Source organism: Bradyrhizobium sp. sGM-13 (assembly GCF_018398875.1).
GTDB lineage: Bacteria > Pseudomonadota > Alphaproteobacteria > Rhizobiales > Xanthobacteraceae > Bradyrhizobium.
Map to the genome: position 1 here is coordinate 56,065 of NZ_JAGWDK010000017.1, position 56,587 is coordinate 112,651.

Sequence of the window (56,587 nt, forward strand, 5' to 3'; positions counted from 1 at the left end):
CAGCGCCGGGGACCGGAGAGTGCAATCGAGCAGCCTTGGCTGCAGGCGGATAGACACTCGACCGGAACGACGTTGACGCCTTCCGGCACGCCAGCCGCGAGGATGGCGCTGTGCAGACGCGCGCCTGGCGCGGTTTCGCCTTCCATCAGCGTTTGGCCGGCACAGCAGGTGATGCAGACATGCAACGTAACGGTCATCGCCCCTTCTTCAAAAAATTTTTGACGGAGGCGATGAGGCACACGAACCCAGAGACGCGAGGGTTCGCTCCCCGTCGCGGAACACCCCGTCCGCCGGTGGTCAATCTGTGCGCTGGCAGGTCTCCCGGCTTGCGGAGCAGGTTTCCCTTTGATCTCCACCTTCCCAACCCAAACGGGCCAGTGGTTCTTGGAGATCTCTCCGGTCACGGTCGCGGGGGCGGCTGCTTTTCAGGGCTAAAGCTTCGAGGCAAGAGCCCTATCGCATTCCCTCTTCGCCTGTCGTAGGACAGGAACCAACGCTGCCTCACCATTTGCTCAAGCGTGCAACTTGTCAAGCCAAAGGAACGTGCAGATGATTTCCGAACCGGATGCCGCTGAGGAGGAAGCTGTCGTCGCCGAGGCCTCGCTCGATACCCGCCATGCTGCCAAAATGGCGAAGAAGAAGGCCGCCCGCGACCGGATGATGGCCACCAAGAGTGGAGAGAAGGGACTCATCATCGTCCACACCGGCGCAGGCAAGGGAAAATCTTCCTCGGCCTTCGGCATGATCATGCGGTGCGTCGCGCATGGCTTTCCCTGCGCTGTCGTGCAATTCATCAAGGGTGCGTGGGATACCGGCGAGCGCCGTCTCCTGACCGGACATTTTGGTGAACTGTGCCAGTTCCATGCGATGGGTGAAGGCTTTACCTGGGAAACCCAGGACCGCTCCCGCGACGTCGCTGCCGCCCGCGCCGCATGGGAGAAGGCCAAACAGCTGATCGCCGATCACGCCTTGCGCATGGTCGTTCTCGACGAGATCAACATTGCGCTTCGCTACGACTATCTGGAGATCGGAGAAATCGTTGAATTTCTCAAGAATTCAAAGCCGCCGATGACGCACGTCGTTCTCACCGGGCGCAATGCCAAGCAGGAATTGATCGACGCCGCCGACCTCGTCACGGAGATGACGCTCGTGAAGCATCCCTTCCGATCCGGAATCAAGGCGCAGCCCGGCATCGAGTTCTGACGAAGCAAGCGAGAATCCGATTCCATGGCGCGCGCATTGATGATCCAGGGAGCCGGCTCCGACGTCGGCAAGTCGCTCATCGTGGCCGCCCTTGCTCGCGCCGCGACCCGCCGCGGACATCGGGTACTTCCCTTCAAGCCGCAGAACATGTCAAACAACGCGGCCGTGACTATCGACGGCGGCGAGATCGGACGCGCACAGGCATTGCAGGCGCAAGCCGCAGGCGTCGAGCCGCACACGGACATGAATCCCGTCTTGCTGAAGCCGGAAACCGATATCGGCGCCCAGATCATCGTGCAGGGGCGCCGCGTGGCGACGGTGCGCGCACGCGAATATGCCGCGATGAAACCCTCGCTGATGGCGCCGGTTCTCGAGAGTTTCGCCCGGCTGAAGGATCGCGCCGATCTAGTTCTGGTCGAGGGCGCCGGCAGCCCCGCCGAAGTCAATTTGCGGAGCGCTGATATCGCCAACATGGGCTTTGCCCGGAGGGCCGAGGTCCCGGTCGTGCTGATCGGCGACATTGACCGCGGCGGCGTCATTGCGCAGCTCGTCGGCATCAAGACCGTGCTCGATCCCGAGGATGCCGCCATGATCCGCGGTTTTGTCATCAACAAATTTCGCGGTGATCCCTCCCTGTTTGACGATGGCTATCGGCTGATCGAAACCCGCACATCCTGGCGGGGTTTTGGGGTCCTGCCCTACTTCGCCCGCGCCAACGAGCTTCCGGCCGAAGATGCCCTGGGGCTTGCCGGTGCGCGCAAGGCGGCGCAATGCAAAATCGCCTTTCTCGCGCTTTCGCGGATCGCGAACTTTGACGACCTCGATCCGCTGAAGCTCGAACCCTGCGTCGATCTTGTGATGGTCGGGCCTGGAGAGGCGATCCCTGGCGATGCAAAGCTCGTCATCGTTCCCGGCTCGAAGTCGACACGTGGCGACCTCGCCTTCCTGCGCGCCCAGGGCTGGGACATTGATCTACTTGCTCACCATCGTCGCGGCGGCCATGTGCTCGGACTCTGCGGCGGTTACCAGATGCTCGGGCGCAGTGTGCAGGATCCGGAAGGTATCGAGGGACCGGCGGGAGAAACGCCCGGCCTCGGACTCCTGGACGTAACGACGGTGATGACGCCACAAAAGACTCTTACGCGCGTCACGGCGGTTCACGCCGCGACGAACCGGCCGATCGAGGCCTATGAGATTCACATCGGGCACACCGACGGGCCGGATCGAGCACGGCCATTTGCCTCATCTGACGGCGCACTGGAAGGCGCAGTTTCCAGCGACGGACGCGTGTACGGCAGCTATCTGCACGGCCTGTTTGCTTCCGATGGTTTCCGCGGCTCATTTCTCGCACGACTGGACATTCCGGCTACGGACCAGCAGTACCGCGCCAGAGTGGAGAGCGCACTCGACGCGCTAGCCGATCATGTCGACGCCCATCTCGACGTCGAAGGGCTGCTTGCGCTTGCGCGCTGAGGTTGGTGATCAACGCGAGAGCGCGGCAGCAAACCGCGCCCATTCGGTCTCGTTACCCGGCAATCCCAGCCGCAGCCATCCCGGTCTTTGCCCAAATACACGCGACCAGATCTGGCCCCGTGCGAGCCGCTCCTGCGCGGCACGCGCGTCGCCGGCCTCATAGAGCCGGAACAGCGGCGTGCCACCGACCAGTTGCCAGTCCTGCGATCGCACTTCGGCGTCCAGCCGGACGCCGTCGTGTGCCAGCCGCATGGAGGTCGCCTTCGTCCAATCGCGATCAAGCAAGGCGCGCCGTCCGATCGCAATCGCAGCACCCGAAATCGGCCATGGGCCTGCCATCGCCGCCAGCGCCGCGACATCGGCCTCGCTGCCGAGCGCGAAGCCGAGCCGTAGTCCCGCAAGCCCGTAAAATTTTCCGAACGAGCGCAGGATCAACAGCCCCGGCCGTTTCGCCTCCGGTGCCAGCGACAGGTCGGGGACGGCATCGCCGAAGCTCTCGTCGACCACGAGTCGACCGACGCGCGGCAACAGCGCGAGCAGTTCGTTCGGATCATGGCGCTGGCCGTCTGGATTGTTGGGATTGACGACCACGGCGAGATCGGCACCCACCAACCCTTCGAGATCAAAAACCTCTGCCACGTCCCAGGCTGCGGCCGCAAGAACTGCTGCGTACTCGTTATAGGTGGGCGCAAGAATCCGCGCCCTGCCGCACGATGAAAGATTCGGCAACAATTGGATGGCCGCTTGTGCGCCACCAAGCGCCACGATTGGCGCCTTGGTGGCATAGGCCTGATGAGCAGCCTGATGGAGGGACTCGATGTCGGATCGGGAGGGCAGCGCGCTCCAATGCCTTGGCTCAATCTCGCTCACCGGATAGGGCTGCCGATTGATCCCGGTCGAGAGGTCGATCCAGTCCTGCGCACGCCCGCCGAAACGCTGCACGGCGAGATCGAGATTGCCACCATGCTCGAGCATAGCCTTCTCCGTTATGCGAGAGCCATCATCGCAAGCGCGCCGGCCAACAGGACCATGGCGCGGACGTAGAGCTTCAGCCCTTGCCATATGTCAGCGGCAAGCGGATCGCGCGCGCCCTCGTTGAGCCAGGGTTCGTCGGCGGTACTTCCGTGATAGATGCGCGGCCCGCTGAGCCGCACGCCGAGCGCGCCGGCCATGGCTGCTTCCGGCCAGCCGGCATTGATCGAGCGGTGGCGGCTCGCATCCCTCACCATGCACGACATGGCATCCGAAGGCCGCCCGGCAACCAGCATGAACAGACAACCGGTGAGACGTGCAGGTATCAAATTTGCGAGATCGTCGATGCGCGCGGCAGCCCAACCGAAAGATCCGTGCCGCTCCGTGCGATGGCCGATCATGGAATCGAGCGTATTGATCGCCTTGTAGCCGATGATGCCCGGAAGCCCGAACAACGCCCCCCAGAACACCGGCGCGACGATGCCGTCGGAGGCGTTCTCGGCCAGACTCTCGATGGCCGCGCGCGCAATACCTGCCTCATCGAGAGCTGCGGGGTCGCGTCCCACGATGTGCGCGACCGCGGCACGTGCGGTTGCGATATCACCGGATTGCAGGGGATGCGCAACGGCGGCCACATAATCATAAAGCGAACGAAGTGCGACCAAGGGCCATACCAGGATTCCCAGCAGGACGATGCGGCTCCATTCAAAGGTGAGCGCGGCTTGAACTGACCATCCGATGCCGGCCGAAAGCCCAATCACGAAAAGCGCCACGACTGCGCCAGCAATCCGCCGGATTCCAGGCGGGTCGATGGACCTGTTGAAGCAAATATCGAGGATGTTGATCAGCCTGCCGAGCCAAGTGACGGGATGCCCCACGCGGGCGAACAGTGCGTCGGGCCAGCCCAACAGGGCGTCCACCGTCATCGCCACCACCATCGCTCCTGCAAAGCCCACGTATCGTCTCCCGTCCTGTCTGATCCTGATGCGCAAGAATTCTGCATCAAGGCAAGCCCCATCTCGCCTGATTTCGCCTTTGTCTTTATCGGAGAATGGTGATTACTGCTGGCTGAGCGGAGGACGTCATGGCCATCATACTCATCACGGGCGGCGCCCGATCAGGCAAAAGCCGGCGCGCAGAAGTCCGCGCGCGTGCCTTTCCGGGGCAACCCGTCTATTTCGCCACGGCAGAGGCGCTCGATGAGGAAATGGGCGAACGAATAGCAAAGCATCGCGCGCGACGCGGAAATGACTGGATCGAGCGCGAGGTACCGCTTGACCTCGTGCAGGCCCTAGCCGAGACAGATGGCGGTGGCGCAAGGCTGATCGATTGTCTCACGCTCTGGCTATCGAATTTGCTCCAGGCGGAGCGCAACTGGTCGCATGAGGCTTCACTGCTCGCTGACGCGCTTGCCCGCCAACGCAGTCCGGTCGTCATGGTCACGAACGAGGTCGGGCTCGGTATCGTGCCGGATAATGCGCTGGCGCGCGCATTTCGGGACGCGGCGGGCATCCTGAACCAGACGATTGCCTCCGTTGCCGACGAGGTCGAATTCGTCGTGGCAGGATTGCCGATGAAGCTGAAATAGTGCCGCGCTCGGCGGAGTTGCGACGCCTCGCCCGTTGTGCGAGTTGACGGTTCGAAGGTTGAAGACCTATGCATCATCTCGAGGTTCTCAGAAGCATCGTTACTGATCTGAGGATCGCCATCTCTCTCTCCACGATTCTACCTCTCGGGCCGGCGAAGCCGGTCAGCGATGGCGGTGTTGGCCGCGCGAGCTGGGCGCTGCCGGTAGCCGGACTGGTGGTGGGCCTTACCGGAGCGGTGGTCTATTCGATCGCGCGCGAGGTGGGTTTGCCGCCCGGCCCGGCCGCCATGCTCGCGGTGGCGGCCACGGTTCTTATCACCGGCGCGATGCACGAGGACGGCCTTGCCGATACCGCCGACGGGCTCGGCGGCGGTCGGACGCGCGAGCGGAAGCTCGAGATCATGCGGGACAGCCGGATCGGTACTTATGGCGGCTGCGCGCTTATCGTCTCGCTCATCTTGCGATGGAGCGCGCTTGCAACTATCGCCGATCCACAGTCGGTTGCGGCCGCGCTTTTGGTTGCACATGCGGCGGCGCGCGCCGGCTTGCCGGTATTCATGTGGCTGATTCCGCCGGCACGGTCGGACGGACTTTCAGCGGGGGCCGGACAGCCGCCGTGGCAAAGCGCTGCCATTGCTGTTGGTCTTGCGACCGCTTGCCTCGTTTGCGGTCTCGGGCCGAGCAAGGCGACGATCGGACTGATCTTGTTGTCGCTGGCCGGGCTGATATTGGCGCGGCTTGCCACCAGACAGGTCGGAGGACAGACAGGTGATATATTGGGTGCGTTCGAGCAGATTGGCGAGATCGCGATTCTGCTGGTGGCGGTAGCCCTCCTCCAGACGGAACTATGACCTTGACGATCTCATTCGATGAAGTTTTTCGCCGGCAACTGCGTGAGCTGTTCGTGTGGCGCCGCGACGTACGGCGCTTTCGTCCCGATCTGCTCCCGAGCGAAGCCATTGAGCGGCTCATTGAGATCGCCTGCCTTTCCCCGTCCGTCGGCCTGAGCCAGCCGTGGCGGTTCGTCATCGTCGAGGACAAGGCGAGGCGCCGTGCCGTGATCGAAGACTTCAAGACCTGCAATGCCGATGCGTTGCATTCTTATTCAGGCGAACGCGTGGCGCGGTACGCGACGCTTAAGCTTGCCGGCCTCGAAGAGGCTCCGGGTCACCTGGCCGTGTTCGCGGAAAAGGCAAGCGATATCGGGTATGGCCTCGGGCGAGCAACGATGCCGGAAACGGTCGAATATTCCGTCGCCGCGGCCATCTGCTCGATGTGGCTCGCCGCACGCGCGGAGGGCATTGGGCTTGGCTGGGTGTCGATCCTGAATCCGGCCCGCATCCACGAGATTCTCGAAGTGTCGGAGTCCTGGAAACTCATCGGCTATCTCTGCGTCGGCTACCCCCAGGCAGAGTTCGATCGGCCAGAACTTGAGCGGGCCAAGTGGGAATATCGGCGAGCGGCGAAGGAATTTACCACGCGACGCTAGCGCCCAGAATTTCAAGTTTCCACCCGGAGCCTTCGTCGCGTGTTAACGTCGTGTAGGTCAACCAACCAGGACTAACGACCTGGCGATTGGCCGAAGGCAACGTTAGATTCCTCTCGGCTAGATATTGGCCCCACACTGGTTTGTCTGGCACTGCAGACCCGGGCCGCGATGTTTTTCCAGAGAGAGAGAGAGAGAGAGAGAGAGAGAGAATTTCCAGTTCCGGACGGCTGTGTTCGCTCGCAATACCCCGTGCGCACCTAAGAAGCGAGAAACTCGTTCGGGTTGAGGCCCCGGATCGGCGCGACCGATGCGGCGCCTGTTGCTGGCTGCCGTCGAAACCGGTGGGCCTCGCGCTTAAAGCTAGGCGCTAACCGACATCGATCGCCCAGCAATGATGGGTAGAGCGCGTGAGAAGCCACCCGCAGCCATCTACCAGAGTACGCTCGCACGATGATCGATCAGTGTGCTCGCAATTCGACGGGAAAGAATAATACCCGGTCGCCACTTCAGCTGTACGAGGCCACAACTATTTGAATCAACGCACTTAGTGGTAATGCCATGCCTGTCCTTGACAAAACGCTTTTCTGCCGTCCCAGTATCGTTGCGAAGTAATAGGCCGGTGACAGACATCAACTAATCCGATGGGCCGTTCTGATTTAGCGATGGATTGGTGCGAGGACGCGGCCAACCCCTGAATTCATGGGCGTGAGTGAGATCAAATGCAAGATCTGCAAGCTGGCGCTCATACTCGCCGTAGTAAAAAATGCCCGGCCCCCTTTCGGCGGCCGGGCGGAAGTCAGTCTGGGAGGAGCGACGCTGTTACACATCGCACCAGCTTCCGTCGGCAGAGGGAGGGTGCCGACGGTTCATTTACGGCGAGGGCATTCGCCGTTAACTTTAGCCACGGGAAGGCCGATATCCGTTCCAAATGAAATCTGGCTTCGCTTCCTTCTGCTCTATTCAGGGAATTCGGCCCAACGCTGCGCGGGAAGGTCGACAACGGCGTCAGTTCTTCCCTCACGTAATCTTAGGACGGTCACCAAGATCATGCTTCTGAGATGGACCCACGGAAAAGAGGCTGTCCGTCAATGCTACACCCGCCGACTGATCGTCATCCACGACGGAAATGACGCCGAGTGGGTGCGGCCATTTGCACCAGACTATGCGCTTTTTCTATGCAGCATTCCGTAAAATTGGTGAAATCGATTGTTTTGATGGGATGCATCTATACTGTTGATACATAAAGACATGCGTTCAGCGGCCTTGATCTAAATCGCGTCGTTCGCGCCGGACGCTCTGATGACCCAGCGTAAGCTCTGGCCTCATAGCAATCTATTCTATCAAGACCTCGCGGTGGCCGACTTTTTTGCGCGGCCTCGGCCCTTTTCCCACCTGCAAGGCCCGCTGCGGGCTTGCGCTGCTTTTACGGATCAGCCAGGGCACGCCGCGGAAATCTCACAATTGCGCGTTTAGGGCTTCAATCGCGAAAGACCTCTGAGGGGGCGCGTTGGCCGACGGCTGGTGCGAAGGTAATCATCGAGGCTTGCACGGACACGGCTCGCAAACGGCGAGGCACCCGGCTCATCATGGCCCATGATTGTTTGATGGCCGACAAAGTCTCACTCGGCAACGTGGTAATTGCGACACTATTCTCAATCCAAGAATATCGCGCGGCCGTGCCCCGGGCCGACTAGACGCACATCATCGACAGCCTTCGAGCGGCACGTCATTTGCAAAGATGATGTTGGGCGTGGACACGGACGTTCACCCGTGCCGATGCCCGCAACCTCCAGGTTGCAGCCCGACGCACCTCTTGCTTCCCCCTTGCAAAGTGCGTCGGGCTTTTTCGGTCGTCAAGTTTCCACGCATCTGCCTATCCTCCGCGTGAATGCAAATTGGAACGCCTATGAACTATACGCGCGCATTTTCGGAGACGCCGAACGCCATGTCGGCGCCAATCATCGGATGCATGGCGATGTTCTCGGCGACCAGCGGCATTGCGGTCGCTGAGATTTAGTCCACTTCCTCCTGCGCCAGACGCAGCGGTAACGTTCACGGTGAGCAGGAAGCAGGGCTTGCGCCAGAGCGTAGCGACGCTGAAAAGTGCAGTTCCCTACTCGCTGAAAGGAGTGATCACCTTCAATAGTTCTTTCGGTAGCGTCCAATCCGATTAGAAGTGCACGCTGCTCCGTATCCGGATTTTTGTATCCGGGATGCGACAATGCAGCAGACAACCTGTCGGGGAGCCATCGAAAAACATTCCCAAATTGATAGTTTCCCGGTGATTTAGAACACTACCAACGACAACCTTGACGATCAAGCCCATTGGCTTTGAATCGCTGATCTCGCCGGTCATACTCCCTGACCCAGCGCAAAGTCCAGTTGGCGCTAGGCTGTTATGTGGCTAGGAATGGGGGGAACTCGAATATGCGATCGGATTTGGCTGACATCTACGGGCAAGACAAGCTCCCACGGTACACCAGCTATCCAGCAGCCCCGCACTTCTCTTCTGCAATCGGCGAGAAGGTGTATCGGCATTGGCTCAGATCGGTTTCGGCCCACCGACCCGTCTCGCTCTATTTTCACATACCTTTCTGTCGCTCAATGTGCTGGTACTGCGGATGCCATACATCGGTGGCCGAGCACGAGGAGCCGATCGCCGCGTTCGTCGCAGCTTTGCGTCGGAAGGCGCAACTAGTCGCGGACACGATAGAGAAAAGCCTGCCGGTCGCGCATCTGCACTTCGGCGGGGGCACTCCGACCATCATGGCTCCGCAACTGCTCGTCGATCTCGCTTACGACCTTGCGCTGTATCTTTTTCGTGGTTCCGGATGCCGAGATTGCCGTTGAGGTCGATCCGCGAACTCTGACCAACGACCTGACGCAGGCTTTAGAATACTGCGGGGTCACCCGCGCGAGCCTCGGAGTCCAGAGCTTCGACCCAAGAGTGCAGCGCACAATAAATAGATTGCAAAGCTTCGAGCAGACGGCCGCTGCAGTCGAAAGGCTTCGCCGGGCAGGTGTGCGGGGGATCAACTTCGACCTTCTCTATGGTCTTCCTTTTCAGACGGTAAGCTCTTGTCTAGACAGCATTGCCAAGTGCGTCGAATTGCGCCCCGACCGGCTTTTCGGTGTTCGGCTACGCGCACGTCCCATCATTCAAGAAGCATCAGCGCAAGATCGCGGAGGAGAGCTTACCTGATAGTGTCGAGCGACACGTTCAGTCCGAGACCATCGCAGAGGCCCCTCAGGACGCGGGGTATGTGCGCATCGGGTTGGATCACTTCGCGCTCCCAGACGATGCGCTCGCGACGGCGCAGCGCGATGGCCGATTGCGGCGCAATTTCCAGGGCTACACCGATGACGGCGCTGACACACTCATCGGCCTCGGGGCGAGCGCGATCGGTCGGATGCCACACGGCTTTGTCCAGAACGTGGTGGCCATCCGCGACTACCTGAACCGCATCGCGGAGGGCCGGCTAGCCACGGTGAAGGGTTATGCTTTCACCGAGGATGACCTTTTCCGCGCTGATATCATCGAGCGGGTCATGTGCGATTTGACCGTTGACCTGGAGCAGATATCCCGCATCCATCGTCGGGATCCACGGACAGCAGTCGTCGATCGCGCCCGAATCGACCGGCTTTTAGCCGACGGAGTCGCGACAATGTCTCAAGGTCGGCTAACCGTCAGCGAAGGATCGGAATTCCTGGTGCGTAGCGTCGCCTCAGCGTTTGATGCTCACCTTTCGCGGTCAACAGGCGTGCACAGTCGCGCGGTTTAAAGACCGAGAGGCCCTTAGACCATTTGTAGCTTGTCAGCAGCAGCTCGGACCACGAACGAGATCCATCGCATCTGGCTTTGGCTTCGTCCGCAGCGCATCGATCGTGTAGCTGTTGGCGCAGTATTCATGAAGATGCTGCGCCGTTGTTTCCGCCTCTATCTCGCGGTTGCATCGGGTCTTTTCGGCGCACAGTGCACACACCAGCGTCATGTCGCGCAGCACGCCCGGCTCCTTGCGCGCAATGGCCGTCTCGTCGATGCCGAGCGCCTTGAGTAGTCCCGACAGCTCATCAGCGCCGCGCCGCCCACGGTAAGTGAGGGTTTCGAGCTCGGTCGGTGAGACGCGAAGGTCGCGCGCGATGCAATCGAGCTCGGCGGCTCCAAGGGCGCGGAGGTCGGCGGTATCACGGAGCCGGCCGAGCCACTCCGAAAACCTGCCCATGAGCCTACCTCCGATCGATTCCTTTCTTATAGCCGATGCCACAGTACCCTCCCGGTACGGTTTGAGCACGTCAAGTATGCGGGGCGAATAGCCGACCGTATTGCGTCAGATCAAAATTGGAAGCATCCCGGGACGCGCAACGACGAGGCATTACGGTCGCGATTCCGACCTCAGCTCGACGCGGCGTGGAGCCTGCGTTTCGTCGTCGTCAGAAATCGCGCGCCAGGCGGCTCCCTCGAGATCGTCATATTGGCCGTTCTTGAGGGACCACAGAAATCCGAGCAGCCCGAACAGGCCGAGCAAGAGCGCCAGCGGCACCAGGAACACGATCACCTCCATCACAGATTCTCCTGCGGGAGAGGTCGCGCACGCAGCGCATTCAGCATCACCAGGATCGAGGAGCCCGACATCGCGGCGGCCGCGATCAGAGGCGTCACGAAGCCCAGAATGGCGATCGGCACGGCGAGGCAATTGTAGCCGACCGCGAGATAGAGGTTCTGCCGCATCAGGCGCAACGCTTTCCGCGAATGGTCTACCGCGGCAATCACCGGCGCGAGGCGGTTGCCGAGGAAGACGAGATCGGCCGTCGCCTGGCTCAAATGCGCCGCCGAGATCGGCGACATCGAGACATGCGCCGCCGCCAGCGACGGCGCATCGTTGAGCCCATCGCCGACCATCATGACTTTAAAACCCTGCCGCTTCAGTTCCCCGATCCGGGCGATCTTGTCGGCGGGCGTGACGCCGGCGCGCCATTCGGGGATTTGAAGCATCTCAGCCGCGGCGCGCACCGCCGGCTCGCGGTCACCGGAAACAATTTCTACCGCCACGCCACGCTTCTGCAGCGCCGCGATGACCGCGCGCGCGTCCGGCCGCAGGCTCTGGCAGACCGCGAACACATAACGTTTTTCACCACGCGCGAAGGCAACGACGGAAACCTCGGGATCGCGGCTCAGGAGTTCGTTCGCGAGATCATCGGCCTTGCAGAAAGTTGGACTTCCAAGCCTCACCTCTTCACCTTTAAGAACGCCGCGAACGCCCTGCCCCGGCTGTTCCGTGATCCCGGGCAGCGGCGATTTCGCGCCGGCCGCGCGCGCCAGCGCCGAGGCGACGGGGTGATGGCTCGCCAGCGCAAGCCGGCCCGCGAGCTCGAACACATCGGCGGGCACGGCCGCCGAGTTCACCACATCGAGCTCAGGTAACGTCAGCGTTCCCGTCTTGTCGAAGATGATACGGTCGATCTCGGCGACGCGCTCGATGGCATCACCCGAATTGAGCAGCACGCCAGCGCGGAACATCGCGCCCGACGCCACTGTCTGCACCGTCGGGATCGCAAGCCCCAGCGCACAGGGACAGGTGATGATCAGAACGGCGATCGCGGTGATAATGGCGTCATGGACGCTGGCGCCGGCGATCAACCAGCCGATCATGGTCAGGAAGGCCGTCGCGTGCACCACCGGTGCGTAGAGGCGCGAGGCACGGTCGGCAAGTTGCACATAGCGCGAGCGCACCTGCACGGCGTGATCAAGCAGCCGCTGGATGTCCGCAAGCAGCGTGCCCTCGGAGGCGGCGGAAACGCGCATGCGCAAGGAGCCGGAGATGTTGAGCGAGCCGGCGTAGACCGCACTGCCCGGCTTGACCGCCGCATGCGACGTCTCCCCCGTGATCAGGCTCTGGTCGATCTCCGACCTGCCGTCGATGACCGTGCCATCGATCGCCGAACGCTCGCCGGGCCGCAGCAGAACGATGTCGCCGGCCTTGACCGCTGCGGCCGGCACCACGGAGATCTCGTCTGGACCGACGAACTTGGTCGCCGTCTCGGCCTTCAGAGCGGCGAGATTGCCGGCCACCGCGCGGGTTCGCCGCTGCATGTTCTGTTCGAGATAGCGCCCGATCAGGAGGAAGGTGAGCAGCATGATCGCCGCGTCGAAATAGGCGTGCTCGGCATGGCCGATGGTCTCGACGATCGAGGTCGCGAGCGCCAGGATGACGCCGATGCTGATCGGCACATCCATGTTGACGTTGCCGCTGCGCAGCGCGTTGAAGGCGGAGCGGAAGAAGGGCTGACCGGCATAGGCCGCGGCCGGCAGCGCGATCAGCGCCGATATCCAATGGAAGAAATCGCGCTGCTCTGGTAGCATGTCGCTGACATTACCGGACCACACCGGGATCGACAGCATCATGACGTTCATGGTCGCGAACGCCGCAACGCCCAGGCAGCGCAGCAGGAAGCGGGAGTTCTCGGCCTCTGCCGCTTCAGCGGTGACAGCCTCGAACGGATAGGCCTTGTAGCCGAGCTCGACCAGGCAATCGATGAAGCGCGCCGGATCGAGCGCGCCCTCCTTCCACTCCAGCGCGACACGGCGGTCGGTCAGGTTGACGCGCGCCAGCGTCACGTCCGGGATGGCTGAAAGGCCACGCTCGATCTTCGAGACGCAGCCGGCGCAGCTGATGCCTTCGACAGCGAGGTCAATATGCGCCACTCCGGAGCCGAGATGCTTAACATAATGCGAAAAGTCCCGTGTCGCCTGCATGACGCGTTCCCCTAGTTCAGTACCACGCGGTTCCTAGACATGAACAGACGCCGGCCGTCGGCTTCGCTTTCCAGCACCAGATTCCATTGCCCCGGTCCGACGGCGCCGCCGCTGCCCCGATAAATGCCGCCTGTCACCTCCAACAGCGCGATCACCCGGTCCGCCCGCCGGTCGGTCGGCCGCTCCAGGCGACCGGTGAATTTCAGTCCGGTCAGCGCCTTTCCGCTCCCGTCGCGTGCCTTGACTTCCAGCGCCGTGTCCCCGTCCGCACTGCGCGCAAGATGCGCGTCCACCTTCCAGCTGCGTGCATCCTGCTCGCGTGCGGCGGCGATCTCCTTCTCATAGGCAAGGCTCGCCGCATAGGCGCTGTCGACCTCGGTGCCGGGCAGCGTCATGGAAGCAAGCCTTATCATGGTGAGGTTGACGCCGATGACGACGCCAAAGAACGCAAGCAGCATAAAAAGCACCTTGCGGCCGGTGAGCGGCTTTGGCGATGCACTGGCTCTGTTCACGACAGCTCCACTTGTTCTCATGGCGAGACGAAATTGTCGATCGCGGAAGCGACCTCGCCGAGACCGATATCGGTGATCCGGAATTTAGTCGGGATCGATTTTTCGGTATTCTTCTCCGACGGAGCAGTCACCAGCACACGCAATTCTGTGGTGCCGTCGCGCCCGAGCACGACCATTGGCCGGTCGGGCGTGATCGAATCGTCGCCCACTACGTGGAGAACGGCATCCTGCGGACCATCGACGTCGATCGTCACCACGCGGTCAAAACCGCGCTTGTTGAGCAAACGGACCGTGTAGGCGTTGCGGATCGAGCCGTCGCTAAGCTTCACCGCGACAGGGTTGCGATCGTGCAGCACGTTGATGTCGAGCAGCGAACGGGTGAGCAACGCATACAGCATGATCCCACCGACGAGTGCGATCAGCGCGGTGTAGATGATCGTGCGTGGCCGCACGATGCGGTAGATCGGCGGCTCGCCGGCCATCCGGCGCTGGATGTTAATGTCATTGTCGTAGCCGATCAGCCGAGTCGGCCCGCCGATCTTCTTCATCACGTTGTCGCATGCATCGATGCACAGGCCGCACTGGATGCAATCGATCTGCGGGCCATTGCGGATATCGATGCCGGTCGGGCAGGCCGCCACGCATTGATAGCAATCGACGCAGTCGCCGGCAGGCAGGCCGAGCGCCCGCAGCTCGTTCGCCTTCTTTACCGACATGCGCTTTTCGCCGCGGTCGTAGCGATAGGTGACGTTCAGCGCCCATTCGTCGGTCAGCGCCGCCTGGATACGCGGCCAGGGGCACATGTAGACGCAGACCTGCTCGCGCATGAAGCCGGCGAGCAGATAGGTCGTGGCGGTGAGGATCGCGATCCAGATATAGGCGATCGCCGGCGCCTGGAAGGTGACGAGCTCCTTCACCAGCGTCGGCGCGTCGGTGAAATAGAGCACCCATGCGCCGCCCGTCCACCAGGCGATCAAGAGCCAGATCGAATGCTTGAGCACGATTTCGGAGACGCGCCCGAGTTTTAGGGGATCGGCGGAAGCCGCCTTCCTCATGCGCTCGCGCCGGTCGCCCTCGATCAGGCGCTCGACCGCATAGAACAGGTCGGTCCAGACCGTTTGCGGGCACAGATAGCCGCACCAGATGCGGCCGCCGACCGAATTCATCAGGAATAGTGTGAGCGCGGCGATGATCAGGAGGCCGGTGAAGTAATAGACCTCCTGCGGCCACAGCTCGATGAAAAAGAAATAGAAGCGACTGTTCGGCAGATCGATCAGCACCGCCTGATCTGGGGCGCCAAGGCCGCGATTCCAGCGCACGAAGGGCAGCAAGTAGTAGACGCCCAGGCAGAACGCCATCAGGCCCCATTTGATCCGACGGAAGGTGCCAAAAACACTCTGCGGGTAGACGTTCTTGCGGGCCGCGTAAAGCGGCCCAACATCTTCGACTTGGTCGGGGTCTGTTTGGATGATTTTGTTCATGGGCCCGTGCTCTCTTAGTCTCCTCCCTCTCTGCCGGGTTGATCCAGCGCAAACCCAACGCCGCTTCCCTTTGCTCCGCTACTTGCCGCCGCCGAGCGTGTGGACGTAGACCGCCAGCGCCTTGATGGTGGACGGATCAAGCCGGCCCACCCACGCCGGCATCACGCCGGCCCGACCATTCGTGATGGTCTCACTCAGGGTCGCCTCGTCCGATCCGTAGAGCCAGATCTTGTCAGTGAGATTGGGCGCGCCGAGCTCCTGGTTGCCCTTGCCCGCCTCACCATGGCAGCTCGTGCAATTCTCGGCGAAAATTTTTGCGCCGGCGGCGACATCGTAACCCTGGCGCGTCGGCAAGCCCGAGAGCGAGCGCACATAGTTGGCGACCGTGCCAATCTCGTCCCGCTTCAAGATGCCATCCTTGCCGAAGGCGAGCATCGCGCCCTCATGGGTCTTGGTGTGACCCGAGCGCGCGCCGAATTGGATGGTCTGCACGATCTGGTCGAGCGAGCCGCCCCACAACCAGTCGTCGTCGTTCAGGTTGGGATAGCCTTTTGCGCCGGCGCCGCCCGAGCCGTGGCACGGCGCGCAGTTGTCGCCGAACGCGGCCTTGCCGCGGGCGCGCGCCAGCGTCAGCAGCGCCGGATCCTTTTCGATATCGGCGAGCGAAGCAGCACCCAGCGCAATCATCTTGTCGCCGCGGATCTTTTCCAGAATTGCAAGCTCGACGCCGACCGCGGCGCGCGTCGAATAGTTGAGCGCGCCCCTGGTGTAGCTCCACAGAAGCGGCCAGGCCGGGTACACCACCCAATAACCGATCGCCCACAGGATGGAGGCGTAGAAGGTGATCAGCCACCAGCGCGGCAGCGGTGTATTGAGTTCCTTGATGCCGTCCCACTGGTGACCGGTGGTGGTCTTGCCGGAAACCTCGTCAAGTTCGCTTTCCGCCATGACCTCTCAGTCCTCCCGCAACGGCATCCGAGATGCCTGGTCGAAAACCGCCTGGTTCCGCGGCCAAAGCGCGTAGATCACGATCGCAATGAACAGGCCGACGAAGATCGGCGTCCACACACTGGTGACGAGGTCCGACGCGATGTTGTGAACGATCAAGATTGCTTTCATCGTCCTGCCTCTCAGCGAAGATTGGCTTTTTCGTTGTAGAGCTTGAAGTCGACCAGCGTGCCGAGCATCTGCAAATACGCGACCAGCGCATCCATCTCGGTCGGCGCACCGGCCTTGCTGTCGAAATTGCGGATCACAGCTTTTGGATACCGTTTCCCGAACGCGTCGGTGCCGACACTATCCGGATCGGCCTGCGCCTTCAGGTCGGCGACCGCGTTCTTGATTTGCTCGTCCGAATAGGGCACCCCAACGATGCGGCTGGCCTTCAGGTTGTCGGCGACAACAGCGGTGTCGACCTCGGTCTGGGCGAGGAACGGATAGCCCGGCATCACCGACTGCGGCACAATCGCGCGCGGATTGGTCAGGTGAGTGACGTGCCACTCATCTGAATACTTTGCGCCGACCCGCGCGAGATCCGGCCCAGTGCGCTTCGAGCCCCACTGGAATGGATGGTCGTACATGCTCTCGGCAGCGAGCGAGAAGTGGCCATAGCGCTCAATCTCATCGCGGAGCGGCCGGACCATCTGCGAGTGGCAGAGATAGCAGCCCTCGCGGACATAGATATTGCGGCCTGCCAGTTCGAGCGGTGTGTAGGGCCTGACGCCATCGACCACCTCGATCGTGCTTTTCAGGTAGAACAGCGGCGTGATCTCGACCAGGCCGCCGATCGCAATCACAACCAGAATGCCCGCGATCAGGATGATGGAATTCTTCTCGAAGATTTGATGGCGGGTCCAAAAGGACATCCGATCGCTCCTTATTCCGCCGCCTGCAACGCGAGCTCTGTGCCGACGTCCGCCTCGCTTGCCCGCACCGTCATCCAGAGATTGTAGGCCATGATCAGCGCGCCGATCAGGAACAGCGCGCCGCCGGCGGCACGGATGACGTAGAACGGGTGCATCGCTTCCACCGTCTCGATGAAGGAATATTCGAGGAAGCCGAGCGAGGTGTAGGCGCGCCACATCAGGCCCTGCAGGATTCCGGAGACCCACATCGCCGAGATGTAGAGCACGATGCCGATGGTCGAGATCCAGAAGTGCCAGTTGACGAGCTTCAGGCTGTACAGTTCCTTGCGGCCCCACAGCCAGGGCACCAGGCAATACAGCGCACCAAAGGAGACGAAGCCGACCCACCCCAACGCACCGGAGTGAACGTGGCCGATGGTCCAGTCCGTATAGTGACTCAGCGAGTTCACCACCTTGATCGACATCAGAGGACCTTCAAAGGTGGACATGCCGTAGAAGGCCACGGAAACCACCAGCATGCGCAGCACCGGATCGGTGCGCAGCTTGTCCCAGGCGCCCGACAGCGTCATCAGGCCGTTGATCATGCCGCCCCAGGATGGCATCCAGAGCATCACAGAAAAAGTCATGCCGAGCGTCTGCGTCCAGTCCGGCAGCGCCGTGTAGTGCAGATGGTGCGGGCCGGCCCAGATGTAGAGGAAAATCAGCGACCAAAAGTGGATGATCGAGAGCCGATAGGAATAGACCGGGCGCTCCGCGCGCTTCGGGATGAAGTAGTACATGATGGCGAGGAAGCCGGCGGTCAGGAAGAAGCCGACCGCGTTGTGGCCGTACCACCACTGGAACATCGCATCCTGCACGCCGGCCCAGGCGATGTAGGATTTCGAGCCGAGCAGTGACACCGGCAGCGCCAGGTTGTTGCCGAGATGCAGCACGGCGATGGTGACGATGAAGGCGAGATAGAACCAGTTGGCGACGAAGATGTGCGGCTCCTTGCGCTTCACCAGCGTCATCACGAACACGACGAGATAGACGACCCAGACGATCGTCAGCCACAGATCGGCGTACCATTCGGGCTCGGCATATTCCTTGGATTGCGTCACGCCAAGTAGATAGCCGGTGCCTGCGATCACAATGAAGAAGTTGTAGCCGAGCACGACGAACCAAGGCGCGAGATCGCCCACGAGCCGCGTCCGGCAGGTCCGCTGCACCACATAGAACGAGGTCGCGATCAGCACGTTGCCGCCGAAGGCGAAGATCACCGCCGAGGTGTGCAGCGGCCGGAGCCGGCCAAAACTGGTCCAAGGCAGATCGAGATTGAGCAAGGGCCATGCGAGCTGGGATGCGATCAAGAGCCCGACGGCGAAGCCGGCGATGCCCCAGAACATCGCCATGAAGGAGGCAAATTTGATCGGACCGAGATTATAGTTCGGCTTCCCGCTGATCTCCTCCGGCGGCAGCGACGCGGGGCGGTCGAGATACCGATTCATGATGGCGAAGGAGGCGACGCCGCTCGCCACTGCAGCGAGCGAAGCATGAAACGCGAACGGCGCGTCCAGCGCCTTGGCGGCTGCGAACGCGCAGACGAAGGCTGCCATCGCGAAGAATAGCATCAGCCCGGCTTCGCCGTGGGTCATCCATTTCGTGGATTGAGTTTGCTGCATGTGTGATTCTCTTTGCATGGGCGCCTGCCCCGTCAGCCCGGGTCTCGCTGTGTTGTCCTTGATTGAGATCAACCCGATCAGCTACCCCCACGACCGGCGGGCATTTTGCACCCGCTCCAGCGGCTGCCTGAAGGAATCAGAATGGACGACGCTTGCGCGCTCCCGGTGTTGCCTGATGCGACCTTGGTGATTGGACACTGGCCCAAGCAAGAGCAGCGGCGAAAATCATGAAGACCGAGATGACGGCTGCGGAAACCAAGAGCGCATCGGCGGGCATGACGACCTCCATTGAAGCTGATGCGAATATATCGCCGTTTCAACAGAGGCGTCTTTGATCTTGATCAAACTAGGACAAAAGAACCCAACGCGACGCGCTTCAACTTATGCCCGCAGACAAGGCTTCGGCGCGCGGGGTATCCAACAGGACGACGCCACTCGCAAAGGTTTGGATCACACCATCACGTTCGAGCTTCGAGAAGGTACGGCTCACCGTCTCGATGGTGAGCCCCAGATGATCCGCGATGTCCAGCCTTTTCATCGGCAGCGGCATAATTTCTCCACCACGTCCAATTCCACTCAGTCGGTCGCGCCAGCCGATCAGGAAGCTCGCTATCTTCTCTTCGGCGGAGCGCCGTCCGAGCAAGACCATATGTTCCTGTGCCCGGGCCAGCTCGCGGCCCGCCAATTCAATCATGCGGCGCAGCAACTGCGGCCGGTTCTCGGCGAATGTCGCGAACGACTCCTTGGAGAACTGACACAGCGTGACACGGCCGATCGCGTCAGCGGAGAATTCGTGGCGCGGCAAGCCGGGGAGCCCGAGGAAATCGCCTGGCAATGCAAAACCGACGATCTGCCGCCGGCTGTCCGGCAACAGCTTGTAGAGGCGCAGGGTACCCGCATGCACGCTGAAGAACGACGTTGCTATGTTTGCCTGTGCGAACACGGTGGCGCCTGATTCAAAACGAACATGCCGCGACAGCTGCGCCAATTCGCGCAATTCGGTCTTGTCGAGCGCTGCGCAGATGGCAAAGCCCCTCGCCGTGCAATCGTGACACAATCGACAACGCGTTCCTTCCCCCAAAACCGAAATCTTCACACGTCCCTCCGATTGCCGCCTGCAGGCGCCTCATGGGCGCGTTTCCCTGCCGGTCGATGCAGTGTAGCGTCCGTAGGGATGAGGTGTTGTTGATGCAGATCAATCGCCGGAGACGCCCTGAAGCTGCGTCGTTCCGCGCCCCGCGTAGGTCGTTAAGGGCGCGAGCTCGAGCTTGCCACTGAGATCCACGGCACCTCGCTTGACGCGCTCCAGATCGAGGCGCCCAGCTATCGCTGGTCTCGGGCCTGCTGCACCATCCCCTGAACGGACAGTCAGCCTGCTCGTACCGGTGGTCAGCATCATTATCAAGGCCTGACCAAGCCCGCAGCTAGCCAGCTCCCACTTAAGCTGCCTGTTGAACAGAGCAAGATCGCCACGAAGAAACCCTCCCTGAAGCCGATTCTTAAACCCTCCCTCCCTCCCATCGCAGTTATCGCAAGATCCGGCTGGAGCCTGCGCAACAGCCAGGTCGCCCCGAAGGCGGCGCGGGCACCGGCCATGTGATCGTTGCGCCGCTGGACGATGACTTCAGGATCGACGCCAATTCTGGCGGGCCCGCCGCGAAGCGTGCCGCTTCGCAAAATGCGGTCCTATGAGGAAAACGCCCTCGGCCAACTCGTTCGCCGTCAAGGAGGTGGCTGGGTGTTACACTATGATTCCTCACTCCGCCTGGCCCACGAAGTCCGATTCATTGCAAGGACGAGCGTTCGCTCCCGGCGAATATGTCTCGATCGGCGGTCTGATCGGGTCACCGCCCTGCGGGGTCCGCGAGGGAGCGGAAGGCGGCAGTGCCGTTCCACCTCACCAATCCGAATTGTGGAATATTGTGTTGGTTTGGACTGTCCGGATCAATCCAATCTCGGATTTCGTGTTGGAGTCACCAGCCGCGTGTGCGACTATCCTTTCGAGGCCATGCTGCCGATGGTGCCCAGTCACCCTGGCGTTGTACTGGCTGATCGACCGCGCAGCACCTCTTGGGAGAAACGACCGATCAAGACATGCCTGGCGAGCACCCGATTCGCGCTCATCGAAGTGCTGCGAACGTTTGGCTGCGTTGCTCGAAATCGACTGAACTCTGGCCCCCGGAGAGGGAAGGCCGCTATAGAACCCACACGAACCAATGCTCTACCAGACATCGCAGTTCAACACGACAATCCAGATGGCCCACATTCGCCGCCGGGTTACTTCGGAGGATGGCGCGCCCGATCCGAACGAGCCGCTCAACTCATTGACCCTCAAGCGACTGCTGGTCATACGCGGCACTGCTGCGATCAGACTCGGTCAGCGTCCGCCGTGGCGCAATCCTGCAGCGCCCGCATCACGTCCTTCCGCGAAATAATGCCGGCAAGCCGCTGCTCGCTGTCGAGCACTGGCATGCTGCGGAGTCGGTGGTTGACCATCAGCTCCAGCACGCGGGTCAGCCTGGTTTCGGGAGCGACATAAATGAATTCCGCTGTCATTAGATCAACGGCAGTCCGCTGCATCAGGTCGCGGTAGCGCGGGATGATGCGCGCCGGCGTGAAAACGAAGCAGGACAGGTAGTCAAACTTGGAGATGACGCCGACCACCTGCGATCCGTCCATGACCGGATAGGCATTGAAATCTTGCTTCTCGAAGAGATCGCCGAGTTCGCACATCGTCATATCGCGCGCAACCGTCCTAGGCTCGCGCGTCATGTAATCGGCAACCGTCTGCTCGAGAAACTTGTACAAGGCGAAATCCTCGCTGTCGACGGCGCCACTTCAAGCACGCGGAGCGGCCGCGCATATTGAGCGAGGTCAAACGGATGAAATCAGCGCGATCGTACATATTTTCTCGCCCTTGAGTGCGGCCGGGCATTCGGCCCATAATCGGGAAAATCTCAACCGAATCCGCGCTCCGGAATTGGAAAAGGACAATTGAGCGGCATAGCCCCCTTCCCGTGTGACGACGGCAGCCACGATCAGCGCTTTCGGCTGGGTGCCGAGGGCGCTGGCGTCGGCGGCTGGGATATCGATCTGTCCACCAGGGAGTTGTTCTGGTCGAATATCGCGCGAAAACTGTTCGGCGTTTCCAATGCCGCTGCGGTCAGCTACGACCTGTTCCTTTCGCTGCTCGAGCCTGAGGACCGCGAGCGAACCGAGCAGGCGATCTCCCGTTCACGCGAGACCGGCGCCTCGTTTGACCTCTCCTACCGGCTAAGACGCGAGGACGGCGGCAGCCATTGGGTCCGCGCCCGCGGCAGCGTCATCAGGAACAAGGATGGCATTCCGTCCCACCTTTCCGGCGTCGTGCTCGACCTCGAGGAGGAGAAGCGGCTCGAGGAGGACCTGCGCACGCGCGAACGGCACCTGCAGTTGATACTGGAGACCATCCCGGACGCGATGATCGTCATCGACAGCCGCGGCATCATGCAGTTCTTCTCGAGCGCGGCGGAACGCCAGTTCGGCTACGTCCAGAGCGAGGCAATCGGGCAGAATGTCAGCATCCTGATGCCCGAGCCCGACCGTTCACGCCATGACGGCTATATGGCGCGATACGTCGCCACCGGCGAACGGCACATCATCGGCATCGGCCGCATCGTCACCGGTCAGCGCAAGGACGGCACCACCTTCCCGATGCACCTGTCGATCGGCGAGATGCAATCCGGCGGCATGCCCTATTTTACCGGCTTCGTCCGCGACCTCACCGAGCATCAGCAGACCCAGGCGCGGCTGCAGGAATTGCAGTCCGAGCTCGTCCACATGTCACGGCTGAGCGCGATGGGAGAGATGGGTTCTGCATTGGCACATGAGCTTAACCAGCCGCTTGCTGCCATCAGCAACTACGTGAAGGGCTCGCGCCGGCTGCTTGCCGCGAGCCCCGATCCGAATCGCGCTAGAATCGAGAACGCGATGGATCGCGCCGCGGAACAGGCGATCCGCGCCGGGCAGATCATCCGGCGGCTGCGCGATTTCGTCGCCCGCGGCGAATCCGAAAAGCGCGTCGAGAGCCTTTCGAAGATGATCGAAGAAGCCGGCGCGCTTGGCCTAGCCGGTGCGCGCGAACAGGACGTGCGGATCCGCTTCAGCCTGGACCCGCAGCATGACCATGTCCTGGTCGACCGCGTCCAGATCCAGCAGGTGCTGGTCAATCTGTTCCGCAACGCGCTGGAAGCCATGGCCCAGTCCGCACGGCGCGAGCTCATCGTCTCTAACCGGCCGATCGACGGGGACATGACCGAAGTCTCGGTGTTCGACACCGGTCACGGATTCCCCGAAGATGTGGAGAGGCACCTGTTCCAGACCTTCTTTACGACCAAAGAAACCGGCATGGGGGTCGGGCTGTCGATCAGCCGCTCCATCATCGAGGCCCATGGCGGCAGGATGTGGGCCGAATCCGATCACGCAGGCGGCACGACGTTTCGCTTCACCCTGCCGGCGGCACCCAACGAGAGTTTGACAGATGGCAACTAGAGGAAATGTCTACGTCATCGACGATGATGAGGCGATGCGTGACTCGCTGCACTTCTTGCTCGATTCCGCGGATTTTGAGGTCAGTCTGTTCGAGACGGCGCAGAAATTCCTCGATCACCTTTCCACCATCGAATTCGGCTGTGTAGTCTCGGACGTCCGCATGCCCGGCATCGATGGCGTCGAGTTGCTAAAGCGCCTCAAGGTGAGCCGCGCCTCCTTGGCCGTCATCATCGTGACCGGCCATGGCGACGTCCCCCTCGCCGTCGAGGCGATGAAACTCGGTGCGGTCGATTTCCTGGAGAAGCCGTTCGAGGATGACCGCCTGGTCGCGATGATCGACGCCGCGCTCCGGCAGGCTGAAGCCGGCGCCCGCGACGAGGCAATGACGCAGGACATCGCCGCGCGGGTCGCCTCGCTGAGCCCGCGCGAGCGGCAGGTGATGGAGGGATTGGTGGCTGGCCTATCCAATAAGATGATCGCAGGCGACTACAATATCAGCCCGCGCACCATCGAGGTCTACCGAGCCAACGTGATGACCAAGATGCAGGCTTCGAGTCTTTCGGAACTCGTCCGCCTCGCCATGCGAGCCGGGGCGCTTAAAGATTGAGCTGAATCAAGTCGGGCCCGCTGGAAGGCCTTATGGATGCTCTGATCGACCGCATGGCTGATCAGAAAGCCGCATAAAGCCTGTGATGCCCTCACCTAACAGAACGCCCCTTGTCTACGTCGTCGATGATGACACCGATGTGCTCGGATCGCTGCGCTTTCTCCTGGAAACCGACGGTTTTTGTGTCCGCACTTTCCGCAGCGGCGAGGCGCTCCTGAACGCCATGACTATGGGCGGCGCCGATTGCTTCGTGATCGACTACAAGATGCCGGGCATGAGCGGCATCGACCTTGCCAGTCTCTTGCGCCGGCGCGATATCGATACGCCGATCATCCTGATCACCGGTCACCCCGACTCGTCCATTCCGGCCAAAGCAGCAGGCGCCGGTATTCGCCATGTGCTGGTCAAGCCGCATGTCGAGGACAGCCTTTCCTCCCATATCTGGGACGCGATCAACACGGAGCGGCCCTCGGCGTCCTGAAAACCGGCACACAGCTCCGGGATTCTACTTAAGGCATTGCCCCTAAGGCATGAAGCGAAATTTCCCAGCCGTTTTGTTCCACTTACCAATTCGCCATCCGCTGCACAGGAGATGGCTCATGCTCACACGATCGATCGCCCCGTCCCTCAACGTCAACCGAGCCGCTCCCGGCGCGTTTGGGCCTGTCGAACCGTTTTTTGGCCTCACAGGCCATGCTGGCCTGATCGCCACGGAGTTCACCTACCGCAAGGACGAGGAAATCTACGGTGAGGACGAGCCGGCGGAGTATGTTTACCAGGTCGTTCGCGGCGCGATGCGCACCTACAAGCTGCTGTCCGACGGACGTCGTCAAATCGGCGCGTTCCATTTGCCTGGCGACGTGTTCGGGCTAGAGTCTGGCACCAAGCACCGCCTGGCCGCCGAAGCCATCATCGACAGCACCGTGCGCCTGGTGAAGCGCCGCAGCCTCGAACATGCGGCCGGCACCGACGTCCGGGTCGCCCACAAGCTCTGGACCATAACGGCTGATGACCTCAAGCGCGCCGAGGAGCACATCCTGCTGCTTGGTCGCAAAAGCGCGATGGAACGAGTCGCCAACTTCCTCCTGGAGATGGATCGCCGCCTTACGGTGGCCGGCACGATGGCGCTCCCGATGTGCCGCCGCGACATCGGCGATTATCTCGGGCTTACGCTGGAAACGGTGTCACGTGCCCTGTCGCAATTGAACGACGAAGGCGTGCTGGGCTTTTCCGGTGCCCGCCAGATCGTGCTGCGCAACCACCAGCGCCTGCGCAACATGGATATCTGATCGGCCTCATATGGCGAAGCCAAGTCGAGCGAATTCAGGTTGGCCGATGTGAATAAGCAGTCGCTCCAACCTGAAGCGTTCCGGCGTGTTGACAAAGATCCAGTGATGCCGGGCGTGAGGCCAAAACAATGCGCAGGCTATAGATGTCTCCAAACGAAAGTTTCGCGAGATGCATGGCGTTCCCGATTGGACGTTGCATCCGACCGGGTCGAGGTAACGGGAGCGCAGCCGACGGGAGATCGCAATTGAACGCGATCGCCGCCTCGCGTCCGCCCGCTTGGTCCGCGAGCAGGGGCTTGATGTTGCACCGCCTGCCGAGACCTGGCCACTTACCTTGCGAGGTAACCGCTAATGCCTGTCCGAAAATATAAGGACTTGCTCGGTCCTAATGAAAAGGCGTGATTGCGGGGCGACTGGGATTGCGGGTTCATGGAGTGGGAGAAGCTAGAGGCGCTTTGGAACGCCGGTGATAAGAAAGCCTTCGTATGGTGGCCGGGAATGACTCTGCCCAAGTCTCTATGATCAACCGATCACGACCTTTTCGGCTCGACTACGTCCGGTCCTGCGGTCTACACCGATTTCATAGCTGACGCGGTCTCCTTGCTTGGGCGTTACACCGGGCAACAAGCTGCTCACGTGGAAGAATAGGTCTTCACCGCCAGTATCAGGCGCTATAAAGCCGAACCCCTTATCGTCCTTAAACAGCTTCACCTTGCCTTTGGGCATGTTCTTCTCTCCGAATCACATAAATTAACGGCGTATCAGATCATTAAACTCGACAGACCTGCTCGCCTCAAGTGATTTGCGGAATTAGGATTAGCTTTAGTGCGTCAACTCCGCCGCGTTGAGCCGTGGTAGCAGCAATGCAGCCGACAGTTTCTGAGACGCCTTTCGACAATGGCACCCGCCGGATAGGCGCAGCGATCTTCCAGCGCGAACAGATCGCCCTGTCTCAGGCGAACGACGACGGTTCGCTCGCGAGACGAGGAGCAAAAGCGTTCTCCGGCCTGATCTCACGCGACCAGGCAAGAGCATGCCAGTCCGGATGCGCATCGCCCGTTCGCAAATCGACCGACACTTCGCCGGTTCCGGTTCCCAAAGTCTGCAACACTCGACTCAACAAACCCCACCGAGATGGATCGAGAGATTTCGTCCGGCGCCTCGTTCACCTCGATCGTTTGGGCGTTGCTTCCGACAAACTCCAGGATCGTTTTCTCGCCATCACGCCCATCTCCTCGACAAGCGAGAAATTCACGCAACAGGGCTCCTCCTTTCCAAAGCGGGTGCATTTGATCCAGAAACGCATCGGCGCTCCCTGTGAAAAAAGACGCCGGACATCGGCGATTGCCTCGGGATCAGGACGCCGCCCGCAATTCACGGGCAGCGGCGACCATATTGATGAGCGCGGGACGCACCTCATCCCATCGGCGCGTTTTAAGGCCGCAATCTGGATTGATCGAGAGCTGCGCATCGGAAAGCCGCTGCCGCGCCAGCGCAATGAGGTTCTTCATCTCGGCCGCGTCCGGCACGCGCGGCGAATGGATGTCGTAAACGCCGGGTCCGATCTCGTTCGGATATTTGTAGCTCTTGAAGGCGTCAAGCAGTTGCATCTTTGACCGCGACGTCTCGATCGAGATGACGTCGACATCCATTGCCGCGATCGCATCGATGATGTCGTTGAACTCGGAATAACACATATGGGTGTGGATCTGGGTCTCGTCGGCCACGCCCGACGAGCAAATGCGGAAGCTGTCTACGGCCCAGCCGAGGTAGGTCTTGCATTGTGACTTGCGCAGCGGCAATCCTTCTCGGAGCGCAGCCTCGTCAATCTGGATCATCATCGCGCCGGACCTCTCGAGGTCGATCACCTCGTCACGGATCGCTAGCGCGATCTGACGGCATGCTTCGCTCCGTGGAATATCATCACGGACGAACGACCAGTTCAGGATCGTCACCGGTCCTGTCACCATCGCCTTCAGTGGCTTCTTGGTCAGCGATTGCGCGTAGCGCCACCACTCCACCGCCATCGGCTTCGGCCGGGAGACATCACCAAAAAGGATGGGCAGCCGGACACAACGCGAGCCGTAGGACTGAACCCAACCATGCTTGGTGAATGCGAAGCCGGACAGCTGCTCGCCGAAATACTGCACCATGTCATTGCGCTCGAACTCGCCATGCACGAGAACGTCGAGACCGATGTCTTCCTGCCTGCGCACCGCGCGTGCCGTCTGCTCTTTGAGAAACTGCTCGTGTTGTGCGTCGCTCATCGTTCCCCGCGCATGGGCCGCGCGGGCTTTGCGAACTTCCGCCGTCTGCGGGAACGATCCGATCGTCGTCGTGGGAAATGTCGGCAATCCGAACCGCGCGCGCTGAACCTCGGCGCGCCGGGCGAAAGAACTGCGACGACGCCGCATGCCGTCATCGATTGCAGCCATTCGCTTGGCGACGTTCTCATTGTGAACGTTGGGCGACGTTTCGCGCGTGACGGCCGCGCCTTCTGAGGCCGCAAGTACATCCGCCGCTTCCTCCCAGCCTTTAGCCAGCACGCGTCCCAACGTTGCGAGTTCTCCGATCTTCTGGACGGAGAAAGCAAGCCAGCTTTTCACATCGGGATCGAGATCGGTCTCGAGATCGAGGTCGATCGGACATGAAGCAGCGAGCATGAGGGTGCAATCTGCACGCGGTCCTCGCCAAGCTTTGCGACGGCAGGTTCGAGCCGGTCGAGCACCGCTGGAAGGTTCGAACGCCAGACATTGCGGCCATCGACGACGCCGAGAGAGAGGACAATATCCCTTCGAGCGTCGGCAACAATCGGGCTCAACTGCTCTGGGGCGCGGACCAGGTCGATGTGAAGGCCCGCAACCGGCAACGTCAAAGCGGTTTCCAGGTTGTCGCCGATCGTTCCAAAATAGGTAGCGAGCATGATCTTGAGGTCGGGAACCTTCTTGGCCAGGTGGGCGTAGGTCCGGCGCAGCGCGTCGCGTGTAGCGTCGTCGAGGTCCAGGACCAGACATGGCTCGTCCAGCTACACCCACTCGGCGCCCCTTAGGGTGAGTTCGCGGAGAACATCTACATAGACCGGCAGCAGCCTATCGAGGAGCAACAGCGGATCGAATGCAGGATCTGCGCTCTTGCCGAGCTTCAGAAAGGTGACCGGACCAACCAGCACCGGGCGCGTCTGACGACAACCCAGGCTTTTCGCCTCTTCATACTCCTCGATCGGCTTGCGAGAGGAAAGCGTGAAAGTCTGGTCCTTGTGAAATTCCGGCACTATGTAGTGATAATTGGTGTCGAACCATTTGGTCATCTCCTGCGCTGCGGCGCCGTGCTCGGCGTGACCGCAATTCGCATCATGGTCATCGCGCTGTGCGCCCCCGTGCCATCGCAAAGTAGGTCTTGAGCGAAACAGGGCCTGCGCTCCAACCGTAAATTTCCGGAATGGCACCGACCATCACGCTGGTATCGAGCACATGGTCATAAAGCGAGAAGTCGTTTGAAGGAATAACGGTTACGCCGAGCGATTTCTGCCGCGCCCAGTTGGCGGCGCGAAGCGCAGCCGCAGCCTCAAGAAGCTGCGTCTCGTCAGACTTTCCGGCCCAATAGCTCTCGAGCGCGAGTTTGAGTTCGCGGCGCGGACCGATGCGCGGCGTGCCGAGGGTAGCGACAGGAATCGAGAGAAGAGACATAGCTTCAACCCTATGTTGGGAGCAAAGGCCATGGCGGACGCGTGCAGAAAAAGCCGCCGAAGCGGCAACTGCTTGGCGCACCACCGGGACACCCCGCCCGTGGACGAATATGTTGTCGGGCCAGGTCTCCCGGCTCGCGGGTCGTCGCTGCTATCCGGCCTTCCCGAAGCCGCGTGGCTTCAGTGACTTCTATTGGACAGCGGCTCGCCGCTTACAGTTGCGGGGGCAGCGCCGGCATCGCACCGGCTTCCCTCTTAGCTCCGGATCAATCCGGAGAGCCTCGACATCTCCGATTACCTGCAAGAGGGCCGTTCCGTTCGGTTCTCGGGAGCGATCGTCTGGACAACGGAGGCATCTAGCGCCTCGTCGTCGTGCGGCCCGATCGTCGCATAGAGTTCGGCGCGCGTCTGGATTCGATCGACAATCTTGTGGGTGCCGTGGTCGCGCGATCGCAGCTTACAGATCTTCCTGCGCCTTGTTAGCCACCCGCAGCGCAGACACCGGCCAGATCACCATTGAATAGTTACCTCGAATTCTGCCACCGCAAAGCAACGGCGTCTTGCCGAAGGCGGTCATGTTGGCGAGCAGCGGCACGCCCGGCATCCGCTCGGCAAAGGCAGGAACATTTCCGCGGTGTTGAGCGCGCCGGGAAAATCGGTAGGCGCCCGCCTCCAACTCTGCACGCGCTTATGTGCTGTATCGCGAGGCACACCCATATCTTTGCCGAAAGTACTGTCGCATCGCCGTACCCATGCAGTGACGTAGCCATTGCCCGAGGGTTGCCCACCTGCGCGCATCTCTATCCCCTGCATCCGCTCCGCGACCACCTTGGCCAAAAACGCCCGTTCAGGCATGACTGCCGCATCACCTTTCAGGCCCTTGCTTGAAAGTTACGGGCAACCCCGATCTCGTGGCCTTCGAGCGGCATGTCATCCATTCCGTCGTCTGCGGACTTGAACCATCCACCGTCGCACTCCGAAAGGACCATTTTGCCTGCGCCATATTCCGCGTGACGCTTCGCCAGGTGCAGGCCTTGGAGCAGACATCGGCAGTGCTTGCGGCTTGGCTGTCGGCCTGGGACGAGCTCGGTCCGGTGGACGCCGACGACCCATCGATGCGCTACATTGACATTCCTATCGGCCTGTAGCTGCTCAAGATTCTGAATTCGCAGTGTACGTTACATACAGACTATAATAGATCACCGAAACCCGTGACGAGTGTCGCCGAGATGACCATCCCGCCTGAACAACGAAGGGAAACGGTGACCTCCCTAGGCATCCGGGCTTATCGCGGTAGACCGACCGATGCGTTGAGCTGCACGCTGCGTCCAGTTGATCATCTTTGCACAAAAGATGCGACACATGCGCAAAAATCACCGCCAAACGGCGCAAGAACTCGAGTATTCGATCATTTGTTCGCGCGACTAGAGACGACTAAAAGGGCATCTCGTAACACTGATGTTCTCACAAGCTTGGAGTTCTCGGTGAGTGATCGATCTACTCATCTCGATGCTCCTTCAGCGGCCCCTTGGGGCGTTTCCTCCCTGACTTGGCCGCGCGTAACATTCGCGCGGCCTTTTTTCTGCCTCCAGCAAGAGATTGACTTGCAGGATTCAATGGGCTTTGAACGCAAAAACGCATGGTGCGAGTAGGTTCTCGCGCAGATACAGGGTCATTAGCCCCTTGGCGAAGAGTCGTTCGTAAATGCCGGCGTACGGTCACCCATCCAATTTTCGATTTGATTTCGCGAATAGGACGCCTCCGCAAGGCCGGCGATTGACGTCTTCGTAATTGTAATAAGCTGCCTTCGCGTCTTCGGGCGAGCGGCTCTGCAAGAAAGGTTGCGGTCGGGTATCTTCAAGCGGACTCCAGAGCGTCGCTCATGTATATCGAGTTCACGAAATCGGCCACATCGAATCAACCGTGAGCCGCCAGATCCGTCGGAATACTTCCAGACGACCAATTAGTTGCGCCGTGCTTTGTCATCTGAGACCGTCGGTCTCATCCGTCTGTCATACCGTTCCGCTAGGTCCAGCAGCCTTTTTCTGGTGAAAGGGTCTGCCTTGTCCGCTAGATCGCGAATGATCTGGGCCCGGTCGTTTAAAAACTGCTCATCCACGAAAACACCTATCCAGTGCAAGTTTCCGTTTTTTCTTAGCACTCAGTCGTTTGGTTCTCATCGGCTTTCCTTCCCTGCACCTTGGATCCACCCATGACATTAACGCTCTGAGGGGTGAGGCCGAGACGGTTCGTCATAGGATTTCGGAATCGACCAAGGCACGCGCCATTTCGACACGCTTGGCACCACCCTTGGGCTTCACGGCGTCCCTGCCACGCTGAAGGAAGCCTCCGGCGTTCCGCCAGAAGCAAGGCATGGGTCTGGCCTGTGTGCGCGCAACCGCATCTAAGTAATAATTCCCATGGCCACTGACCGGCACTGTGTTTGCCGAATCCGAGGCAGACGTTGCCAACGCTATCTCCGGCCAGGATGACGTCGACGATGCGTGTCGTAATAGCCTCGTACGCTGTGCCCCGGCGACACGACGTCCCTCCACTGTCCACCGCTGCAGCATTGGATGGCGACACGTTCAAGAGGCTGCTCCGAACTGTGGCTCATTTTAGATCCCGGTCGATCGCTCGCCCCGTATCCCTGCAGCCAATGATTCCTAGGGAATTCGAGAGAAAACCGTCAATGGTAGAGGGAAGGAAGGATCTTGCCTCTCCAAAATTGGAGAACTACGCACAAACGTTAGTCGTCGCGCAACCATCTCTGTCGCTAATTCCCATCGCAGCGTCCGGGGATTGCTCACGAAGGCTCCTGGTCCGACGCGGGCAGATCCAGCAAACCAAACGGGATCCAGGCCAGAAAAGGCCAGAAGAAATAGAAGGATGCGACCGCTCGATAGGGCGCGGTCGAGTAAACTTCGTCGCGCGAAAGCTCAGCCGCAGCACGCTTGTTCATCCTGTAAGCAGTGAAGTCGATGATTGTTGCCGACGTGTCTGTCACTTGATGCTTCCATGCTACTCTAGCGTCACACCGAATTCTAATGAGAAGTTTGTCAACTCCGCTAATGCGCTTCTGCCGCGCGCCTGTCTCCCGCGACTCGGTGCCACATTTAAGCCGCTCGCAACCAGCGAAGCCATTTGTGGTCGGCCTCCCGCCGCGCCTTGAAGTGGTCGACGCATTTGTTCGAACAAAGGGCCGTTCGCCAGCAGTAGTAGCGGATCAGCCCGAACTTTCCGCCGCATATCGCACAGCACCTCACTGGACCGTAGTAGGGAATATGGGAGCTGTTGCGCATTTTCGCCTCCTATCGGCGTTAGGTGGATAGCCCCTGCACTTTCTTCGCCTCAGCACCACGCCCGCACGTGAAATGCCGCGTCGGCGATGCCAAGTCTCGCGGTAGGTACGGGCGCTGGGGGCAAGAGTTTGACCCTGATGTGCGCCTCCCTGGTGAAGCGACGGCTCAATCGGCGTCCTTCGCTGAGATTTCCAATCTGTAACGAATATTTTCGTCTTGATTGATGCAATGAGCGGAGCGTTGACGGTTAAATCCTGCGCTCGCACGCGTTTCTTCGACCGATTTCAACAGGCCTTGCTGATGGGGTGCGTGTGCTAGCACTCGCCCCGATCTCGTCGCTGCCACCTCGTGCTTTGCGGTGTCAAAGGCGGCAATCCGATTTTTATCTCCAGCTGCTCGAAATGCATGGTCACTGTGGGCTGGGTGAGATGCCGATTTTGCCGCTGCCTAGGCGAATCCGAGGTGTTCGCGCTCCTTAGAGAACGTGCGGAGACGTTTAATGGTGGCTACACGCACCAAGCGCGTCCTCAAGCCTGCGCATCGGCAGAATCCCTGATGGCGGCATAGATTTGGTCAAGATCTATCGCCGTGACGCAATAAGGCGGCATCACATAGATCGTGTTGCCGAGCGGCCGCAGCAGCAGATTGCGGGCTTTAAAGAAAGCCTGAAGCTTCGGACCGATGCCCGCGAGATAGCCCGCATCATTCGTTTTCAGATCGAGTGCTGTAATGGTACCAGTTTGACGGATGTTTGCAAAGCGAGGGTCGGCGCGGAATGGCTCAATTGCCTGCTCTTGCATCGTGGCGACCGATGCAACACGTTGGCGAGTTTCCTGATCTTGCCAGAGATCCAGGTTGGCCTTTGCGGCGGCGCAGGCTACAGGATTCGCGGTATATGAACTCGAATGAAAGAACGTACGCGTACGATCTTTCGAATAGTGTGCGTCGAAAATATCTGCGCGGCAGAGTGTCACGGCGAGCGGAAGCGCCCCTCCCGTAAGTCCCTTCGAATAGCAGGCAATATCGGGCGTGACATTGGCCTGCTCACAGGCAAATAACGTTCCGGTGCGGCCCCAGCCCGTCATGACCTCGTCGGCAATGAACAGGACATCCGAGGCCTCGCAGATCCGCTTCATCTCTCTTAGCACCCAGGCTGGGTACATCAGCATCCCGCCTGCCCCCAATATCAGAGGCTCCACAATAAAGGCGGCCGGCATTTCGTTTCGACATGCGGACTCGAGCGCGTCGAGCGTCGCCTGCTCACGACCTCCCGCGGGGAATGGGATTGAGGTGACGTCGAACAGCAGCGGCCCATACGCAGCGTTGAACACGCCTCGGGCACCGACCGACATCGCCCCAACCGTATCGCCGTGGTAGGAATCTTGCATCACGATGATGCGTATTCGCTGTTTGCCGATATTATGCCAGTAGCCGAGTGCCATTTTTAAGGCCACTTCCACACTGGCTGAGCCACTGTCGGAGAAGAAGACATGGTCGAGGCCGCGGGGTGCCAGTTTCAAGAGTAGCGCCGCAACCTCCTCGGCCGGATCGTGGGTATAGCCGGCGAAGATGATCTGGTTGAGCTTGCCTGCCTGTTCCCGGATGGCGCTCACGATATGTGGATGGCAATGACCATGCGTCACGACCCACCAGGATGAGATTGCATCGATGATGCGGCGACCATCGGCGGTGTGGAGATAGGCCCCTTCACCACGCACAACCTTTGTCATCTCGTTTTGAAGCGCGTGTTGCGTGAACGGATGCCAGATCGGCGACTTCGTCTTTGGCATCATGGCTTGAAATCATCACCGCGGAATGAGGCTTTGAACGCGGCCTGCAGCGTGTCTGCCGTGAGAGGAGAAAGCCAGGGCAATCGCCCTAACCAACGCACCCGCCCGATCTCGCAAATTGCGCTCTCAGTCTCAGAATTTCTCTCGCCAATGAACGCAATCCCAAGAAGCTCGATCTGGCGCTTTCGCAGAGCCTCTATCGACAGCAGCGAGTGATTAATGGTGCCCAGCGCTGTTCTTGCGCAAAGCACGACTGGAAGCCGCCATCGCTCAAAGACGTCAGCATAAACTGCGCCGAGACTCAGCGGCACCATCAGCCCGCCGGCACCCTCGATCACTAGCGGTCGTTCCCCGGTATCCGGCACATCCAGCGAATCCGCGTCAATGCGAACTCCATCAATTTCGGCGGAATGATAGGGCGAAGCGGGCGTTCGAAGGCGGTAAAGCTCCGGCACGATGCGATCGGCTGAAAGGCTGCCCAGCCGTGCGACGAGCTCCGTATCGGTCTCCCCTTCGAGGCCGGCCTGAATCGGTTTCCAATAGTTCGCGCCGAGGAGATCGGCGAGTCCCGCAGAAAAAACCGTTTTTCCGATCCCGGTATCTGTGCCTGTTACCACGATCCGCTGACTCATCGAGATTCACCTCTCGTCTCCTCCATGAGAGCATCGAGCATCGCGCGCACGTCGTCCTCCACAACGTTGAGTGTCAGTGAAATTCGCAAACGGGCTGTGCCCGCCGGCACAGTTGGCGGCCGGATTCCGCGGATATCGAAGCCGCGAGCCTGCAGCCTCGATGCAAGCCGCATCGCACGCGAGTTGTCGCCAACAATATAGGGCACGATCTGCGAGTCCGAAGTATTTCGCAAACCGCGCACGCCGATCTCCCGATGCGTGAATGCGACCAGGTTGGCCAAACGTTGCTGACGCTCGGGTTCCTGCTGCAGGATCAAGATTGCCTCGCGCACGGCGACAGCCGTCAAGGGTGATGGCGCCGTGGCGTAGATAAACGGACGGCAGCGATTGATCATAAAGTCGCGCAGCACGCCGGAGGCAGTGACAAGCGCGCCGGCCGTACCCAGCGCCTTGCCGCAGGTATGAACGACCAAGAGATTTTCGCGCCTTTCATGGGGCGCGGTGAGTCCTCGTCCCTGCTCGCCGTAAACGCCTGTGGCATGAGCCTCATCCACCATCAGGAATGCATCGTGCCGGTCCGCAATCGCGACCAGCTCTTCGAGCGGCGCGAAATCGCCATCCATGCTGTAGAGACTTTCGACCACGATCCAGACGCGGCCCACTCCGCCTTTGGCCCGCCAGTCAAGAATTGTGTTTTCGATCGACTGGAGGTCATTATGGGCGCTTATCCGAAAGTCGGCCCGGCCAGCTCGCGCTCCTTCATGAATACTCGCGTGCACGAGCGAATCGAGGACAAGCAAATCGCCCCGCTGCGGCAGCGTTGTTAGGATAGCAAAGTTTGCGACATAACCGCCGCTAAAGAAAAGCGCCGTCTCTGCCCCAAAGAACCTGGCAGCGGCTGCTTCGAGAACTTCGTGCTCCTCGCAATTGCCGCGGAGAAGCCGCGACCCGCCAGCGCCGATTGGTGTGCCGGCCTGGAGAGCGGCCATGAGAGCCTTTTTCATACGCGGCGCGCTCGCGAGCGCCAGATAATCGTTCGATGCGAAATCAATTCCCGCGCGCGGCCTGAGACTCCGCAGGCGATTGTCGTGTTTCAGGGCATGCAAGGCCGCGACATAATCGGCAACTTTGGCCGCGTGGTTTGCGTTCATTCTTCACTCCAGGATCACGATCCATCGCGCAAGAATTCCATTGGCCGCTAAGAACAACTGCTTCAGCAGCGACCTTAGCTTTCAACGTGACAAGATGCGATTTTCTCCGTCGACCAGCACAACACGCGGCCTGAAGATTTTTGCTTCCGCCTCATCAAAGGAGGCATATGCAACGATAATAATTTTGTCTCCGGGCATCGCGAGCCGCGCAGCCGCACCGTTCAAATCTATGGCGCCAGACCCGCGGGGCGCTTCCATCACCTCGGTGGCGAAACTCGCTCCGGTTTCGATGTTGTAGATTTCGACGCGCTCGTTGATCAGGAATCCCGCCGCGTCCAGCAGCGCCCGATCAATCGAAATCGAACCTTCAAGGTACAGATCGGCTTCGGTTACCGAGGCGCGATGGATTTTGCCTTTCATCAACGTAATCTGCATTTCTCACCTAAGCCGGAGTTTGCGCATAGCGCCCGTTTAGCTGTTTTCAATCAGGCAAGCCCGGACGTGATGCCGAGCCGGTGCAACAAACTCGCGTCGCGGTCGCGCTGCGGGTTCTTGGTGGTCAACAGTACATCGCCGATAAAGATCGAATTTGCGCCGGCCAAAAAGCACAGCGCCTGCAATTCGTCGGTCATGTACTGCCGTCCGGCGGATAACCGCACCACGCTCTTCGGCATCATGATTCGGGCCGTCGCTATCAGGCGCACCAGCGCGATCGGATTGGGGCGCTCCGCGGTGTCATAGACCGGTACGCCCGTGACCTCGTTCCATAGATTGATTGGCACGCTTTGCGGATGGCTCGGCAGATTGGCGAGCAGGACGAGCATGCCGAGCCGGTCCTCGAGGCGCTCGCCCATGCCGATAATGCCGCCACTGCACACCTTGATGCCGGCATCGCGGACGTGCGCAAGTGTGTCGACGCGGTCCTGCAGGGTGCGGGTGGTGATGATTTTGTCGTAGAACTCCGGCGAGGTGTCAACGTTGTGATTGTAGAAGTCGAGACCGGCCTCAGAGAGCCGTGCGGCCTGCTTAGGCGTCAGCATGCCGAGCGTGACGCAGGTTTCCATGCCAAGCCCTTTAACCGCGGTGACCATGTCGCAGATCTGATCGAGATCGCGATCTTTTGGACCGCGCCAGGCGGCGGCCATGCAGAAGCGAGTCGCGCCGGCATCCTTGGCGCGCTGCGCAGTGACGACCACATCGGCGCGATCCATCAGGCGGGTGGCTTTCAGGCTGGTGTCGTAGTGCGCGCTCTGCGCGCAGTAGCCGCAGTCTTCCGGACAACCGCCGGTCTTGATGCTGAGCAGGCTTGCTGTTTCGACGCGGTTTGGATCGAAGTTATCGCGATGAATGCTCTGCGCCTGAAACATCAGGTCGGCAAACGGCAGGCCATAAAGCGCGCCGGCCTCGGCTCGCCCCCAGTCACTTCGGACCGGCACGCCGTTGCCCCTGTCATTCCCTTCTACTCCCACGACAGCAACCATACAACTTGCCTTCCCAATTTTTAATAGATAAGGACGTCGATTATTTATTATGTGTGCCCGTCCGTTGGACCCTTCTATGCGTTCTCCAAGACGAACATAAAGATGTGTCAACGCTCAAAGGCCCCGGAAATCTGCCCGGATTGCAGAAAATCTGCAAAAAGAGGCCATTCTCGATTGCTACGGCCGAGTCGTCGCGCACGGCCGGCGCATAATTTGATAGATAATCTATGACGGACGACGAGAACACGACGATGGCGGGTCGCATTGCAGCGGCAATCGCTGCGCGCATTGTCAGCGGCGCGCTGCAACCAGACGCCCCACTCCGGCAGGATCATGTCGCGCGAGAATTCAACTCCAGCCACGTCCCGGTGCGCGAGGCGTTTCGGCAACTTCAGGCCCAACAGCTTGTCGTCGGCGTGCCCCGTCGCGGTATGCGGGTTGCTCCGCTCGATACCAATTCGGTGAAGGAGATCGCCGAGATGCGTGCCGCGCTCGAAGTGGTCGCGTTGCGCAATGCGGCGCCAAAGCTCACCTCTAGACATTTGGCACGGATCGAGCTTGCCCTGATTGAAGGAGACAATGCCCAAACGATTCAGGACTTTGAAATGGCCAACCGCGCCTTTCACCACGCGCTGGTGGCGCCCTGCGCGATGCCGCGCCTGCTCGCGAGCCTCGACGGACTACAGCTTGCAAATTCACGAGTCGTGTTCGCGGTGGCGCGCAGTAGCGGCTGGCGACCGCGGTCCAATCAGGATCACCGCCTGATTCTGCAAGCCCTGCGAGCGCGCAACACCGACCAGGCCTGTAGTCTGCTCGCGCGCCACATTCAAACGATTGAGCGCCTCGCCCTTCCCGCGTCCTGACCAGGAATGAGATCTGGCGAGTTGCGTTGCCGACCGCGGGCGAAGCGCAAGAGCGTCAAACCTTCGACCGTTTTGCCGCGCGAGGCGGCTTGCGGCCGCCCGCCGTTGCAGCGGGCTCGTTCCTAAGCTAGTTATGCGACCTCCTTGCGACATCACTCCTTAAGGCCATCCATGATTCGTCACATCGTCTTGTTCAGCGCCAAAGATCGGGCCCATATCGACCAAATCATCGAGGGCCTTTCGCTTCTCACCACAATCCCGCATGCACGCCGGCTCGAGGTTGCGCGCAACCGCAAGACCGACCAGCTTGGCAACGAGATCGACGTGGTGGTTTATGGTGAGTTCGACAACGAGACGGAGCTCGCAGCATACAAAGCGCACGATCTCTACCAGGAATCGATCAGGCGGGTACGATCCCTCCGGGAGCTGCGGTTCGCGGCCGACTATAATGTAGCCACAGATGCGCGGTTCGCCTCGACGGCAGCGGTAAGCCAAGGTAGTGGGCGCTTCGGGTCCACCGGCGGGGGTTAACCTGGCAATCGATCTCAAGACCTTGCGGAGCCAGACGAGCGTCGCTCTCGTCGGGGTGGGGATTCGTAATCGGAGCGCGTCTCACCAGCACGCCAATCGTCGGTGAGTGACAAGGCGATGCACGTCCGCGAACTGCAGTGGATTGAGCCTGTCACCGCGATGCGCTGTCTCGCGCATCGCCCGCACCTGACGTTCCTCGATAGCGCTGCACCGCAGCTGCTCGGGCGCTACTCCTATATGGCCTGCGACCCCTTCAGCACCTATATGGTCGCGGACGGACAGGCGAGTTGCAACGGAGAGACTCTTGCGGGCAATCCGTGGCGAGCTCTTCGCACCCTGCTCGCCAGGTACCGCGAAGAGCATCGTCCCGATCTGCCGCCGTTCCAGGGTGGTGCGGCCGGCTTCTTTGCTTATGATCTGAACAGGACACTGGAGCGACTGCCCGCGCCGGCAATTTCCGGTCAGAGGTTGCCGCAATCCATCCTGCATTTCTATGATGTGGTCATCAGCTTCGACCACCGTGACGAAAAATGCTGGCTCGTCTCGACCGGATGGCCGGAGCAGGATCTCGCACGACGGCGCGAGCGTGCGCGCCGTCGGGCCGATGAGTTTGCAGCGCGGCTCGCCGGCCCAAGGGCGCCGCGGAATGACCTCCCCGCCACAGCGGGCGCATGGCATTCGAACTTCAGCCGTGAGGGCTACATTGCGGCGGTGCAGCGCGTCATCGACTTGATTCTGGCTGGCGACATCTTCCAAGCGAACATTGCGCAGCGCTTCAGCGCCCGCCTGTCGAGCTCATTTGATCCGCTGGCTTTCTATTGTCGGCTGCGGTCGTTGAACCCGGCCCCCTTTGCGGCCCTCCTGCGCTATGGCAGGCTGACCATTGCCTCGAGCTCGCCAGAACGATTCCTCAAACTTAATGGACGGCAGGTCGAAACGCGCCCGATCAAGGGCACGATCGCGCGCTCCGCTGATTCCAAGGACGACCGGCGCCGCGCTGAACTCCTCCTCGCGTCCGAAAAGGACCGTGCCGAGAACACGATGATCGTCGACCTCCTGCGCAACGATCTGTCACGTGTTTGCACGCCGCAGTCGGTCGAGGTTCCAGCGCTGTGTGCCCTGGAATCCTATGCCTCAGTGCACCACCTCGTGTCGACCGTGACGGGTGAACTTGCCGGAGATGAAGACGCCGTCACCTTACTGCGAGCGTGCTTTCCCGGCGGCTCCATCACCGGGGCGCCCAAGGTGCGATCGATGGAAATTATTGCGGAGATCGAGCGGGTGGCGCGAGAGGTCTATTGCGGGGCGATCGGCTTTATCGGCTTCAACGGGCACATGGATACGAACATTGCGATCCGCACGGTCACATTCGACGATGACTTGGCTGTGTTTTATGCAGGGAGCGGGATCACGGCGATGTCGGATCCAGAGGCCGAATACGAGGAGACGCTCGCCAAGGCGCAGCGAATCTTTGACGCATTTCGTGCTGGGAGCTGTGGTGCATTTTGATTGTCATCATCGACAACTACGACTCCTTTGTCTTCAACATTGCCCGCTATTTCCGCAAGCTAGGTGCAGCAACGGCAGTGATACGGAACGACGCCGTCAGCGTCAGCGACCTTACCGGCCTCAAGCCGCGCGCCGTGGTCCTCTCCCCTGGTCCCTGCACACCACTTCAGGCCGGAATCTCGACCGCCGTCATCCGCGAACTGTCAGGTCGCGTCCCAATTCTGGGCATCTGCCTCGGACACCAGTGCATTGGGAGCGCGTTCGGCGGACGCGTGGCGCGTGCACGTCGTCCCATGCACGGCCGGTCCTCATACGTAGCCCATGACGGCCGCGGACTGTTCAAGGACCTTTCGTCCCCACTCTGCGTTGGACGCTACCATTCGCTTGTTGTTGAGCTCGACGGGTCATGCGCACCGCAACTCGCAGTGACAGCGCGTTCGGACGAAGGCGAGATCATGGCCCTCGCACATCGCTCTCACCCGACCTATGGCGTGCAGTTCCACCCGGAATCGATACTCACTCAACAAGGGCAGCTGCTACTGATGAACTTCTTGCGACTCGCAGAGACTCGTAGATCGTAAGGATATCGGAGAGCGTGTCGCACAATTGCCAGCTGGACGCACGGAAGCGAATTCGTCAGCTTCTGCGGGTTTGATAGGTACTAAGCAGATGGGTCGTGTGGACACTTATTTCACATCCAGAGCATGATGGCTGGAGAGTGACGACGGCGCAATCGCTTCGGGCGGTTTTTCGAGGCGGGTTGCTACGCGTCGGAACTGCTTGAGCTTGCTGAAGCCGCATTCCACACGATGTTTCTGGGCGTAGAGATGCTTGTCGAGCGGATATTTGAGCCCCCGTGACCGGTTGTTGGGAATGACAGTCCGCTCTTGGCGGGCGTTGGCTAGGCGTAAGTGGTCCGCGTCATAGGCCGTGTCAGCCATGACGACTTCGGCGGATAATCCCTCTATCAAGGCTGCGGCTTGCGGTGTATCACCGTTCTGACCCGCAGTTAGTATGAGCCGCACGGGCATCCCAAGCCTCGGACGACCATGTGGATCTTGGTGCTCAGGCCATCGCGAGAACGGCCGATGGCTCGATCTTCAGGCCCTTTTTTTAGCCCCGGCAGCGTGCTGATGGGCTCGGACGATGGTGGAATCAACGATCAGGTATTCGAAGTCCGGATTAGCGGACATCGCCTCGAAGATTCGCCACCAAACAACCTGGGTGTTCAGCGACTGAAGGGCCGGAAAACGCTGTTCCAATCGCCAAACAGCTCTGGAAGATCACGCCAGGGAGCACCCGTGCGCACAATCCAAAGGACGCCCTCCACGACATCCGGTGGTCGCGTCCCGTCGATCCCCTTTGATCGGGCCGGCCGATGATCAGTGGCCCTATCCGATCCCACGCCGCGTCGCTCAAGACCAAGCCGTCCATCACACCCAAGACTGTCCCCCAAAAAGCAGCCTTGAATCTGATTGCCGCCTCAAGGGAATCCCCAAAAGTCCACAGCACCTAATCCTAGAGAGCCCCTCGCCGCGTCCGGTTAGCGGCCGAGCTAAAGGCATCATCCCGTGCGCTCCCCCGGAATCAACAAATGAGACCGCAAGGCCATCGATCGGGCGAGCGGTTTTGTGACGCTCCTCGCGAGAAAGTTGCACCATGATCCTTTAAGGTGTTTTGCGGACTTACAACTGCGCGCTCGGTTGTAGTCAATGCGGCACGCTAAGGTCTCCGCTTGATCGTAGGCGCGCGCATGATGCTGCCCTGACGCCGGACGGCTGAAGAGCGCTGGGTCGTCAGGTTCTCGACAGCTCCACATAGCAAAGTGTGGTCTCCGGACGCCCGAAAGACGGCTGATGACACCGGAAGAACATTGGAGTGCCCGATGCTCAGCTGCTTGGAAGCGGCCCCTTGGGAACGTACGCTGGTTTGTTGTTGAGGTCCGACGTCCAGAAGCAGATTCGCAGTTGAAGCCTTGATCGTTCTCGGTCTGCCGTCTGAAATTCCACATCAGATCCGAGCCTAGCTTCGGATCGGCCTAAATTTTCGAAAGTGAGAACGGATGGATCTCCTTTAACTAACCGACTACATCAACAATCGGGCAACGCGGACCCGCAGGAGAGGACACCGGAGTTCTCGTCCGCAGATGCGGCGGCCTTTAGGCGCCAGCTGGGCGAATTTGCCAATTCAGACCCTCGCAGGCAGCCCCCACTGATCCAGTCGGCGCGCCACCACCGGAACCTATGTCCATGACGCAACCGCGCTGGGAGGACTACTCCCGAGTAGTCGCAAGGTAGCGGCGGTAAGGCGATGCCGGGCATTTCGGTGCCGCAGCCGCTCCAATCAAGTGGGGATTTCGTCCGTCGCAGAAGGCAGCCTCTTTATGCCGAGGATGCGCCCCTCATTTGGGGCTTGAGAACGCACTCAAGAAGACGGCCACTGAGCGCACCGCCAAGGGCCATGTAGATTATCTTCTCGGCTTGGGCCGCTGGCTCTTTGATAACAACAAGCAGGCCATCGCCGGTCGACTCAATGACGCTTCGCTCAACGATGATGTCCGGCAGTTCATAGGCGACAGCTACGACAGGAGGAGAGTCCTTACCGCGCTAAATTACCTCCGGGCGTCCCAATCCTCGAGCGGTGTGCCGCCGATCGCCGGCATTTGACGGTTCAGCTGCCAAGCAGAAGGAAGTCGGGGTCACGACGCTCCCGATCGAATTTCAGTCGGCCCCCGTTGTCGATCTGTTCGAGGGAGCCCGCGCCGGCTTCGAGCTCATCGAGGATTTCCTCTCGGTGATAACGGTCTGCTTGATGGCGTCACCACAGCGACGCTCTGGCGCGAGACACTCAGGTAACTACATCCCGAGGCGCGCGAACTGCATCGACGCGTGCTCCGCCTCGGGAAGGGGGTACCACGGGGCAATGCTCAACAACGACTTACAGAACGCAGGCGTGAGCTTGCCACGGTGAATCACAACGTTCTCGTGCCCCGTCGCAGCTTGGGCGCTCTGCCAATGCCGATTGTAGCCACGCTGTTCATTGGACTTCACGTGGCAAGCGGCGAAGTCGGCGTCACCCAGCGACGCCAACTGCCACGCATGTACCGGCCGCTTCGTATGGATGTGCACCCACATCGGGCTTGGCATCGCACCACTACGCAGCGCCTTGGGCTGCAGCTTGATCTCGAACAGCGTCCCTGGCTCGCCCTTCAAGGCGCGCGGTGGATCCACAGACGCCAGTTCCTCGGCCGCCCGCAACTGTTCAAGGTACTTCTGCGACGGAAACGCGTAGGTCTTCATGCAATCGATCGTGATCGCCGCCTTTCGCGCGTTCAATGAGTTTGTCTGTCCCTGAACCTCGGACAACATCGCCTTAAGCCGGACTATTTTTTCGTGCACTTCCGGCACTTGCGCAGGCGTGAGTAGGCCACGTCGGCGAGGCTCCTCCAGCGCGGCTACACAGGCCTCAATCTCGGCGGCCTGCGTCTGCAGGCGCTTAACGACGAGATCCACGACGTGGTTGGCGTCCTCGGGCTTCATCTGGCGCGCTTGCGAGACGGCGCTTTGCTGAGCCGGCAGATCGAACTGCAGCAGCTCGTCCAATCGCTTGAGTAATCCCGTCAGTGCGTTCCTGGAGGGCGGAGCCTGCCACATCTCCAGGTGCCCGGTCGCCGATGATGACGCCCTCGCGCGTGCCTCCTCTGCACTCGCGAGTTTCTTCGTACCCAGATCCGAGAGTACGATAACCTTGGCTGTCGGGGCCGTGGCAGCGTCGGGCCTGGCGAGCTGCGGCTCGCGCAGCCCGGCAGTTGAACTCCTCTCGCCTGCGGCCGGTGCGCGCTTGCCTTTCCCCTTCCTGCGCGCCGCGTGGCCCTCAGCCAATAAGACGGTATTTTCCGGTATCGCAGCCTGGGCAGGCGGTTCAATCAGGACTGGCCTCTTTGGCTGCACTGCCAAAAGTCGCGTGACTTCGTGCGCGGTGACCCATGCACCTTCCACGATCTGGTTCAACAGTTCCAATGGAAGGTCGGCATCCGTTCCGGCATCCCTTAGCCTGGCAACGATGCCGTTCACCCCTGACGCAAATTCCGAAAGCCGCTCCATGACTCCTTCCAGAACGGTGCAGTGCTCTGCGTCGAGTGCCGCTCCGTTGCTGTTTAAAACCGCGTCGGCCGTCGAGAGGAATGCCGGAAAAACATCCTCGATGAAGGTCCCGAGCAGACGCACTCGCCCGTTCTCACCCATGAGGATTTCCCTCACGGCTGGTCCGAACGTGCTCGCCTGCGGCACAATCATGAGCTGCGCGAGAGCGATCCGCGATTGCAGATACATGCACTTCGTATTAAGTGCCCAGCCGGTATGCAGCCGTAGTGCGGCCTCTTCGGCCTTCCGCATCTCGGGCGTAGTGCTTGGCAAGTTGGCAGTGGCCGCGCAGACGGACTGCATCCGTTCCGAGCGCAATGCCTTCTTTCCCCACCACTCCATGCAGGCCAGGTAGTGCTTCGCCACGCTGGAAACCGCTCGGCTCAGCTGGCCGGGCGGCGCGTTGGATTGGCGCATCTGGTCGAGCACGGCTGCTGCTTTCTTCCTGCTCGCCTCCAAGTCGTGGATAGTCCACGTGGCCACGGCGTTGCATTCGTCCGCCGCATCGAGCGTCTCGTCGCGGAGTCGGCGAGCCTGCTTGTCGGACAGAATGCTACGCGCCATATCTCGGGGCAGGCCCGCGTAGTAGTCCAGAACTGCTGAGCCTGCCTTGACGACTTGATCGATCAGCTCTTGCGCCTCCGACGGGTTCCGGGCTTGCGTGGCCACATTACGACAAGCATCAAGGTCCTCAAGCAGGCTGCGCATTTTTCGCTTTGCTGCCTTGTTCTCGTCGCCTCTTGGGGCTGCCACACCCGAAGTTGGTGGCTGGCTCACGAGCGGCGCCGTTCTATCTTGAGGCCCGGAGCGCATCCGCTCCACGACGGAGTCGAATGATTGCCTGCCTTGCCCGGGGGCGGGACCGGGCTCCGGGCTCAAACTGCTCGATCCCCACGTGCTGTCGGCTCCTGCAGCCCCAACGTGCGATTTGCCAGGTCGGTCAATGCCCGTCATATTCCATCTCCGATATGGGCGAGAATGCGCAGCCTGTCTGGATAGACAGGCTGGCTGACGAGTAGCTGACGAAGGGCGTTTTTCCGGATGCACAAGAAAACCCAGGTACCGTCGGTTGCAATTCCATGGGGTCTGGCGTGCTACTGGAGGCAACGGGGATGACCGCGTCGCCGTGACCGCCATAAGGAACCGCGCTGTCAGGCTGCGACAGAATCGGCCGTGACGGCGATCCTTGAGACTCCGCCCTATGCCGGCTGCTTTGTCTATAGGGACTTGGCAAAGACCATCCCGAAATACCGGAGCGCCGCCACGAGAATGCTCGCGTCCTGAAACGGACTGGTGGATTGTGGTGAGGCAAAAATACCCGGCGAATATCGATTGGCAGACCTTCGGCTGCCGCACGTCCTGTTCTCCGGGAAGGAGATGCGAGTCCGAAGAGCTTACTGATCCAGCGGTGATGCACCAATCCTGACCAGACGCAGAACGTCGGTCAAAACAACATTTTCTTGCCCCACGTCCGAATTCCGATGTTGCGCAGCTCTTTTCCAAAGCACAATCTTGCCGAAGCTGCCGCCCATCCCAGCCCAGTCAGAAGCGGCGCGGGATCGCCTCCAATGTCCTGGTTACATCCTCGCCCAGCTTCGACAACCGCGCCCCGCCACAGCAGGCGCAGGTGGTGGGGGGTATAGAGCGGCAATCTGGGTGCGAAGAGCGCGACAACCCGATTGACGCACTTCCACACTGTTTGCCGCGCGGCACGGGGGGATCGATGACGACGCGCTCGCGTTCGATGTCATCCGGCCAGGCCTTGCGTACCGGCCGCTTGCGCGTGAACGCGCGCACGGTCTGGGTTTTCGCCGCCGCGGCCCGAGCTGCAAGCTCATCCTCGGTCGCCGACATTACCAGATCTTTCAACTGCTCGATCAGCCGCGCCGTGGGTTCGGAGCGCGACCCATGCAACTCGCGTTTCAGCTTTTCGATCCTGAGCTGCAGATGAGCGATCAGCGCTTCGGTGTCGGACAGCTTTGCCTTCGCGCTGGCGGCTTCAGCCACGGCCGCATCACGCTCAGCCTCGACCCTTTGCCGCGCTTCACGCTCGACCAGCAGCGCCGCCTGGGCTCTCGCGAGGTCCGAAGGAAGATCATCCGACTTCAAATTCATGAAGCGAGTGAAATCAGATTGGCTGGCAAGTTCAATCACAAAATGTTTATCCAACTCGCGTTGGACGCCACGTTCCTTGAGGAGCGTCGGGAGATACCCATAAGAGTAACGATGACGTGGCGACCTCCGAAGAGGTGGAAGTCGTTGATCCGCGTCATCCGCTTTACGGTCGGCGCTATCGCTTAATCTCGATCGGCAAGGAGACGACAACACGCGGAGCGTGCAAGGAGCTCTTTGCGCGTGTACGTTACCGATTCGGTCTCACGCTTCTTCTGCCGCTCGGGGTGACGAATCTTGAGCGGAACGGCTTGCTGCGCGCCGCGCCAACCAAGCTGAGCCTCGACGCGCTGCAGGACTTAATCGCGTTGGCCGAAGAGAGCGGGGGCACATGCCCATCGAACCTCGAGAGGTCTGGCGCAGTCTGCCGGAAGCGCTCCGGCAGGCGATCGCAGAGGATCTCGGCCAAGTCCTGCGGGAGATGAGCGATGGGCTCGGAACTCGTCAAGCCGGATCACCTGGACCGCAAAGCAGTGGTGTATGTGTGCGGCAGTCGACGCCACACCAAGTGATCACCAATCAAGAAAGCCTAAGGCTTCAGTACGCCCTCTCGCAGCGTGCTCGCGAGCTCGGATGGCGCGAGGCGGACATCGATGTGATTGACAGCGATCTTGGGCAGAGCGGCGCTGGCGCAGCGCACCGGAAAGGCTTCAAGGACTTGGTCGCCCGCGTCACTCTTGGTGAGGTTGGCCTTATCCTATCGATGGACGTGACGCGCCTGGCGCGGAATTGTTCGGATTGGTACCCGCTGCTTGATGTCTGCGGGCACCGTCGTTGTTTGATCGCCGACCGGGATGGCGTCTATGATCCTGGGACACCCAATGGCCGCCTGCTGCTCGGCCTGAAAGGTACGATCTCAGAGCTGGAATTGCACACGATCAGAAGCCGGATGACCACTGGGCGTATGGCAAAAGCCGAACGCGGTGACTTGGTCGTGCAGTTGCCGGCGGGCCTTGTCCGCGACCCTTCAGGGGTGGTCACCAAGGATCCCAATCTCGAGGTGCAGGGGCGCTTGTCGCTGCTCTTCGAGACCTTCCTGAAAGTACCGGACGGCCGCGCAAGCGATGCGGGCCTTTGTTGGCCGCGGCTTGGCACTGCCTCGCCTCGACCGCCATGGCGATCTGCGCTGGCAGCCTGCGACGGTGTCGGCCGTGACGGCGATCCTGAAGAATCCGGCCTATGCAGGCGCCTTTGTCTATGGAAGGACTTGGCAGAAGCCGTCCGAAATACCGGGAGAGCGTCCACAAAAGTCTCCGCGTCGTGGAACGGACTGGAGGATCGTGGTGAGGGAAAAGTACCCGGCCTATATCGACTGGGAAACCTTCGAGAAGATCCAGGCGATGCTGCGCGACAATCGTGCGGAGTACCAGCACATCAAAAGCCGTGGCATCCCGCGTGATGGAGCGGCCCTGCTCCACGGCATCACCTATTGCGGCGAATGCGGACACAAGATGGCCGTGCGTTACAAGGGCGGTAGTCAATATGTCTGCAATCATCTCAAAATCCAGCGTGGCGCACCAGAATGTCAGAACCTGCGCGCCGCACCGATCGACGCACAGGTTGCGGCGGCATTCTTGGAAGCTGTGGCACCGGCGGAAATCGATGCGTTGTCCAAAGCGCGCAAGACCCATCTGCAGTCCGAAAGAGCCCTGCGGCACGCTGAGGAGCAGCAGGTTGAGAGGCTTCGCTATCAGGCAGCCCTCGCCGAGCGCCAGTTCAATCGCACCGATCCCGATAACCGGCTCGTGACAGGCGAACTGGAACGACGGTGGGAAGCCGCTCTATCGGAGCTGCGCCGAGCCGAGGAGGCATTAGCCCAGCGCACGATGCACAAGTCCAATGAACCCTTGGGCGTTCCTCACGATCTGCGTGCCAAGGTGATCGCCCTTGGAAATCGTCTTCCGGCGCTATGGGACAACCCCGCGACCCGCAGGGACCACCGCAAGGCGCTCTTGCGCTGTCTGATCGAAAAGGTGGTGATGCGCCGCTGTGCCCGGGACAAGGCTGAGGTGCGCATTGTGTGGCGCGGCGGCGCGACCACTGAGCTTGTAGTCACCCTACCTGTGAATGCTGTGGCTGCGCTGCCGCGTCACAAGGAGATGGTAGAACGCATATGCGCATTGGCGCGGGATGGCGCCTACGACGATGAGATCGCGCGCATTCTGACGCAGGAAGGACATCACTCGCCATGGGAGGCTGACAAAGTTCTGCCGATCACGGTCCGGCGCATTCGTCTCAAACACCGCCTCAAGGTGCGGCATCGAACACGGTGGCCGGCGGTTGCCGACCATTTGACAGTAACCCAACTAGCACAACGCCTCAGGATACCCGTCAAATGGATTTATGTTCAGCTCAAGCGAGAGAGCATCCTGACCACCCGAGAGGCTTCGGGCCGCTTCCTCTTTCCTGACAACACAAACGCGTTGCAGGCGATTCGCAGCTTGAGAAATCATCATATCGCGAAGATTGATCTGAGGGAGGATCACCATGAAAAGTAGGGGCATCAACAAGAGCCCTCAAAGAGATAGCTCAATTGCGCCGGAGAGATCGTCACTGCTTCCCCTGCAACCGAAGGCGAGATGAACCTTCATCTCTCAAGTCTTTTTGTAAACAGGCATGCCCCCTGGCCATCATGCCAAATACCTTCAAAAGATCGCCGCGTTTTCCCCTGAAGCAAAAAAGATTTCCGCCAAGAGGATCTTGCTTGAGCACTTCCTGCACGCGGAGAGCCAAACTCGGAAAGCCGCACCGCATGTCGGTGTAGCCGGTCGCAAGCCACACACGAACGCCCGTCGGAATTGGGATCATCGTCCCTCCAGCACTCTTAAGACCCGCGATAGAGCGGCGATGTCGACATCCACTCCGACGATCAGACGAACACCGCTGCCGAGCACGATCTCCATCCGTCCAACAACCTGCTCGCAGCGAGCGGCGTCACGGCTCCCATCGCTTCTCGTTGGATCCGGCTCAATCAGAGCCGCAATAAACCCGTGTTCGCCATCTTTGGGTTAAGCGCTCCAAGAGCGCCCTGTCGCGCCAGGCGTCGCCATCCGAACAGTTGGCCAGGAAAAAGTCCGTGGCGGCGAGTAACAGGATCGCCACAGCAATAACTCTCCTCCACAATCCGCTGCTTCGCTTCAATACTGAACCGCCGCCGTCCTGTGTCGACAACCTCCATAACTTTCGCATTATTGGCAGTGGGTATGGTGTCCATACTGCCTGTAATCATGCAATAGCCAACCTCTGCAAGGCGGCCGCCCTCGGATGCGTACCTACCGACCGTGCTGCTGGCTGAATATTTCCCACCTCTCGCGTGCGATCTCGCGAATGGGCCGCCGAAGGTGCTCTCCCGCAATATCCTCCGGCGCCCCCATGTGCTGCGGACTCTTGAGGATTCCCTTGAGGCGGCAAATCAGATCCAAGGCCGGTTTTTCGGGAGACAGTCTCGGTGTGTGGGCCGTCATTCCCAACAACCCGTCACCGGCGCTCAAATATCCGCTCGAAGCATCCAATGCCGAGGAACATCTTGTGGAATGCTGCTTGCAAGCTCAAGCAGTTCCGACGCGTAGCAACCCACTTCGAAAAAAATGCCCGAAGCTATTGCGCCTTCGCAACTCTCGCAGCCATCATGCTATGGATGCAATAAGTGTCCACACGACCTTGGCCGAAATGGCAGCAAGTTACATCAACGCGACGTCTGTGCCGCGATCACCCACTGAACCTTTGGCGGGCAGCAAGCAGCGGCTCTCCGGCTTGAGCCAGATGCGTCAGTGCGACCACGAGGTGTTACGGATATTGGTGACCAGTAGCCAGTTGCGCGGCGATGGCGGTCTGCCAACGCGTATCAGCATCATCTCGCGCCCTGTATCTGTGTTGCCGATAACCGAGCGCCGGGGAGTCCGGCAAAAAGCCCGGCATCGGCGGGTCGATACAGCGGTTGATCACGCGTCGCCCCGTGCTCTCCTTCGATAAAAACAACTGATCGAAATGACGATAAGATGCAGCTTGCCGAAGCTGCCGCTTTTTTGAGCGTGGCTTTACAAGGCACCAACTCTGCGATCAATACTGAACGTACCGAACCGGTTGCTAATTCTGTGATAAACAAAGCGCCATCTTGACCCAAGGCAACGCTCGTACACGTCGAGCCAGCGCAGGACTGATGCGGAGCGATGCACTCGCCATCCGATGCTAGGACGAAGACGTGGCCCAGCTATGCATGAGCTACGAACAGCGTCTGGCGTCCATTGCCAGCACGTCCGGACCGCTCGTCCCGAAGAATGAGCTAAACCTGCTGATCTTACGGCACACCCCAGACGACGCGAGAATGCTGCCAGGCCATTCCGCCAACCGTTATTGACGATCAAGGACCAGGAGCCACCGGGTGCAAGCCTGAAGATGCGGCCAAGGAAATGTCGATCAGATAGAGATTTCCCTACGCGTCGAACGACGGCCCTCGATGAAGCAGTCAGCCGGCTTGCCTCCACGGTTGACGTCCGCCCAATCCGAGCGGACTCCGGGCCGACGCAATTTGGCGGGCATGGCCGAAAAGACGCGCGTTCGGTGAGCTGCGGTGGTCCCTCAAGGTACATCATGGCGCTTCCTTCAGGCTGCGCTTTGGCTGCCCCTGATATTTGTAGGCGAACTGCTTGGGCATCGGCCCTTTATTGCGGTCCTTGCGTCCGGTCTGCTCCCATGCATGGGCCAGGATGCCTACCGCGCGTGACAAGCAGAAGATGCCGCGAGCTAGGGGTGCAGCAAAGCCCAGCTCCCCGTAGACGACTGCAGTGGCTCCATCGATGTTCATCGGGATGAGCTTGCCTTTGCGCTCGCGCATGACGCGCTCGATCGCGCGCGCAGCGCTGGCATAGCAACCGCTGACGACATCGCCACTGACCGCTGCATCGACTAGTGCGAGCAGCGGGTCAACGCGCGGGTCGACGGGATGAAACCGGTGACCGAAGCCGGGCAGATATTTGCTGCGCGTGGCGGTGAAATGGTCGATCGCCTCAGCGGCAGCCTCATCGATATCCTTGGTCTCGCTGCGGCGCAGGACCTCGTCATAGAGCTCAATCGCCTGCTCCCCCGCTCCGCCATGCAGGTCGTCGAGCGTGTTGATCGCGGAAGCCATCGCGCCGTTGAGCGGCACCCCACAACTGACAGCCATCTGCGCGATGGCGATGGAAGGTGCATGCGGGCCATGATCTACTGATGCAACCAGCGCAGCCTGCAACAGCCGCTCCTGCGCCGGTGTGGGTAGCTCGCCGCGCAGCATCAGCCAGATTATCGCGGTGAAGGAAATATGACCAATTAATTCCTCGATCGTGTATCCGCGGTAGGCGATCCGCCCGGGCGCAATGTCGCAGATGGAGGTCCGCCACCAATGGGCGGCCTGCTCTCGCAGCTCCGTTTCGCTCATTCTGTTTTCCAATCTCGTCAGCCTATGTCCTGCCGAAGCTTGCTTGCGTGCAACTCCTGCCCGTTACGCTGCTCCATCCGTCGCCGGGCGGACCCGCGAAAAATGTGCTCCTCCTTGACGTGGCGCTCCGGCGGCACCGCTTGCGATAAGGTGCTCAATTTCCGGATAGGTATGACCGAGCCGAGCCAGCCATCGCTCTGTGTCCGCACCGAGCAAGGGGGGGAGCGCGGGGACAGGAAACGCCTCATCCAGCCGAAAGCCGGGGCGCGTAATGCGTAATGGTGGTTCGCCAGCCCTGTCGAGCGGCAGCGTCTCGACAAAGCCGCGCTCCAGCAACTGCGGCTCGCGCAAAACTTGCGGAACGGTCAGCACACAGCCGGCAGGGACGCCGGCGGCATTCAACAGCGCCTCCCACTCGTCCGCAGGCCTGCAGCTCAACGCCGCATTCAACTCATCGCTAAGCGCCCAGCGGTTCATTTTACGCGCTTCGCGCTTTGCGAAGCGCGGATCTGTCTTCAGATCCGGCCGGCCGACCAGATCGCAAAGGGTCCGGTACTGCTTCTGCTCGTTGGCGGCTATATTCAGCGGGCCGGTCGCGGTGCGGAACGTGCCGGAGGGTGCAGCCGTGAAATTCTCGTTCCCCATCGGCTGCGGCTCGACTCCGCCGTTCAGATGATTGGAAACCACCCATCCCATGGCCGCGATTGTCGCCTCGAGCAGCGACACGTCGATGAACCGACCCCTGCCAATTTGCTGCTGCTCGACGAGCGCCGCGGAGATGGCAAAGGCGGCTGTTAGCCCGGCAATGGTGTCGGAGATCGGGAAGCCGGTCCGCAGCGGAGCCGTGGCTGCATCACCGGTAACACTCATCGCGCCGGAAAGGCCCTGGACGATCTGGTCGTAGGCCGGGCGGGCGGACCAAGGACCGTTTTGCCCAAAGCCTGAGATCGCGCAATAGATGAGGCGCGGGTTGCGCTTGCACAACGCGTCAAAACCGAGACCAAGCCGCTCCATGACCTTGGGCCGGAAGTTTTCGAGAAGGACGTCGGCCTCGGACACCAGCCTGAAAAACACTTCCCTTCCCGCTTCAGACTTCAGATCGAGCGCCACCGACTGCTTACCGGCGTTCACGGCGACGAAGGAGAGGCCCTGAAGGCGCTCTGCCCTTTGCGGATCGGCGCCAAGGCGCCGCGCGAGATCGCCTCCATTGGGGTTTTCGATCTTGATAACCTCCGCGCCCAAGCGCGCGAGATGGTAGCCGCAGAACGGGCCTGCCAACACGTTCGACAGGTCGAGGACACGGATACCGGTGAGCGGCAGGGACATCTGACGAAGCCTTCTTTGCGGTATCTTCGGCCGCTGCGGTTGAAGTTTTTGCTGAGGTCGATGTTGGCGGTGGCGATCCTGGAGTCGAAATCGCTCAACACAGCCAGCGGTACCTTGGCCGCCTCGGCGTCCATCAGGCCGCTCTGGGAAAACAGCGCTTTCGACGCTTTCAGGACATCGACGTTCACCTCGCGATTATCGGTCTTGTATCGGGTCGGGACAACGAGCTGCTCCGTTGATACCGAGTTGATCCAGGAGCCGTGATGCCGAGCCTCAGGCCCTTGAGGTTGGCGCCGCTCTTCACCTTGTCGGCGATCGCTGCGCACCCCGAGAAGAATGCCGGGTATGTCGTTGAGCACGAAGACGCAGGATTCTCCTCGCGCTGCGCCTGCATCTGGATCGTGTGATCACAGAACCGCACGACGCCGTCCACCGAGCCACCAATCAGCGCCTGCAGCGCCTTGGAGCCGTCGGCCTGGAAACTCTCGAACAGTGACGTCGAGCCCTTCTTCTTTGAAGGTACCGAGCTTTACGCCCAATTCAGCAGGCATGTAATTGAGAATGTGGGAGCCGACGATGATCTTCAGTTTCGCCTTTTCAGGTTCGCCGGCGTCAGCCGATAAGAGGCAGAGGCCAGCGGCCGCAACACCAAAGATCAGTCGGATTAAAACGCGCATATACACCTCCATCATTAGCCAAGTACATGTTCAAGCTGCATGAGCCGGCGCTGGCCGACAAACCAACAACCTCTTTTCGGCACGATCGACGAGCGCGTCGAGCGCAACCACGAATGCGGACAGCACGATGATTCCGGCGAACACGCCCATCGCATCGAGCACCCCTTCCTGCGCGATCAGGTGCCCCAACCCGGCGGATGAGCCGAGATACTCCGTAACCACGGCGCCCACGACCGCCATGCCGACGGACACCCGCAGGCTCGACAGGGTCCAGGTGGTGGCAGAGGGTAGATAGACGTGGCGCAACAGCGAGGATTTCGAATCGCGCAGCAGTCGCGCGCTCGCCAGGACGACCGGATTGACCTCGCGCACGCCTTGGAAAGTGTTGAAGAACGCAACGAACAGCACGAGGGTCACGCCGAGCGCAACGTTCGAGGTCAGCCGCAGACCGAACCAGATGACGAAGATCGGCCCCAGCAGGATACGCGGGATCGCGTTGAACATGATGAAGCGCTGAACGACATCAGCGGCAAACGGGCTTAATCCCAGCCAGATCCCAAGCGCAGTGCCGATCGCAATCCCGACTACGAATGATAGGATCGTCTCGACCAGCGTTATGCCAACATCGCCCCAGAAATCCGCGGTCGACGTCCCGTTCCTTATCCTGCCGACCGGGGTCGACGGCGCCGGAAAGAAGAAGGCGTCGATGAGGCCTAATCGCACCCCCAGCTCCCAGATCAGGACAAGAGCGAGAACGATCGCGACTTGCGTGACAACGACCTTATTTCTGCGCGGCATAGCTCCTCTCCACTTCAGCGCCCAAGCAGCGACCAGATTTCGCGATAGAGCGCGACGAACTCGTCCTGGTCTGCAGCGCGGAGACGTCCCGGGGACGAGGCAGCGTGATCCTGACCTCGCCGACCATCCGGCTGGCAGGGCCTGCGGACATCACGGCGACGCGGGTCGGCCAGCGTAATCGCCTCGTCGAAATGATGGGTGATGAAGATCAAGGAGCGGCGCTCGGCCTGCCAGAGATCGGGCAGGATGCGGTGCGTCAGCCGGCGCGTGTGAACGTCGAGCGTCGAGAAGGGCTCGTCCATCAGAACGATTCTCGGCTCCATGATGAGCGTCTGCGCCATCGCCGCGCGCTTGCGTTGCCCGCCTGATAGCTGATGCGGATAACGCTGCTCAAATCCCGTCAGGCCGACTTTGGCGGGCCACTGCCGAACCTCGGCGCGCGTCTCCTCGAGTGACTTGCCCAGAAAGGCGAGCCCGAGCCCAACGTTGTCCTGCGCGGTCTTCCACGGCAGTAGGACCCCCTGTTGGAGCATGTAGCCGGACTGATCATTCAGTCCCGTGAGCGGCTTGCCGAAAATCTGAACGTCTCCCGAGGCGGGTTTTGAGAGACCTGTGGCAGTGCTCAGGATGGTGGACTTGCCGCAACCGGTTGGTCCCATGACCGCAACGAACTCCGCGTCGCCTACTTGGAGGTTCACGCTTTTGACTGCGATGAATGCGCCGAAGGGGATCATTACCTCGCGCAAGTCAACGGCCAGCGTTGGCTGCCCTTCGCGCTTCAGAACTCGTTCTGTTATATGCAATCCATAGTCATGTGTGTGAGAAGAGTCAATCTATTCTGCCGTACAGAACCGTTTACCTCCTTCTGTAATGGATTCTGGCGCCTTAATATGGCAGTGGTTCTATTCTACAGAACTGGAGCAGAGATGAGCAAGACAGGAGTTGACGCGGTCAGGAGAGCGCTCGCGATCCTGAAAAGTCTCAACGCGGAGCGGTCTGCGATCACGCTGACGCAGATTGCGGAGATGACGGACCTCTACAAGAGCACAGTACTCCGATTGGCCTCTTCGTTGGAGGCTGACGGCTTTCTCGTCCGCGGCGCGGACCGGTTGTTTCGACCGGGACCGGAGTTGTGGCGTCTCGGGGCGCTCTATCAGCGCGGTCTGGATCTTGGCGAAGTCATCCGGCCATCGCTTCGTCGCCTGGTTGAGGCAACGGGGGAAACTGCATCCTTTTATGTTGCAGATGGCGACGAACGCATCTGTCTTTACCGCGTCAATTCTCCACGTTCAGTTCGACATCATCTCGAAGAAGGCCAGCGATTGCCGATTGATCGCGGCGCCGCCGGGCGAATTCTTACTGCATACCGCGAGCCAACGAACGTAGAAGGGAAGAAGATCCGCGATAAAGGCTTTTATGTTTCGATCGGAGAGCGGGATCCGGAGGTCGCCGCGGCGGCCGTGCCGTTGATGGACGTACACGGCAAACTGAGGGGCGCCCTTTCGCTATCAGCGATCAGGACGCGCTTCGATGCCGACGCCCGCAAGTCGGCAATCGATGCTCTCAAATCGGAAGCCAAAGCCTTAGCGGGGTTGCTGCCTGCGAGCGAATGCTGATCATTGAGGGCGTCCGCTTTGCGCCATTTGTAAAGAAGTCGACGCGGCTTCGGCAAAGGCTGGCGGTGTCTT

Annotated in this window: 49 protein-coding genes, 9 pseudogenes and 2 riboswitches (1 of these 60 cut by a window edge); of the genes and pseudogenes, 23 read left to right on the top strand and 35 right to left on the bottom strand. The window is 60.6% G+C overall.

The window, feature by feature from the left end:
- Positions 1-197 carry the 5' portion of a DUF1636 domain-containing protein gene (locus KJQ96_RS24430; protein ID WP_213253902.1) on the bottom strand. 178 nt of this gene lie to the left of the window's left edge, so 197 of the gene's 375 nt are visible here — the first part of the coding sequence; its start codon is at positions 195-197; the stop codon falls past the left edge of the window.
- A gap of 96 nt (positions 198-293) precedes the next feature.
- Positions 294-510: riboswitch (cobalamin riboswitch) on the bottom strand.
- A gap of 39 nt (positions 511-549) precedes the next feature.
- On the opposite strand from KJQ96_RS24430, the gene cobO reads away from it, so the two are divergent.
- Complete coding sequence (cobO, locus tag KJQ96_RS24435) at positions 550-1,203, top strand: cob(I)yrinic acid a,c-diamide adenosyltransferase (RefSeq protein WP_057854136.1); 654 nt, start codon at positions 550-552, stop codon at positions 1,201-1,203.
- Between the two features lie 24 nt (positions 1,204-1,227).
- Positions 1,228-2,676 carry a cobyric acid synthase gene (locus KJQ96_RS24440; protein ID WP_213253904.1) on the top strand — a complete coding sequence of 483 codons (1,449 nt, stop codon included), beginning with the start codon at positions 1,228-1,230 and terminating at the stop codon, positions 2,674-2,676.
- Positions 2,677-2,685: 9 nt separating this feature from the next.
- Here KJQ96_RS24440 and cobD read toward each other — a convergent pair whose 3' ends face one another.
- Both cobD and cbiB read right to left on the bottom strand, forming a co-directional pair.
- Entirely contained in the window at positions 2,686-3,651 is a 966-nt protein-coding gene (gene cobD, locus KJQ96_RS24445) for a threonine-phosphate decarboxylase CobD (RefSeq protein ID WP_213253905.1), read from the bottom strand.
- Positions 3,652-3,662: 11 nt separating this feature from the next.
- A complete protein-coding gene (cbiB, locus tag KJQ96_RS24450) occupies positions 3,663-4,604 on the bottom strand; it encodes an adenosylcobinamide-phosphate synthase CbiB (RefSeq protein ID WP_309142464.1) in 942 nt (313 codons plus the stop codon).
- A gap of 128 nt (positions 4,605-4,732) precedes the next feature.
- Between cbiB and cobU the strand changes: the two genes are divergently transcribed.
- The 4 genes and pseudogenes from cobU (at position 4,733) to hemN (ending at position 10,507) form a co-directional block, all read left to right on the top strand.
- Positions 4,733-5,236 carry a bifunctional adenosylcobinamide kinase/adenosylcobinamide-phosphate guanylyltransferase gene (gene cobU, locus KJQ96_RS24455; RefSeq protein ID WP_213253906.1) on the top strand — a complete coding sequence of 168 codons (504 nt, stop codon included), beginning with the start codon at positions 4,733-4,735 and terminating at the stop codon, positions 5,234-5,236.
- A gap of 68 nt (positions 5,237-5,304) precedes the next feature.
- Positions 5,305-6,087: an adenosylcobinamide-GDP ribazoletransferase gene (cobS, locus tag KJQ96_RS24460; RefSeq protein ID WP_213253907.1), complete on the top strand. Its 783-nt coding sequence runs from the start codon at positions 5,305-5,307 to the stop codon at positions 6,085-6,087.
- On the top strand, positions 6,084-6,725 hold the full coding sequence (gene bluB, locus KJQ96_RS24465) for a 5,6-dimethylbenzimidazole synthase (RefSeq protein ID WP_213253908.1): 642 nt from the start codon (positions 6,084-6,086) through the stop codon (positions 6,723-6,725). Before cobS ends, bluB begins: the two co-directional genes overlap by 4 nt.
- Positions 6,726-9,152: 2,427 nt before the next feature.
- Positions 9,153-10,507, top strand: a pseudogene (gene hemN / locus KJQ96_RS24470) (oxygen-independent coproporphyrinogen III oxidase).
- Positions 10,508-10,540: 33 nt separating this feature from the next.
- On the opposite strand, the gene KJQ96_RS24475 reads toward hemN, so the two are convergent.
- The 11 genes from KJQ96_RS24475 to KJQ96_RS24525 form a co-directional block, all read right to left on the bottom strand.
- Positions 10,541-10,948, bottom strand: a complete 408-nt coding sequence (locus KJQ96_RS24475; protein WP_057854144.1) for a DUF6455 family protein — start codon at positions 10,946-10,948, stop codon at positions 10,541-10,543.
- A gap of 150 nt (positions 10,949-11,098) precedes the next feature.
- The gene (gene ccoS, locus KJQ96_RS24480; protein ID WP_108521769.1) at positions 11,099-11,287 is read right to left on the bottom strand and encodes a cbb3-type cytochrome oxidase assembly protein CcoS; all 189 of its coding nucleotides are present in this window, start codon (positions 11,285-11,287) and stop codon (positions 11,099-11,101) included.
- On the bottom strand, positions 11,287-13,479 hold the full coding sequence (locus KJQ96_RS24485; protein WP_213289031.1) for a heavy metal translocating P-type ATPase: 2,193 nt from the start codon (positions 13,477-13,479) through the stop codon (positions 11,287-11,289). Before KJQ96_RS24485 ends, ccoS begins: the two co-directional genes overlap by 1 nt.
- Positions 13,480-13,490: 11 nt before the next feature.
- Complete coding sequence (locus KJQ96_RS24490) at positions 13,491-14,012, bottom strand: FixH family protein (RefSeq protein ID WP_213251451.1); 522 nt, start codon at positions 14,010-14,012, stop codon at positions 13,491-13,493.
- Positions 14,009-15,472 (bottom strand): cytochrome c oxidase accessory protein CcoG, encoded by a 1,464-nt coding sequence (gene ccoG / locus KJQ96_RS24495; protein WP_108521774.1) that lies wholly within the window; start codon positions 15,470-15,472, stop codon positions 14,009-14,011. The genes KJQ96_RS24490 and ccoG overlap by 4 nt, the downstream gene beginning before the upstream one ends.
- Positions 15,473-15,550: 78 nt before the next feature.
- Positions 15,551-16,420: a cytochrome-c oxidase, cbb3-type subunit III gene (gene ccoP / locus KJQ96_RS24500; RefSeq protein WP_108521777.1), complete on the bottom strand. Its 870-nt coding sequence runs from the start codon at positions 16,418-16,420 to the stop codon at positions 15,551-15,553.
- Positions 16,421-16,426: 6 nt separating this feature from the next.
- Entirely contained in the window at positions 16,427-16,591 is a 165-nt protein-coding gene (locus KJQ96_RS24505; RefSeq protein ID WP_057846728.1) for a cbb3-type cytochrome c oxidase subunit 3, read from the bottom strand.
- Between the two features lie 11 nt (positions 16,592-16,602).
- Positions 16,603-17,337, bottom strand: coding sequence for a cytochrome-c oxidase, cbb3-type subunit II (gene ccoO, locus KJQ96_RS24510; RefSeq protein ID WP_057854472.1), 735 nt, complete (start codon positions 17,335-17,337; stop codon positions 16,603-16,605).
- An 11-nt stretch (positions 17,338-17,348) separates the two neighbouring features.
- Complete coding sequence (ccoN, locus tag KJQ96_RS24515; RefSeq protein WP_108521779.1) at positions 17,349-18,971, bottom strand: cytochrome-c oxidase, cbb3-type subunit I; 1,623 nt, start codon at positions 18,969-18,971, stop codon at positions 17,349-17,351.
- Between the two features lie 403 nt (positions 18,972-19,374).
- On the bottom strand, positions 19,375-20,094 hold the full coding sequence (locus tag KJQ96_RS24520; protein ID WP_108521781.1) for a cyclic nucleotide-binding domain-containing protein: 720 nt from the start codon (positions 20,092-20,094) through the stop codon (positions 19,375-19,377).
- Positions 20,095-21,365: 1,271 nt separating this feature from the next.
- Complete coding sequence (locus KJQ96_RS24525) at positions 21,366-21,806, bottom strand: HPP family protein (protein WP_108521783.1); 441 nt, start codon at positions 21,804-21,806, stop codon at positions 21,366-21,368.
- Here KJQ96_RS24525 and KJQ96_RS24530 point away from each other — a divergent pair.
- The 5 genes from KJQ96_RS24530 to KJQ96_RS24550 all read left to right on the top strand — a co-directional run bounded on the left by KJQ96_RS24530 (position 21,799) and on the right by KJQ96_RS24550 (position 25,424).
- Positions 21,799-21,996, top strand: a complete 198-nt coding sequence (locus KJQ96_RS24530) for a hypothetical protein (RefSeq protein ID WP_145963730.1) — start codon at positions 21,799-21,801, stop codon at positions 21,994-21,996. The two genes, KJQ96_RS24525 and KJQ96_RS24530, sit on opposite strands and share 8 nt — an antisense overlap.
- Positions 21,993-23,528, top strand: coding sequence for a sensor protein FixL (fixL, locus tag KJQ96_RS24535; RefSeq protein ID WP_213289032.1), 1,536 nt, complete (start codon positions 21,993-21,995; stop codon positions 23,526-23,528). Before KJQ96_RS24530 ends, fixL begins: the two co-directional genes overlap by 4 nt.
- Positions 23,518-24,135, top strand: a complete 618-nt coding sequence (gene fixJ / locus KJQ96_RS24540; protein ID WP_057854466.1) for a response regulator FixJ — start codon at positions 23,518-23,520, stop codon at positions 24,133-24,135. The genes fixL and fixJ overlap by 11 nt, the downstream gene beginning before the upstream one ends.
- 85 nt (positions 24,136-24,220) lie before the next feature.
- Positions 24,221-24,616 (top strand): response regulator, encoded by a 396-nt coding sequence (locus KJQ96_RS24545; RefSeq protein WP_213251447.1) that lies wholly within the window; start codon positions 24,221-24,223, stop codon positions 24,614-24,616.
- A gap of 118 nt (positions 24,617-24,734) precedes the next feature.
- Positions 24,735-25,424, top strand: a complete 690-nt coding sequence (locus tag KJQ96_RS24550) for a helix-turn-helix domain-containing protein (RefSeq protein ID WP_213251446.1) — start codon at positions 24,735-24,737, stop codon at positions 25,422-25,424.
- 522 nt (positions 25,425-25,946) lie between these two features.
- On the opposite strand, the gene KJQ96_RS24555 is transcribed toward KJQ96_RS24550, so the two are convergent.
- The 4 genes and pseudogenes from KJQ96_RS24555 to KJQ96_RS41795 form a co-directional block, all read right to left on the bottom strand.
- Positions 25,947-26,150, bottom strand: coding sequence for a cold-shock protein (locus tag KJQ96_RS24555; protein WP_213251445.1), 204 nt, complete (start codon positions 26,148-26,150; stop codon positions 25,947-25,949).
- A gap of 104 nt (positions 26,151-26,254) precedes the next feature.
- Positions 26,255-26,392: pseudogene (locus KJQ96_RS42100) on the bottom strand (Rieske 2Fe-2S domain-containing protein); the annotation flags it as partial.
- A 387-nt stretch (positions 26,393-26,779) separates the two neighbouring features.
- A pseudogene (gene metE / locus KJQ96_RS24565) lies at positions 26,780-29,110 on the bottom strand (5-methyltetrahydropteroyltriglutamate--homocysteine S-methyltransferase).
- 101 nt (positions 29,111-29,211) lie between these two features.
- Positions 29,212-29,407: riboswitch (cobalamin riboswitch) on the bottom strand.
- 159 nt (positions 29,408-29,566) lie between these two features.
- Positions 29,567-29,785, bottom strand: a complete 219-nt coding sequence (locus tag KJQ96_RS41795; protein WP_197427507.1) for a hypothetical protein — start codon at positions 29,783-29,785, stop codon at positions 29,567-29,569.
- A gap of 14 nt (positions 29,786-29,799) precedes the next feature.
- On the opposite strand from KJQ96_RS41795, the gene KJQ96_RS42105 reads away from it, so the two are divergent.
- The gene (locus KJQ96_RS42105; protein WP_374226579.1) at positions 29,800-29,997 is read left to right on the top strand and encodes a DUF6925 family protein; all 198 of its coding nucleotides are present in this window, start codon (positions 29,800-29,802) and stop codon (positions 29,995-29,997) included.
- Entirely contained in the window at positions 29,994-30,257 is a 264-nt protein-coding gene (locus KJQ96_RS24575) for a hypothetical protein (protein WP_213289033.1), read from the top strand. The genes KJQ96_RS42105 and KJQ96_RS24575 overlap by 4 nt, the downstream gene beginning before the upstream one ends.
- 1,039 nt (positions 30,258-31,296) lie before the next feature.
- Here KJQ96_RS24575 and KJQ96_RS40385 read toward each other — a convergent pair.
- From KJQ96_RS40385 to bioB, 7 genes and pseudogenes are all read right to left on the bottom strand, one after another.
- Positions 31,297-31,726 (bottom strand): annotated as a pseudogene (locus KJQ96_RS40385) (3-methyl-2-oxobutanoate hydroxymethyltransferase); the annotation flags it as partial.
- Positions 31,727-31,915: 189 nt separating this feature from the next.
- Entirely contained in the window at positions 31,916-32,116 is a 201-nt protein-coding gene (locus tag KJQ96_RS24580) for a hypothetical protein (RefSeq protein ID WP_145963732.1), read from the bottom strand.
- 822 nt (positions 32,117-32,938) lie between these two features.
- A complete protein-coding gene (locus KJQ96_RS24585; protein ID WP_057846716.1) occupies positions 32,939-34,204 on the bottom strand; it encodes an adenosylmethionine--8-amino-7-oxononanoate transaminase in 1,266 nt (421 codons plus the stop codon).
- Entirely contained in the window at positions 34,201-34,833 is a 633-nt protein-coding gene (gene bioD / locus KJQ96_RS24590) for a dethiobiotin synthase (RefSeq protein ID WP_057854461.1), read from the bottom strand. Before bioD ends, KJQ96_RS24585 begins: the two co-directional genes overlap by 4 nt.
- Positions 34,830-35,984: an 8-amino-7-oxononanoate synthase gene (locus KJQ96_RS24595; RefSeq protein ID WP_213289034.1), complete on the bottom strand. Its 1,155-nt coding sequence runs from the start codon at positions 35,982-35,984 to the stop codon at positions 34,830-34,832. The genes bioD and KJQ96_RS24595 overlap by 4 nt, the downstream gene beginning before the upstream one ends.
- An 81-nt stretch (positions 35,985-36,065) precedes the next feature.
- Positions 36,066-36,419 (bottom strand): aspartate 1-decarboxylase, encoded by a 354-nt coding sequence (gene panD, locus KJQ96_RS24600; protein ID WP_057846713.1) that lies wholly within the window; start codon positions 36,417-36,419, stop codon positions 36,066-36,068.
- Between the two features lie 50 nt (positions 36,420-36,469).
- Entirely contained in the window at positions 36,470-37,465 is a 996-nt protein-coding gene (gene bioB, locus KJQ96_RS24605; RefSeq protein ID WP_213251443.1) for a biotin synthase BioB, read from the bottom strand.
- A gap of 227 nt (positions 37,466-37,692) precedes the next feature.
- Between bioB and KJQ96_RS24610 the strand changes: the two genes are divergently transcribed.
- From KJQ96_RS24610 to KJQ96_RS24625, 4 genes are all read left to right on the top strand, one after another.
- Complete coding sequence (locus KJQ96_RS24610; protein ID WP_057854457.1) at positions 37,693-38,328, top strand: GntR family transcriptional regulator; 636 nt, start codon at positions 37,693-37,695, stop codon at positions 38,326-38,328.
- Positions 38,329-38,499: 171 nt separating this feature from the next.
- A complete protein-coding gene (locus KJQ96_RS24615) occupies positions 38,500-38,859 on the top strand; it encodes a Dabb family protein (protein WP_213251442.1) in 360 nt (119 codons plus the stop codon).
- A gap of 117 nt (positions 38,860-38,976) precedes the next feature.
- Positions 38,977-40,368, top strand: coding sequence for an aminodeoxychorismate synthase component I (gene pabB / locus KJQ96_RS24620; protein ID WP_057854455.1), 1,392 nt, complete (start codon positions 38,977-38,979; stop codon positions 40,366-40,368).
- Positions 40,365-40,949: an aminodeoxychorismate/anthranilate synthase component II gene (locus tag KJQ96_RS24625; RefSeq protein ID WP_213251441.1), complete on the top strand. Its 585-nt coding sequence runs from the start codon at positions 40,365-40,367 to the stop codon at positions 40,947-40,949. Before pabB ends, KJQ96_RS24625 begins: the two co-directional genes overlap by 4 nt.
- 105 nt (positions 40,950-41,054) lie before the next feature.
- Here the strand turns inward: KJQ96_RS24625 and KJQ96_RS24630 are convergent.
- Positions 41,055-41,811: pseudogene (locus KJQ96_RS24630) on the bottom strand (IS5 family transposase).
- A gap of 962 nt (positions 41,812-42,773) precedes the next feature.
- Between KJQ96_RS24630 and KJQ96_RS24635 the strand changes: the two are divergent.
- Entirely contained in the window at positions 42,774-43,034 is a 261-nt protein-coding gene (locus KJQ96_RS24635; protein ID WP_213251440.1) for a hypothetical protein, read from the top strand.
- Between the two features lie 189 nt (positions 43,035-43,223).
- On the opposite strand, the gene KJQ96_RS24640 is transcribed toward KJQ96_RS24635, so the two are convergent.
- Positions 43,224-45,464 carry a hypothetical protein gene (locus tag KJQ96_RS24640; RefSeq protein ID WP_213289035.1) on the bottom strand — a complete coding sequence of 747 codons (2,241 nt, stop codon included), beginning with the start codon at positions 45,462-45,464 and terminating at the stop codon, positions 43,224-43,226.
- A gap of 591 nt (positions 45,465-46,055) precedes the next feature.
- Positions 46,056-46,625: pseudogene (locus KJQ96_RS24645) on the bottom strand (IS66 family transposase zinc-finger binding domain-containing protein); the annotation flags it as partial.
- Between the two features lie 478 nt (positions 46,626-47,103).
- On the opposite strand from KJQ96_RS24645, the pseudogene KJQ96_RS40390 reads away from it, so the two are divergent.
- Positions 47,104-47,550, top strand: a pseudogene (locus KJQ96_RS40390) (recombinase family protein); the annotation flags it as partial.
- A 196-nt stretch (positions 47,551-47,746) separates the two neighbouring features.
- Complete coding sequence (locus KJQ96_RS24650; protein ID WP_249726347.1) at positions 47,747-49,180, top strand: recombinase family protein; 1,434 nt, start codon at positions 47,747-47,749, stop codon at positions 49,178-49,180.
- A gap of 52 nt (positions 49,181-49,232) precedes the next feature.
- On the opposite strand, the gene tnpB is transcribed toward KJQ96_RS24650, so the two are convergent.
- Complete coding sequence (gene tnpB, locus KJQ96_RS24655) at positions 49,233-49,490, bottom strand: IS66 family insertion sequence element accessory protein TnpB (RefSeq protein WP_374226562.1); 258 nt, start codon at positions 49,488-49,490, stop codon at positions 49,233-49,235.
- Positions 49,491-49,653: 163 nt separating this feature from the next.
- A complete protein-coding gene (locus tag KJQ96_RS42110; RefSeq protein ID WP_213289037.1) occupies positions 49,654-49,911 on the bottom strand; it encodes a transposase in 258 nt (85 codons plus the stop codon).
- 218 nt (positions 49,912-50,129) lie between these two features.
- Here KJQ96_RS42110 and KJQ96_RS24665 point away from each other — a divergent pair.
- Positions 50,130-50,328 (top strand): annotated as a pseudogene (locus tag KJQ96_RS24665) (IS5/IS1182 family transposase); the annotation flags it as partial.
- Positions 50,329-51,270: 942 nt separating this feature from the next.
- On the opposite strand, the gene KJQ96_RS24670 reads toward KJQ96_RS24665, so the two are convergent.
- Positions 51,271-52,098: a citryl-CoA lyase gene (locus KJQ96_RS24670; protein WP_213251437.1), complete on the bottom strand. Its 828-nt coding sequence runs from the start codon at positions 52,096-52,098 to the stop codon at positions 51,271-51,273.
- A gap of 63 nt (positions 52,099-52,161) precedes the next feature.
- A complete protein-coding gene (locus KJQ96_RS24675) occupies positions 52,162-53,424 on the bottom strand; it encodes a CaiB/BaiF CoA-transferase family protein (protein WP_213251436.1) in 1,263 nt (420 codons plus the stop codon).
- A gap of 263 nt (positions 53,425-53,687) precedes the next feature.
- Here KJQ96_RS24675 and KJQ96_RS40395 point away from each other — a divergent pair, with 263 nt between their 5' ends.
- Entirely contained in the window at positions 53,688-53,831 is a 144-nt protein-coding gene (locus KJQ96_RS40395; RefSeq protein WP_244608354.1) for a hypothetical protein, read from the top strand.
- Here the strand turns inward: KJQ96_RS40395 and KJQ96_RS40400 are convergent, their stop codons facing one another.
- From KJQ96_RS40400 to KJQ96_RS24690, 3 genes and pseudogenes are all read right to left on the bottom strand, one after another.
- Positions 53,832-54,101, bottom strand: a complete 270-nt coding sequence (locus KJQ96_RS40400) for a hypothetical protein (RefSeq protein WP_249734471.1) — start codon at positions 54,099-54,101, stop codon at positions 53,832-53,834.
- 30 nt (positions 54,102-54,131) lie between these two features.
- Positions 54,132-54,899 carry an ABC transporter permease gene (locus KJQ96_RS24685; protein WP_108516969.1) on the bottom strand — a complete coding sequence of 256 codons (768 nt, stop codon included), beginning with the start codon at positions 54,897-54,899 and terminating at the stop codon, positions 54,132-54,134.
- Positions 54,883-55,633, bottom strand: a pseudogene (locus KJQ96_RS24690) (ABC transporter ATP-binding protein). The gene KJQ96_RS24685 and the pseudogene KJQ96_RS24690 overlap by 17 nt, the downstream one beginning before the upstream one ends.
- A 192-nt stretch (positions 55,634-55,825) precedes the next feature.
- Between KJQ96_RS24690 and KJQ96_RS24695 the strand changes: the two are divergent.
- Positions 55,826-56,515, top strand: coding sequence for an IclR family transcriptional regulator (locus KJQ96_RS24695; protein ID WP_213251460.1), 690 nt, complete (start codon positions 55,826-55,828; stop codon positions 56,513-56,515).
- Positions 56,516-56,587 lie beyond the last annotated feature (72 nt).

Bases quoted from the DNA above. Each gene is read 5' to 3' on its own strand.
- cobO (WP_057854136.1), top strand. From the start codon at position 550: ATGATTTCCGAACCGGATGCCGCTGAGGAGGAAGCTGTCGTCGCCGAG.
- KJQ96_RS24440 (WP_213253904.1), top strand. From the start codon at position 1,228: ATGGCGCGCGCATTGATGATCCAGGGAGCCGGCTCCGACGTCGGCAAG.
- cobD (WP_213253905.1), bottom strand. From the start codon at position 3,651: ATGCTCGAGCATGGTGGCAATCTCGATCTCGCCGTGCAGCGTTTCGGC.
- cobU (WP_213253906.1), top strand. From the start codon at position 4,733: ATGGCCATCATACTCATCACGGGCGGCGCCCGATCAGGCAAAAGCCGG.
- cobS (WP_213253907.1), top strand. From the start codon at position 5,305: ATGCATCATCTCGAGGTTCTCAGAAGCATCGTTACTGATCTGAGGATC.
- bluB (WP_213253908.1), top strand. From the start codon at position 6,084: ATGACCTTGACGATCTCATTCGATGAAGTTTTTCGCCGGCAACTGCGT.
- KJQ96_RS24475 (WP_057854144.1), bottom strand. From the start codon at position 10,948: ATGGGCAGGTTTTCGGAGTGGCTCGGCCGGCTCCGTGATACCGCCGAC.
- ccoS (WP_108521769.1), bottom strand. From the start codon at position 11,287: ATGGAGGTGATCGTGTTCCTGGTGCCGCTGGCGCTCTTGCTCGGCCTG.
- KJQ96_RS24485 (WP_213289031.1), bottom strand. From the start codon at position 13,479: ATGCAGGCGACACGGGACTTTTCGCATTATGTTAAGCATCTCGGCTCC.
- KJQ96_RS24490 (WP_213251451.1), bottom strand. From the start codon at position 14,012: ATGAGAACAAGTGGAGCTGTCGTGAACAGAGCCAGTGCATCGCCAAAG.
- ccoG (WP_108521774.1), bottom strand. From the start codon at position 15,472: ATGAACAAAATCATCCAAACAGACCCCGACCAAGTCGAAGATGTTGGG.
- ccoP (WP_108521777.1), bottom strand. From the start codon at position 16,420: ATGGCGGAAAGCGAACTTGACGAGGTTTCCGGCAAGACCACCACCGGT.
- KJQ96_RS24505 (WP_057846728.1), bottom strand. From the start codon at position 16,591: ATGAAAGCAATCTTGATCGTTCACAACATCGCGTCGGACCTCGTCACC.
- ccoO (WP_057854472.1), bottom strand. From the start codon at position 17,337: ATGTCCTTTTGGACCCGCCATCAAATCTTCGAGAAGAATTCCATCATC.
- ccoN (WP_108521779.1), bottom strand. From the start codon at position 18,971: ATGACCCACGGCGAAGCCGGGCTGATGCTATTCTTCGCGATGGCAGCC.
- fixJ (WP_057854466.1), top strand. From the start codon at position 23,518: ATGGCAACTAGAGGAAATGTCTACGTCATCGACGATGATGAGGCGATG.
- KJQ96_RS24545 (WP_213251447.1), top strand. From the start codon at position 24,221: ATGCCCTCACCTAACAGAACGCCCCTTGTCTACGTCGTCGATGATGAC.
- KJQ96_RS24550 (WP_213251446.1), top strand. From the start codon at position 24,735: ATGCTCACACGATCGATCGCCCCGTCCCTCAACGTCAACCGAGCCGCT.
- KJQ96_RS24555 (WP_213251445.1), bottom strand. From the start codon at position 26,150: ATGCCCAAAGGCAAGGTGAAGCTGTTTAAGGACGATAAGGGGTTCGGC.
- KJQ96_RS42105 (WP_374226579.1), top strand. From the start codon at position 29,800: ATGTGCTGTATCGCGAGGCACACCCATATCTTTGCCGAAAGTACTGTC.
- KJQ96_RS24585 (WP_057846716.1), bottom strand. From the start codon at position 34,204: ATGATGCCAAAGACGAAGTCGCCGATCTGGCATCCGTTCACGCAACAC.
- bioD (WP_057854461.1), bottom strand. From the start codon at position 34,833: ATGAGTCAGCGGATCGTGGTAACAGGCACAGATACCGGGATCGGAAAA.
- KJQ96_RS24595 (WP_213289034.1), bottom strand. From the start codon at position 35,984: ATGAACGCAAACCACGCGGCCAAAGTTGCCGATTATGTCGCGGCCTTG.
- panD (WP_057846713.1), bottom strand. From the start codon at position 36,419: ATGCAGATTACGTTGATGAAAGGCAAAATCCATCGCGCCTCGGTAACC.
- bioB (WP_213251443.1), bottom strand. From the start codon at position 37,465: ATGGTTGCTGTCGTGGGAGTAGAAGGGAATGACAGGGGCAACGGCGTG.
- KJQ96_RS24610 (WP_057854457.1), top strand. From the start codon at position 37,693: ATGACGGACGACGAGAACACGACGATGGCGGGTCGCATTGCAGCGGCA.
- KJQ96_RS24615 (WP_213251442.1), top strand. From the start codon at position 38,500: ATGATTCGTCACATCGTCTTGTTCAGCGCCAAAGATCGGGCCCATATC.
- pabB (WP_057854455.1), top strand. From the start codon at position 38,977: ATGCACGTCCGCGAACTGCAGTGGATTGAGCCTGTCACCGCGATGCGC.
- KJQ96_RS24640 (WP_213289035.1), bottom strand. From the start codon at position 45,464: ATGACGGGCATTGACCGACCTGGCAAATCGCACGTTGGGGCTGCAGGA.
- KJQ96_RS24650 (WP_249726347.1), top strand. From the start codon at position 47,747: ATGCGGGCCTTTGTTGGCCGCGGCTTGGCACTGCCTCGCCTCGACCGC.
- tnpB (WP_374226562.1), bottom strand. From the start codon at position 49,490: ATGATCCCAATTCCGACGGGCGTTCGTGTGTGGCTTGCGACCGGCTAC.
- KJQ96_RS42110 (WP_213289037.1), bottom strand. From the start codon at position 49,911: ATGATTACAGGCAGTATGGACACCATACCCACTGCCAATAATGCGAAA.
- KJQ96_RS24670 (WP_213251437.1), bottom strand. From the start codon at position 52,098: ATGAGCGAAACGGAGCTGCGAGAGCAGGCCGCCCATTGGTGGCGGACC.
- KJQ96_RS24675 (WP_213251436.1), bottom strand. From the start codon at position 53,424: ATGTCCCTGCCGCTCACCGGTATCCGTGTCCTCGACCTGTCGAACGTG.
- KJQ96_RS40395 (WP_244608354.1), top strand. From the start codon at position 53,688: ATGCCGAGCCTCAGGCCCTTGAGGTTGGCGCCGCTCTTCACCTTGTCG.
- KJQ96_RS40400 (WP_249734471.1), bottom strand. From the start codon at position 54,101: ATGCGCGTTTTAATCCGACTGATCTTTGGTGTTGCGGCCGCTGGCCTC.
- KJQ96_RS24685 (WP_108516969.1), bottom strand. From the start codon at position 54,899: ATGCCGCGCAGAAATAAGGTCGTTGTCACGCAAGTCGCGATCGTTCTC.
- KJQ96_RS24695 (WP_213251460.1), top strand. From the start codon at position 55,826: ATGAGCAAGACAGGAGTTGACGCGGTCAGGAGAGCGCTCGCGATCCTG.